This is a genomic window from Streptomyces sp. NPDC054887 (assembly GCF_053610585.1).
Genome location: NZ_JBSGYQ010000037.1, coordinates 1 through 56,536, shown reverse-complemented (window position 1 = coordinate 56,536; position 56,536 = coordinate 1). Strand labels below are relative to the sequence as shown.

Below are 56,536 nucleotides of genomic sequence, written 5' to 3'. Positions count from 1 at the left end.
CGGCAAGGACAACGACCTCGGCTACGGCATCATGCGCGTCGACGAGGACCAGCGCTGGCACCCGTTCCACCTCGGCCAGCCGCTGTGGAACTTCCTCAACGCCTGCTTCTTCGAGTACGGCATCGCAGCGTACGACCTGGAGCTCGGCAAGAACCTGAGCAAGCGCCGCCGCAAGAACCCGGAGTTCCGCGCCCGGGCCAGGGCCGTGGGCCGCAAGATCCGCAAGCAGGTGCTCAAGGACTACGTGATCCATCCGCTGCTGTCGGGCCCGTCGTTCCTCCCCACGCTCGCCGCCACATTCACCGCGAACCTGGTCCGCAACATCTGGACTCACTCGGTGATCATGTGCGGGCACTTCCCCGAGGGCGTGCAGGTCTTCGAGCGCCGGTCGATCAGGGGCGAGACGCGCGGCCAGTGGTACCTGCGCCAGATGATGGGCTCGGCGAACATCAGCGGCAGCAAGGCCATGCACTTCATGACCGGCAACCTCTCCCACCAGATCGAGCACCACCTGTTCCCGGACCTGCCGAGCAACCGGTACGCCGAGGTCGCGGTGAAGGTGCGCGCACTGTTCGAGAAGTACGAGCTGGAGTACGTCACCGGGCCGCTGCCCAAGCAGGTGTTCTCCGCGTGGCACAAGGTCTTCCGGCTCTCGCTGCCGAACAAGAAGCCCAAGGTCAGGACGCCGGACCGCGAGCAGGAACTCGTCGCGGCCTGATCCCCGTTGAATGGTGCAGAACCTTCCCGGTAATGGTGCAGATCTTTCGGCCCTACCGGCGGCACCGCCGCTATAAGCGAGACTGCGGACGATGGGCGGTCGCCACATGAGACCGTCAGACACGGAATTCGGGGCAGCTCAGCGTCCGGCTGCGCTGCCCTGACGTGCGCCAAAAGCTCAGCACAAAGCCCTCGGCGAGGCGTTGTAGTGCTGACCTGCCGTGGTCGAACCGGTACAGGAGCGGCATGCCCGGAAGTTGGCGGAGGCGAAGCTCGTCGCGCACATGGAACACATCGCCGACCTCCAGGGGTGCAGGCGCACCGGCTTTCCCGCCCGCTTGGGTTCGATCTTCCACGACAACTGGGCGTGCGCAGCCACCCGGCGGCACCGCTCCCCTGCTGTTCAAGCTCGCGGATCGTCGCCCCAGTCCGCTCCATCTGGCACACCTGGTACTCCCCCAGGGCAACGGGCAGGGCTGCGGCCACAAATCAGTGGTCGTCAGTAACCTGCTGCCGCTCGCCTGTTCTGCGGGTACGCCGCTACGCCGCCCTGCCGGCGGCCGCCCGGCCGCGACGTCCTCGGCGCTCATCGTTCGGCCTGGACCTGGCCGTTCTGCAGAGTCCGCACCGTTTCACGCGACAGCGGGTCGAAGTCGTAGGCGACAACCCCCGTGCCGTCGGAACGCTGCTTGAGGTTGCCGTCGCCGTCGTAGGTGTAAGTGACCGCGGCAGAGTTCGAGCTGTCGACCGCAGGCCGGGGCCTCAGGCGGTGAACGGGTCGGTGCGGCCGGGCAACTGCTGCCCCGGGCGCAGGAACCGCCGACCGCCCTGTTCGTCGCGCACCTCGAGGAACCCGGCGGCCGTCAGCCGCTGTGCGATCTTCCTGCGGCGGATCGCGCCCACCTTGTACGCCACGGTGCAGAGCAGCGCGACCGTCCCGCCGGAGGCGACCGCTTCGACCGGCGATTTATCGATAAGCAGGAGGACGGTCAGGACAGCGCAGGCGAGGTAGCACAGCACCTTCTCTCTCCGGTTGGCTACGTACAGGGCCATGACGTCGAAGGTGACGAGGTCCTTCAGCACGGCCACGGCAGCGACCGCTTCGGGGAGCGGCTTCAGCGAGCCCTGCTCCAGCCCCGGCACGCTGCCGCCGTTGCCCGCCTGCGGATGGGCGGCGATGGTGGCCGCCTCGCGGACGCGCGCGTCGGGTTGCGGGTCCCTGTACATCCGGACCTGGACGAGCGAGTTCTTGAACCCGGTCCTGTGTGCCATGCCGTACGTGTAGCCGTACTGCTCCGCCACGTGCGCCAAGGCGGCCGCCTTCGGCGTGGTGCCCTGCGGGGCGATCTCGATGATGTCCTGCTGACGGGCGATCTGCTGGAGCATCCCCGCTATGTGACGTTCCACGGACATCCTGTTCCCCGCCCCCTGGGACCCCGAGCCTGGGGCCGAACGGCGCACAGCCTAGTAGCGCTGGTTCATGTTCTGCACGCCAGGCCTTCGACATCGGAGACGTCCGGCCAGGTTCGCACCCGCGGAACTGTCGACGGTCGACGAGCTCCCGGGCCCGGGCGGCGATACGCAGCTGGTATCGGGAGTAACGGCGGTGACCACCCTCTGAGCGCAACGGGGTGATGAGGCGGGCGTCTCCGATGGCTCGGAGGAAGCCCTGGGTGGTGCCGAGCATGTCGGCGGCGCGGCCTGTGGGGTAGGCGGGGGTAGTCATCGTCGTCAAGACGGCCATACGAGTCGTCTGCGGTCATCGCACCTTGCTGCAGAGAACATGCTGGAGGGGCCCTGGCGCCAATGGCACCAGGGCCCCGAAGGAACTGCTACACCATCTGCCGGCCCTGATACTGCGCCGGCCTTCTGTTTCCGCGTGCCCGACCTGGTTGCTGTCGGGGGTGCGGGGATCGCGGTTGCTTGACCGGAGACCACCTCACTATCGGATGTCCTGCGGTACCCGGGCTCAATGACCTCCGCCCGGGCGATCCTGATGGCGCCTCGTTCCTCCGCTCTTCCCTCTGGGATCAACTACTTACCAAACGGGTACTGCACTACTGCGTACTGCTGTTGATGCGAACTGCTCAGCGGCCTGTCTCAGCGCCACTCTTCGGCAGCCAGCCCCGTCGCCCGTCTTGCGTGTGCTCTGGCTTAGAACCCCACTGCCGAACTTCCCGGTGCGCGCGCCCGCAGCCGACGCCTTCACCGAGGTACCGCTCACTGACTTCACTGCTGGGTACTGCGAACTGCACTTGCGGGTACTGCCACCGCGTCAACTGCGGTACTGCCAACGGCGGCCCCTGATCACCGCGGGCCACCCGGTCCAGTCGTCAGTCCCGTCGCCGTCCTGCAATCACTGGCTTCGACACTCCACCACCGCACCGCCCTGCGAACTGCCACTGCGGTACTGCTCCCCGGCAGTTCATCTCTGCCAGGCCCTTCGGTCTCTCTGCGTTACGAGAGAAACCATAACCACACCACCACCCAATGTCTACTCCGACGAGCACAGATTTCTGTTCGCGGGAGGAAGAGGTACTTCGCCTGGCGGCCCTCAGACGATCCTGACCGCTCCAGCCCCGACCCGACCAGCCACCAATCGGGGGACAGGCCCGCGACACTGACACCCGAGCGCATCGAGCAGCTGTCCGCGATGGGATGCGCTGGGCGCATAGGCGCAAGAACGAGCAGTCATCAGCGTGAAGGTACGGAGGTGCCGCCCCGGCGCCAATGGAAGTTCAGGCGCCTGGCAGGAAGAGGCAGAACAGGTGACCGTGGGGGTCACGCAGGACCCGTACGCCCTTTTGAGGCTGGTACTCCTCCATCGTGGCGCCCAGGGCGCAGGCACGCTCGGTCTCCGCATCCAAGTCGTCGACCTGCAGGTCCACATGCGCCTGCATCTGCTGAGCACCTGGGCGTTGTGGCCACACCGGGGGCGTGTGGTCGGCTTCCAGCTGGAAACTCAAGCCGGGGCGCTCCTGTTCCGGGGCCCGCAGCCGGACCCACTCAGGCTCCCGCTCGACCTCCTCCCAGCCCAGCAGAGCGCGGTAGAAGTCGGCCAGCGCGGGCGGATCAGGGGTACCGAGAACAAATGCACCAAGCATCACCGTCATGCCCCCACCCTGCCCCAGCGGCTCACCCCCATGCCTGCGTAGGCACACCCACAGACCAGCTCCGGTCCACGTGCCAGGAGCACGCTGGCCGGCGGAGCGGCTCCGCACGCGCTCCCCAGCCCGGCGCCCGGAACAAGAAGCGCCTACGAGGGCAGACAGCTAACCGATAGCAGCTGAAGGCCCGGGCGGTGGCCGGTGGCGGCCCGGGCGCGCACCTTGATCTCCGAAAGCAGCACGTCGACCGGCTCCGAGCGGCACTTACGAGGCGGCTGGTTCGCCACGGAAGGCGCCGACCGGGAGGCCGCGATCCTGCAGGGCAGCTCAGCCGCTCCATACGACAGCAGCTGTTGGGCCGGGCCTGACAGCTCCGGTCAGGCCGGCTTGCGGAGCAGTTCCACCAGGCTGCTGAAACTGTCCGCGCCTCGGCCTGCCTCCGCGGCCCGGCGGAAAGCGTCCAGGACCGCTTGCGGGAACGCCGTGTCCACACCCGCGTCGGCGTTCGTGTGGACGACGTGCTCCATGCTCGCCATGCCCATGGAGATGCGGTCCACGTCGCCCGCGTGGTTCCCGGCGTCGACCCGGGGCGTGTAGAAGTCGATGAACTCGCGCATGCCCGCGTAGTTGTCGGCCGCGTACGGAGCGATTTGTGAGGCGGTAATGCCGTGCGCGCCCGCGAGGGCGACCGCCTGCCAGTACGCGAGCATCGCGGGCCAGAAGATGACCATGTTCAGCTGGTACATCAGGGCGGCAAGGCCCGGGTCCTCGCCCCGGTAGTCCGTTCTGCCGGTGATGACCTCCAGGTCCGCGCGGTGCTTCTCGTACGCCTCGCGCGGGCCGCTGTAGAAGGTCGACATGTCCGGGCTGCCGATGCCCGGCGGCGCGGACAGGACGCCGCCCGTCAGATGCGTGCCGCCGAGCCCGGCCACCCAGCGGGCCGCCGCGCGCGCCTTCTCCGGCACGTCCGAGCTGAGGTTTACAAGGACTCGGCCCTCGACGGCCTGCTCCGCCCCCTCGAACGCCACGTACATCGCCCCGTAGTCGATCAAACTCAGTAGCACCAACTCGTTGGCGCGCAGGGCCTCTGCGGGACTCGCTGCCAGTGTGGCGCCACGTGCCACGAGCGCGTCGGCGCGGGACGGGGTGCGATTCCAGACCGTGACCTCGTAGCCCCGGTCCAGGTACGCGGCGGCCATCGCCTGCCCCATGGGGCCGAGACCGATGACGGTAACGGATTGCGACATGAGTGCCTCCAGAGATATATGGAGCGACTAAAACGAGCGCTCTATTTAGCACTGCTGGGAAACGTAGCACAGGCCTAGAACGAACGCTCTACTTAGAAGGTGGGTAGAGTGACCGCATGGCTCAGAAGTCCGCCGTCGCCGCGACGGCCAGCACCCGCGAGCGGATCGTCACCGTCGCTGCACAGCTCATCCAGCGCCAGGGATACGTGGGCACCGGCATCAAACAGATCGCCACGGAGGCGGATGCCACCCTGGGCTCCGTCTACCACTTCTTCCCCGGCGGTAAGGAAGCCGTCGCCGTGGCCGCGATCAAGCACGGCGACGAACAGTTCGCGGCGCTGTTGCGCACGGTCCTTGCCGGCCAGGACGACCCCGCCAAGGCCGTCGAGGCCTGCGCCGTTGAACTCGCCGTCGGCCTGCGCGAGTCCGGCTGGACGGACGGTTGCCCCCTCACCGCCGCCGCCCTGGAGACCCTCGGCACCAACTCCGAGATCCAGCAGGTGTGCGCCGAGGCCCTGCGCAGCTGGGAGCACATCGTCGCCGAAAAACTCCGCGCCTGCGGGTTCACCGACCAGGACGCACGCGAGGTGGCCACCACCGTCATCAGCGCACTGGAGGGCGCCGAGGTCACAGCGCAGGTCAACCGCAGTGAGGAGCCGCTGAGGGCCGCGGGCCGGCAACTGGCGCGACTGGTGGGCACCTACGCCGGCTGAACACAGGCGAGACACATACCGACGTCCGACGTTCTCGAACCGCCGAAGGGCTGGAACCGCCGTACGGTTCCCCGCCCTTCGAGGGACGCCGTACGGGAGTCAGGCGCGCCCTCGCTCCTCCAGGCACGGAACGAGCACCGCGCCCTTCAACGCCATCACACCTGTCGGCAGCCGACCCTCATACCCTCCAAGGGGCGGGGGGCCGCGAGCACGCCGAGAGAAACGTCACCAGATCGAAGGGCGCGTTGTCCACTGCCGGCGTGTGGGTGTCACCGTCCCGCCCAGGGATGTGAGCCCGTACGGCGCTGCCAGTCCACTGCCCGGCACAACCTCCAGGTGTACGGGTGCACCGGCCCGGAACCGTGACGCGCGGGGATGTCAGGCGCCGGCCCTGCGCGCGCCGGGGGGCCATACGACGTCGACGGTCAGACCGGCCGAGCGGGCCGCGGCCACGGTGTCCGCCGTACCGCCGCCCCGGCCGGTGGGAGCGCTGCCGTCCCAGACGGCCAGCAGGCGATCAGCGCCCCGGAGCAGGTGGTGGTTGGCCGCTTCATAGGCCGCGCGTCCCGCGTGCGTGTACGGCATGATCACCACCTCGTCGGCGGCGTCGCGCAGTGCGTCGAACGTGACGCGGTCCGCCGGCTCGACCACCGCGTCCCGGTAGTCGCGGGACGGGATGATCACCGACAGCCGGCCCCCGAGGGCCAGGACCTCCTCGGCGAAGAGGCTGTCAGCGCCGCGGGCCAGACACGAACGCCCCACGAGCGCGTCGCCGCGCAGACCCACCAGCAGGTCGCGCAGGGCCGTGCGTACCGGCCCCTCCGCCTCGGCGGTCAGGTCCATGTGACCGGTGACGGCGACCGTGACCACGTGGCGATCCCCTTTCGACCCGGGCGAGGTGGCCGTCACTCTATCCCGGTGTGCGATGGCGGCGCGCTGATCGCGCGGTGCGCAGCGTCCGCGGGTTTCACGCAGCGACGGCGGCCGTGAATCCCAGAACGTAGGCCCCGGCGAAGAGCAGCGGAATCCACCGCTCGACCCGGTTCAGCGGCAGGTAGACCCGCCAGTCCCGGCCCTCGCCGAGCGCGCGCCATTCGGCGGCCACGAAGGTGCGGGCCGGCAGCCGTTCCTCCAGCGCTCCGATCACCGCGAACTTGCCCCGGTTCAACTGGTGGTAGGAGCGGACGGTGAACCACCAGGTGACACACGTGCCCAACAGGACGAGCAGGGCCGCGAGGGCGAGGACGACGGGCACCTCGCGGTGGGGATCCTGGGTCAGCCATGCTCCGAGGAAGGCGAGCAGGGCCGTGTGGAGGGTCAGGAAGAAGGTGTTGGCGAGGTTGCGCCGGGCGCTGACCCGGTCGGCCATCTCCACGCACAACTTGTACTGCTCGAAGATCGCGGCGTGGTACGCGGCCTTCGCGTCGCGGTAGCCCTCCGTGCCGACGCCGTCGTTCCACAGCGATTCACCGATGTCGGCCATGGCGGCATCTCCCCGTAGTCGTCAGGTCGGCCAAGCCTAACGGAGCGCTTCCGTGCTTTGATCGTAGGCCGGGCACAACGGCCGCTGCTGGAAGGTGAGTTGGATGACGGGGAGTGAACCGCCGGCCGACGACATGAAGGCCATGCTGTCGATCCCGCCGGAGAAGTTACGCAGGCATCCCCGGCTGCTGTACGTACAGCGCGCCGGCGAAGCGGCCGCCAAGGCGCTGGGCTACGCGCGGGGCGGGCTGCGGGGCGGGGGCGTGCGGACGTACGACGACATCGCACACCGCTACGGGTGCGCCTGCCCACAGGTTCCGTACGTCGGCGTGGAGACCCTGGCGGGCCTGGCGGTGAGTGAGCGGCGGAGGCAGCGGGCAGGGCTGCCCCCCGACGTGGCCCGGCTCGCCGGGCAGCACGACTTCCTGGCCCACCGGCACCTCGTCATTCCTGACGGCCAGGTCCGCGTCGGAATCGAGCGGGGGCTGCTGTACGCCATGGCGGAACCCGGAGGCGAGGTCATCGGCAGATTTCCCCTGGCGGTTCCTCACCCCATGCTGGAAGAGGCAGCCGGGCCGCAGGACATACGCCCCCAGCCCACCATGTCGGTCAGACGGCAACTGGCGGAGTCGCGCTGGCTGCCGCTGCACGAACTCATCGCGTACGCCCGCTTCCCGCGGATGCGTGAGGTGGAATCCACCCTGGCCCGCGGAGTCTTCCCCGGCCGGCATCATGTGTTCGTCTCGCACCGCTGGCTCGGTGTCGATCAGCCCGACCCGGACGGCACCCAGGCGCGACTGGTCGCGTGGCACCTGTTCGACTCGCTGTGCGAGGCGGTCCGAGTCGCCCACCGGCGCGGACTGCGCATCCCTCGCCGGGTGGCTCCCGCCGCGATGCACATGCCGGTCGGCCCGGCCGGTTCGGATCTCGCCGAGTGCCTGCTGGTCGGAGTACTGAGGGAAACGCTGGACGACACGTCACTCCTGCCGGTGGCCGGGGAGGTGGACCGGGTCGGGGTGGAAGCGGTCGAGTCGGGGGCGGCGCAGGCGTCCGCCGATGTGGGCCTGCGGCGCCTGCGTGCCCTGCTCGACGACATGCCCTCACTGCGGCCGCTGCTGGAGCGGATCCACCTCTGGTACGACTTCAGCTGCATGCCGCAGACTCCACGCTCCCCCGAGGAAGACGCGCTGTTCCAGCGGACCCTCAAGTCGCTGTCCCTGCTGCAGTTCGCCGGGCGCACCCTGGTGCTGCTGGACGATGTCGCCGACTACCTGGGCCGGGCCTGGTGCAGTCTGGAGGCGGCGACCTCGTTGGTAAGCACGGTGGGCGGGCGCCCCGACGTACTGCACACCGGCGGATCGGCACGGCCCTCCGGCCCCTCCACGGACGCCGAATCGCTGCGCAGCCTCGTTCAGGACCGTCAGCTCGTCATCTGGCGCGGGCTGCTGGACACCGAAGTGTTCCGGCTGCAGACACGTGAGGAGTGCGTGCGCCGGCTGGGACTGTCCATGGCCGAGGCGGGCGACCTCCCTTACCTCTACAACAGCCTGCTCTCCTTCGCCGTGCCGAACGGCCGCATGAGCCGGCAGGCCCTCGTCACAGGCGTGGTTCCGCTGCCAGACATGGGAGAGCGGAGAGTTCTGATTCCGGCGCCGGACTACCAGGGGACGCAGCCGGTCGACGGTGAGCGGCCCGTCCGCGTGATCGGCTCCCTCGACGGGTGGGACGGCCTGAACCTCCGTGCGTACGTCCAGAACGGACGCCCCGACGCCGGGCCTCCCGATGTGGCGCCGTATTGGCGCGTCCCCCGATCCGAAGCCGCGAGGCCCGCGCAGACCTGCCACGTCGCGGTCGTGGCCGAGTGCGAGGGGGAGGCCGTACTGATCTCGTCCTGGGCGCGACGACACCGGGCGGAGCTGGAGAAGTCGCTGGGGGTGAGGGTCGTCTCGGGGAGCTGGACCGCGGTGGACCCCGTCCCCGTGGGGCACCTGCCGTACGGGCGCCTGCTGGCGCGGCCGGTTCGCGCCGATGTGTGGGTGCTGGTGGGCAAGTCGGGGCTGCTGGCGCACGACGTGGGCCAGGCCCTGTGCCGCGTGGTGTTCGAGGCCCGCCTGGCGGCCGTCACCGTGTCCCTGGACCGGACCGGCGAGAACGTGGAACAGATCGTCGGTGACGTGGCGCCCGGCGCGCCACACAGCGCCCTCCTGTCCGGGTGGAGCACCGGGCACGAGCACCCGGCAGGACTGCTCTACATGCACTTGTACCGCCATCTACTGCAGTGGGGGGCTCCTGTCCAGTGAAGGTGCCGCACGTGGGAAGTTTCATCGACGGGGAGCTGGGCCGTGTGCTGCGTGCCCTCAGCACGGCCGACCGGACCGGGAACGACGCCGAGTTCCGCGCGCTGTGCCGCGAGCACGCCGCCGAACTCGACGCCCGCAGTGACGAATGGCTACGGGTGCCCGAGGAGCTTCGAGAGCACTTCCGCCGAAACATGAACGCCATGCGGGCGTACCCGCTGACGCTGCAGCGGCTCGCGCGTGAGCTGGACGGGCTGGGCCGTCCCGCCGCACTGCGACGGCTGTCGGGTGCCGACCGGCCGGGCAATTTCCTGGAGAGGCTCCACGAGGCGGACGTCCTCGCCGAAGACGGGGAGTACGAGGCCGCCGACGCGCTGCTCCGCGAAGAACTCAGCCCGGGGGCGGCCGACGACGCCTCGGTTTCAGCCATTCACTCCCGGCTAGCCACGCACGCTGCCCTGCGGGACGAACTCGACGCGGCCGTGGAGCACGCCCGCCGTGCGCACGAGCTGGCACTGCGCGCGGGCGGCCGGAACGTGGCGAGCGCCGCGGCGGTCCTGGACGCCCTGCTCACCGCCCGTGAACTGCGGCGCGCCACGCCCGACGGATGCCGGCTCGGCGCCTGCCGGGACGCCCTGACGCACGCGCAGCAGCTCAGCGACCGCGCCTTGTTCACCGCAAGCAATGACGTGCTGCTGCGGTTGCTCGACGACCTGGACCCACTCCCCGACGAGGCGTCCGCCCGCCGTTTCATGGGCAAACTCTGCGGTCTGATGGGGCTGAACCACTACCACGCGGGCGAACGCGACGAGGCCAGGGCCTGGACGCGCAAAGCCTTGCGGGAGTGCCGGCGAACCGGCGACCGCACCGGCGAAGAGGTCTACACGGCCAACTTGAAGGAGATCGACCGCAGGCGGTAGTCGGCACCTGCGCAGGTGAGCACTCGCAGACGTTCCGCCGCGAGTGGTGAGGTCGGCCGACGTACGCGTCCCAGCCGCCGCACCGGCGGTTGCGCGGGGCGCCGCGGTTGCTCAGGCGAGGTCGGCCGTCAGGGCGAGGGCAGTCGGCGCCGAGGACGATGCCGTGGCGAGCGTTCCGCGGAATGCGCACACAGCAGGGGAAGCCGGCCTCGGGCAGCTGTCCGCTCCCCCGCCTTGTGGTTCGCGGGTGTTCGCGGGTTGCGACCCTCAAAGCCGTGTAGGCAAGCCGATCAGGGACACAGTTACGGGCGGCGCTTCATTGTCGCCACTTGGGCCCCTCTCGGTGAGGGCACCCAAGTGCCGCTCCCGGCCAGGCCCTGGCAAGCAGGCCGGGAGCGGCAACCTCAACGGCCGCAGCCGCATCCCCCTCTCGCTCCAACGCGTCGACGTCCATGTCCCGGCCGCCCCGGTCACGCGCGGCGCCCAACGGGCACCTGTGCCGGCATCCGCCCTCAAAGGTGCGGGGACATCCCTGGCGATGATGCGCCAGGGCACGGCTCCGGCTCCGGTGACAGGGACTTCGCATCGCCCTCCGCACGCCGGCCGACCGGATCCGGGCCGACGCGCAAGGCCGTACGCGGCGAGGGAGCTGGGCGGCAGGCCGAAGCTGAGTGGAGCCTCTGCTATCTCGAGAACGTCGCCAGCAGGCTGACCGACGGGGCGGGCCTGCTATGGGCCGGAGGTGCCGATGCGTACGGCCTGGGGGCCGTGGGTGCTTTTGCGGTTGCCGGTTTGCGGGTCGATGCGGAAGATCCCGCTGGCTCCTTCGATGACGTTGGTGGGTCTGTTCCCAAAGGCCGGTCGGGGCCCTTCGACCCTGGCCTCTTGCCCGGCGACCGGCCCATCGGGCTCCGGCGAACTTCCGTACAAGCGACCAAGTTCGGCACACCGTTCACAGCCTGGCTGGAGTATCCAGCTGGCGGAGTATCACGCCTTGAGGGCGATGAGGCGATACAAGGGGTCCGGGCGTGGCGCGTCCTGGTCCGGCAGTTCAGAGAGCCGTCGGCTGACCTCAGCGACCTGATCCGGGGCAGGAGACGTGCACCAGGGTATGCGCCCTGCCTCGATCACCTTCCGCCAGTAACGCGGGCTGCGGCCCTGCCCAGTTCCTGGAAACACGGCTTCGCCAACGAGCCCCAGGCCGTACTCGGCCGCCCAGTCCAGCACCTGGGAGGCGCGATCAGGGACACCGGGCGCGTGCCGGCGTCGCAGCTGTGCTGTGATCTGGGCTATGTCGCTGTCCTGGACAAAGTAGGCGTTGTCCTTGTCGACGGTAGTGATCAGGACCCCTCCGGGCCGCAGCACCCTGGCCGCCTCGGCCAGCACCGCAGCAGGTGCTGACAAGAGGTGCAGCAGCCAGACGATCACGACAGCGTCCACACTGTCCGATGCAAGAGGAAGCCGCATGGCATCGCCCCGTACCACGCCTCCCGGGACCCGCTGGGCAGCCAGCCCAAGCATCCCGGGCGAGCAGTCGATACCCAGCACCGTGCGCTCACGCCGCAGCAGTCTCCTGGTCACGATGCCCGTGCCGCACGCGATGTCCACAAGCGTGCAGGGACCTTGCGGCAGCAACTGCTCCAAAGCATCCGCCGACGCCTGCGCTCGCGGTTCGCCGCCTCGGGATGTGTCGTAGTCTCGGGCCTCGCCGTCGTAGTCGATCACTTGTGATCCCGTCCGTGCGCCACCCGGCGCACCTACCGCACAGGCTGATCAGGACAGTGCTCGAGGCCACATCATAAAGAACCGGATGACGTGCTGGGGGCGTCCGGCCGCATGGAACAAAGCCGGTGCCTGCCGGGCGGCTCCGGTCCGACCGGGTCATGCGACGACCAACACCACCGCGCGTCTACGATCCGAAAGGCGGGCGCCTGCCCAAGAACAGCGGCGAGTTCGCCTTCACCTTTTACCCGTACAACCTTTCGGCTCCACTCCTGGTCTCCTGTTGGCCGAGCCCACACATCACCGGGGTCAACTGCCAAACTGCCGATGGCACGGCGCTCCCGCGCACCACCGGCCATGCACCCCGCTTCGTCGACCAGATCGCCGTCTTACCCCGCTTGCCTCCGCCCTTTCACTCTCGCCGCCCCTCGACTCACAAGGAACCCCAACACCATGCGCATCCGCACAACGGCCACGCTCGCCGCCTTCCTGGTGGCGGGCCTCGTCCCCCTCACGCTGCCCGCCGCGATAGCGAGCGCCGCGCCCGCGAAGCACGGCGACGACTTCAACGGTGACGGCCACCGCGACTACGCGTACTCGAGCTTCAGCGCCCAAGGGGGCGGTGGCGTCACCGTGGTTTTCGGGACCGCCTCCGGGCCCGGCTCCACACAGCAGCGGATCACGCAGGCGAGCCCCGGCGTGCCCGGCGCCGACGAGGCCGACGACATGTTCGGCGAGGTACGGGCCGCCGCGGACTTCGACGGCGACGGATACGGCGACCTCGCGGTGGCGGCGACCGGCGAGAACAGCTTCCAGGGCGCCGTGACACTCCTGTGGGGCTCCGCCTCGGGCCTGTCCAAGGGCACGGCTCTCCCGAACAAGAACCCGGGCCGCCACAACTACATGGGCAAGGACCTGGCGACCGGCGACTTCAACGGGGACGGCAAGCAGGACCTGGCCGTCATCAACGAATCCATGACCTACGTCTACCGCGGCCCGCTCACGCGCTCCGGCACCACCGGCAGCGTGACCAAGCTCGACAAGACGACGTCCTTCTACGCCTCGGCCCTGATCTCCGGCAAGGTCAACGGCGACCAGAAGGCCGACCTCGCGATCATCGGCGACGTGGTCAGCCCCGAAAGCATCGCGTCCGACGCCTGGTTCATCAAGGGTGGCGCGAGCGCGCTCACCCCGGGCAAGAGCCTGCGCCTGGAGTACCAGTCCGGCAACGGCGGCAGCTCCGAGCGCGGCGGCGACGGCGTCATCGCCGACTTCAACAAGGACGGCTACGGCGACATCGCCATCGGCACATCCCTCTACTCGAAGCAGCAGGGCCGCGTCAGCGTCTGGTACGGCTCGTCCGGCGGCCCGTCCCGAAGCACCCTCCTCACGCAGTCGACGAGTGGCGTCGCCGGCTCCGCCGAAAACTACGACAGGTTCGGCTCATCCGTCTCGGCGGGCGACGTCAACGGCGACGGCTACGCGGATCTCGCGGTCGGCGTGCCGGGCGAGAACATCGACGGCCGGGACTACGCGGGCGGCGTGCACGTCTTCAAGGGGCGGGCGAGCGGCCTGTCCGGCGCCGGTTCCCAGTGGTTTGCCCGCAACACCCCCGGCGTTCCCGGCCCGCTGACGGCCGACGACCAGTTCGGTGGCCTCGTACGGCTGCGCGACGCGAACCGTGACGGAACAGCCGACCTGTACGTGAGCGCCGTCAACTCTCTGCGGCTGCCCGGCTCAGCCGGCGGCATCACCACGACAGGCGCAGCGGAATACAACGCGGCGCCCATCGACAGCTTCCTGGAGTAACCCCCGGGGTCTCTCCGGTCGACCAAGCGGCTGCCCCATGGGGCTGTTCACGGGGGCGTCGAGGCGCTCGTCGCGTGGTTCGGACTCCGCGGACGGCAGCCACGCGGGCGCCGACGCGCCGCCCGTACGACGCGACGACCGTATCCGAGCTCCAACCGTCCGCATCGGCTGACTCGTCACAGAGCAGCCCACACCGGTCTTCCCGTAACCGACTCGCAGACATACCTGCACCTCACTGGGCTCCAGTTCACCCCCGCCGGTCTCTCCCTCCCGGTCGTGATCGACGCCCCCTGGTTGTCGCCGTCGCGCCGCGTCCTCCGGACGGCGCGCAGTGCGTAACAGGGCTTCGGGCTTGTGCTTTCCGTTGCGGCAACTTCTACGGTCATGTGTGTGGCCGGAGAGACCGGCCCGGCGAGGGAGGCACCGGCAATGGCCTGGTCGATCGCGGAGGTGGCGCGGATGTCCATGGTGACATCGCGGACGCTGCGGCACTACGACGAGATCGGCCTGCTGCCGCCCGCATGGATAGGAAGCAACGGGCACCGCTACTACGAAGAGGCTGATCTGCTGCGGTTGCAGCAGATCCTGCTGATGCGGGAGCTGGGCCTGGGGCTGCGCGAGATCCAGGCGGTCCTGGACAGCCGGCTCGACCAGGTGGCCGTGCTCCGTGAGCACCGCCAACGGCTGCTCGCAGAACGGGACCGGCTGGAGACGCTGGCCCGTACGGTCGGCCGCACCATCGCCGAACTGGAAGAAGGTAGGGGCAACGACCGTATGACAAAGATCAACAAACCGGAGAACCTGTTCGAAGGGTTCCAGGCCCCCTCCGAGGCCGAGGCCGAGGTACGGGAGCGGTGGCCGCAGGCGTGGGAGCAGTCCCGGCAGGCCGTCGAGGGGATGACGTCCGAGGACATGGAGCGCTGGCAGCGTGAGGTGACGGCGCAGATGATCCGAATGGCGGAGTTCATGGTGGCCGGCACGCCGGTGTCCGACCCTGCGGTACAGGCCGAGGTGGACGCCAACTATCAGGGCATCTGCCGGTTCTGGACCCCGACCGCGGCCGCGTACAAGGGAGTGGGCCAGACCTATGTCGACGACCCGCATATGCGGGCCAACTTCGACAAGATCGCCGACGGCCTCGCCGTCTACCAGCGCGATGCGATGACCGTATACGCCGACGCCCGACTGAGCTGACCGCTCGCCGCTGAGGTGATCAGGCCGGGTGCGCGGGTGGCCGCCCACCCGGCCGAGGTACGCGGACGCGCGAAAGGACCGGGCCGCTGGGCGGTGGCTTACGGAGGCCGGGTGCGGCGAGCACTGCGTAGGTGAGGTTCCAGGCGGCTGGCGTCTGCGTCAGGTCGTCAGGAGAGTCGGTCGCTCCAAGCTTCTGGACGCATGGCCGCATCGGAGTGCGGCCCGGAAAACCCTTCGCGCACTTAGGTCTTGGAGCCGAGACTGGTGGGTCGATCACATCGGACAGGAAGAGTGGCCTGCGCTGACGTACAACCGTGACACCCTGCCCTTTCCCGAGAACCGTGTGCCCCCCATCACCTACGAGGGCATTCGAAACTGGGATGAACTCGATCCGGCGCGGCACCCGTTCGCCTGGGACGAGGATGAGGAAGCCCGCCTGTGTTCGCTGGTTCATGAGTGGGTGCCACCCGTGCTCTCGGGTATGAACGGCTGGTGGCAGGGCGAACGCTGGTGTGAAAGCCAGATCGGCGCGATCATCAGGGAGCGATACGGCAACTGGGCCTGGGGATGGAACTGGTGCTACCGCGATGGTGGGCCCATCGGCAGCTGGGTCAGCGGCGCAAGCTCTGTGACGACTCCTGACGAAACCGCGGCTCGCGTCGTAGCAGCGCTGTTGGAGTGGCGGGCGTGGCTGGAGCGGACGGCGCAGCGCTTCGCCGAGCTGGCGCCGCCGTCGGACGCCTCACCCGAAGATCGCAGCTGGCACCTGGAGCGGGCCTGCGTCCGGCTCGTGACGCACGCGCTGGACTCGGGAGCGGAGGGTGGCTGGCACGGGCAGGCCTCGATGGTGCTGGGCTGGTTCCTCACCACCACCGGCCTGGACCAGGCCGAAGCCGGGCGCGTAGTGGAGAGCGCGATCGGCGGCCGGTTCGAGAGCTGGGTCACCCCTGGACGAACGCTGATCGAATCCGTCGGCGAGGACCTCGCCGTCGGCCTCACCGGCCGCGCTCCCTACCGGGACCACCGCGAGAGGGCGGCCCTGGAGGACCTCCATGACCGCTACTGACAGCCTTTCGGTCTGGCTACGCGTGCGCGATCAAGCCGACTGGCAACACGCACCAGCCCTGCGGCGGCTTACGCCTGCGCGCGACGGGTTCCGGACTTGGTGCGAAGGGCCGGTGCGCCGGCGCGACCCCGATCGCGCCGAGCGTCTGCTCACCGCCCACACCTTGGCCCGAGCCGATGCCGTACGCCGCACCCCGCTCAACTTCGCCCTGCTGGCCGACTGGCAACGCGAGGTCCTCGGTGAAGCCGAGGCACCATTCCGCGCGAACGACGCCTATGCAAAGGCCGGCCGCGAGCGCTACGGCCTGACCCCACGCACGCAGAGCGACTTCGCTTCCTGTCTGCACGAGGCGACCGACCCAGACATCCCGCTGGCCGCCCGCGCGGCCCGCGCATACCTCGACGTCGCGTTCTTCCACCCCTTCACCGATGGCAATGCCCGCGCTGCCTTGTTGACCCTGGTCCACGTCCTGGCCCGGGAGAACATCGTCCTGCCTGAGGTCGGTCCCCTCCAGACCACCCGCTACGCGGATGACCCGGCGGGCGCCGCCGGCCTTGCCACTCTCATCGGGGTACTCAACCGCCGCCGCTCTTGAAGCGTTCGGGCGAGGGCGTCCTCAGGGCTCGGACCTTGTCCTGGAGTGCTCATGCGACTCTTCGGATGTCCGGCCCGGCACATGCTGGGTGCCGGGCCGCTGAGAGTAAAGCGGCGATGCCGCGGACGCGGGGGGCGCGTTCGGGGCCGTGGGCAACGGCACGGTTCCTGATGTGGCAGCCGGCGGTCGGCGGGGGCCAGTTCGAGGCCGCCGCCAAGATGGCCGTTCGCCCCCGTACTCGCCCCGCCGTATCTCCCCGAGCAGGTAACCACCGGCAGCGTCCGTGCCCGGCTCGCCGCCGACATCGGCAGCCCATCCGGACTCAGGCCAGGCGCGCTGCCTTGCCGGACCTGCGGATCGGTGAGCCAAGGACCTTGTCGAGCTCCGCTGATGCGGCGTTGAGGAGGTCCTCACCGAACAGGCAGAGGGACTCTTCCCAGGGGTGCCCGAAGGTGCCGTGGCGGAAGTCTTCCGTGAGGTAGATGTAGTAATCGCCATCGGGGTACGGGCTGAGAGGCCAAGCCGGCTGCCCAGGACCGCCGACCTCCTGCGGTGCGAAGCGGTACGCCGTGTGCTGCCAGTCGAGCGCGAGCAGCGTTCCCCTGGGGCCGACGCAGGAGGCCAGCCCCTGCTTGACCACCACGGTCATGCGGTCCAGGCGTTCGTAGCCCGGATCGTCGTCGAGCGCGGTGAGGCGCCACGTGACGGACGCCAAGGGCTCGTTGATGGCCGGCCACTTGAACGAACTCATGCTCGGCTGGAAGTCGAAGTCCTCGTAGAAGCGGTCCCAGACGTGCCGGTACTCAGCCTCTGGCAGCGCGGCCACGGGATCCCCATTCATGCCGTGATCCTATCGAGTCGCCTGAACCCCGTGGGGGCCCACGATGCTTGCAGGGACCTGACCCCCTGACCCGCGGCTGTTCTCCAGTTGCAGTGATCGGCCGGCCAGGGAACGGAACTTCAGGATTGCTGCAGCTGCCTCTTCCGATGCGAGCAGGTTGCGGGGCTGATCGAAGGCGATGTGGCGCATCCTGCCGGCGTTCGGGGTGGTGAGAAAGCGCGAACGGAGCTCTGGAGGACCTTCGGGATGATGTCGCACTGAAGCACTTGAGTCTCCAGCCGCCGGAGGGTCCAGGATCGTGCTCATGGACGACGAACGCTCCGACATGCTCACCATTGGTCGGCTCGCGCATCGCACCGGACTTCCGGTGCGCACCTTGCGCTTCTGGTCGGACCGCGGGGCGGTGCCGCCTGTGGCCCGCTCCGCAGGCGGCTACCGGTTGTACGACGCCGAGTCCGTGGCCCGCGTCGAGCTGGTCCGCACCCTGCGGGAGCTCGGCCTCGGGCTCGACGACGTGTGCCGCGTTCTGAGCGGCCGCACCACAGTCGCCGAGGTCGCCGACGTGCATGTGGCCGCGCTCGACGCGCAGATCCGCTCACTCAAGGTGAGCCGGGCCGTCCTGGCCACCGTGGCCGAACGGGGTTCGACCGTTGAGGAGACAGCACTGATGAACCGGTTGGCGCGGCTTTCTGCCGCCGAACGCAAGCAAATCATCGACGAGTTCAAGCAGGAGGTGTTCGGCGGCCTCGACGACCCGCGCCTGCGCGAGCGTATAAGCGCCTACACCATCGAACTGCCCGACGATCCCACACCTTCGCAGGTCGACGCCTGGATCGAACTGGCCGAACTGGTGCGAGACCCTGATTTCCGCGGCCAGTTGCGCACATGGATGGAGCTCAACACACCCCTACCGGGGCAGGGCCGTCCCCCCGGGGCGTCCATCTGGTGGGCCAGGCACATCGTGCAGGCCGTCACACAGCTCAGAGATGACGGGGTCGCTCCCGAGGGGCCGGCAGCGGCCGAGGTGCTGTGTCAGCTGTTCGGCAAGACCGACCGGGGCGCCGTACTGCGCAGCCTGGAAGCCGGGATCGAGGCAGGAGCCGAGCACTACCGCACACTCGTCGCCCGTGTACGCGGGCAGGACGCGTCACCCGACGCGAGCGACGAACTGCAATGGCTGGCACGGGCCCTACGCGCCGCGGAACACACCTGACCTGACGCCCGCCCCGGCACGGCACGGGGCACGCCACGGCAGAGCGCACATGCGCATTGAGCTGCTCGCTCAAGGTGACGGTCTTCTCCGAGCGGGGGTGAACACCCCGTCGCCCAGCGGATGCAGGAACAAGGGTGTGTCTCTTCGACGTCTTCGCCCGCCTCTGTCCTTCGGCCGAGTGCCTCAGCGCGCCGGACCGAGCCAGGGCCTGCGCCCAGGTCCTGCCGGGTGTGTCCCCGTGACGCCCATGACCAGTGAGTAGAGGCTGGTCTCCGCCGCGATGAACAGACGGTTGCGCTTTGCGGCACCCCAGGAGATGTTGGCCACCGCCTCCGGCACGTTCAACCGCCCGATCAGTGTGCCGTCAGGGTCGTAACAGTGCACGCCGTCCGCCATCGCGGCGGCCCAGAGCCGGCCGTCTTCGTCGAAGCGGAGGTTGTCGAAGCGGGCCGCCGCACGGGCTCCGGCCGCCGCGAAGACGCTGCCGTCCGACAGTGTGCCGTCGTCCCGCACGTCGAAGACCCGGATGAATCCCGCCCGGGTGTCGGAGACGTACAACTGCCGTTCGTCGGGCGAGAAGACAAGACCGTTCGGCGCACCGAAGCCATCGGCTACCAGGCTGACCCGGCCGGTGGCGGGGTCGATGCGGTACACGTTGTTGGAGCCGATCTCGCCCTCCGCCCGGTAGCCCTCGTAGTCGCTGGTGATTCCGAAGTCGGGGTCGGAGAACCAGATCGAACCGTCGGACTTCACCGTCGCGTCGTTCGGGCTGTTCAGGCGCTTTCCCTGCCAGCGGTCGGCCAGCACGGTTATGGTGCCGTCGTGCTCGGTACGCGTCACCCGGCGGTTTCCCTGCTCGCAGGTGATGAGTCGGCCCTCGAGGTCCAGAGTGTTGCCATTCGTGTGCCCGGCGGAGCGGCGGAAGACGCTGACGGCGCCCGTCTCCTCGTCCCAGCGCAGCATCCGGTCGTTGGGAATGTCGCTCCAGATCAGCTGCCGCCAGGCGGGCAGGTAGACCGGCCCTTCGGCCCAGCGGCAGCCGGTGTACAGGACCTCGAGGCCCTCGTCACCGTTCATGCATCGTCCGGTACGGAACCGGTCGTCAAAGCTCTCGTACAGCTCGGGGCGTTCATCGGGCATCGGATGTCCTTCCGTCCAACGAATGACGAGCATGGCGAATGTCGTTCAGTTCCTAGATGACATTGCAGGATGACGTACTGTCTTTACAAGGCCATGCAGAACGGAGAGTCGTGGATCACATCGACCGAATCCTGCTGACAGAGCTTCAGCAGGACGCCACTCAGTCCTACGCCGCGCTCGGACGGGCCGTCGGCCTGTCCGCCGGCGCCGCCCACGAGCGGATCAGGAAACTGCGGGAACGGGGCGTCATCCGCCGCACGATGGCCGAGGTGGACCCAGCGGCGGTGGGGTGCGGCGTACTCGCGTACGTGATGGTCGAGTCGTCGGCGTGGATGGGAGATTCGGCGGAAAGCTTCGCCGCACTCACCGAGGTCGTGGAGGCGCACGTCATCGCGGGCAGCGCGTCGGTGCTGTTGAAGGTCAGGACCGCGACCACCGAGCAGCTCCAGGACGTACTGCGCAGGATCTACGCGATCGACGGCGTCAGCGGAACGCAGGCGACGGTCGTCCTGGAGACCTTCTTCGAACGCCCGGTCTCCGCAAGCCAGCCCGATCCGACGGACGTCGCCCCGCAGGGTGCCGACTAGGCAGTTTCCCCCTGCGGATCAGAGCTCCTTGCGTCACTGATGAGTCGCAGAACCGACGCAGCAGACTCCGCGTTCTTGGTTCAGCGCGATTGGCTGCATTACGTCCGCAGGAGCAGCCGCACTCCTCGGACTGGCTGGGCACATGCAGCAACCCCCGGGCCGTACGCACCGCATGGCGCGCGGATTTCACCCTTGGCGCGCTCGCCGTCGCGGCCACCTTCCGGGTCACGACAACCGGGCAAGCCATCGGCCCGGACACACTGATCGGCTGTGTGGCACGTTTCGTCTCCGGTCCCGCCCCGACTACGTCGACCTGGTGCGCGGAGTCTTCCGGGCCGCGACGATGGCCACAGGCGCAGCCGCGAAGGCGAGGCCGGCGCACAGGACGGCGAGGATCGGGTAGCTGGTGACGGCGACGACGATGCCGGAGGCCAGGCCGCCGATGGCGCCCGCGACGGCGATGGCGACGTCGACCAGTCCCTGAACCTTGGCGCGGGTGGCCAGGGGCGTGCTGTTGGTGACGATCGCGGTGCCGGTGACAAGGCCGAAGCTCCAGCCGACGCCGAGCAGGACCAGGGCAAGGGTGATCGCAGCGAAGGAGTGGCCGGGCGCGAGGGCGGCGACCGCTCCTGCGGTGAGCAGTGTGCCGGCCGTCGCCACGCTCATCGCAGTGGCGCCGAATCGGTCGACGAGGCGACCGGCCAGCGGTGACGGCAGGTACATAGAGCCCGTGTGCAGGGCGATGACCAGGCCGGAAGCGGCGGTTCCGAAGCCGTGGGCGTGCATGTGGATGGGGGTCATGGTCATCACGGCGACCATGACGAGCTGGCTGACGGCGAGCACCACGACGCCGATGAGCAGCCCGGGGCCGGTCCGGGAGGGGGAGTCCGCGGGTGTGCCTTGGTCCGAGGCCACGGGCAGGGTGCGGGCGAGCACCAGTGGATCCGGGCGCAGCCATACGAGGAGGGTGAGCGCGGCCAGCGTGAACGCGGCCGTGGAGAGGAGGAACAGGCCGGTCAGCTCGGGCAGATTGAGTGCGGTCGCGAGGTGCCCGGCGGGAGTGGCGAGCAGAGGTCCGGCGATGCCGCCGGCGGTGGTGGCGACGATGACGGTGGAGGTGGCGCGAGCGCGTTGACGGGGTGCGGCGAGATCGACTCCTGCGTACCGGGCTTGGAGGTTGGACGTGGTTCCGGCGCCGTAGAGGAACAGGGAGACGAGCAGCAGTGCGGGGTTGCCGAGTGAGGCCGCGACGACGACACCGGCACCGCCGACGGCGCCGGTGAGATATCCGGCGGCCAGCCCCGGGCGGCGGCCGTGGTGCTGGGAGACGCGTCCGATGATGATGGCGGCGACGGCGGAGCCCGCGGTGAGCAGGGCGATGGGCAGTCCGGACAGTGAGGTGCTGTGGAGCATCTGCCCGGCCAGCAGCCCGGCGACGGTGACACCGGCAGCGAGGCCGACACCGCTGAGGACCTGGGAGGCGAGCAGCACGGTCAGAGTGCGCTTCTGCACTGCGGACAGGGCGGGTGCGGGAGCGGCGGTGGTCGGGGTGCGGGGGGAAGTGAGGGGCGGGTTGGCCATGTGGTGCGACTTTCGGGAGGCCGTGGTCGGTGGTACCGGGCGCAGGGCGTGGTCAAGAGCAAGGACGGGGCAGGGCTGCCCCCGGCGGCCAGGGGAGAGCACCGGCTTCCCGGTGAACGCGCGTGGGGTCAGCAGGTCGAGGAAGGTTCTGAGCGGGCGGCCGGAGTGGGCGGCCCTGCACATGGTGGTGGCCACGACGAGGGCGTCGTCCTGGGCAACCAGGTTCACTGCGCGGGGCGAGGGAGCTTCGGGGGCGTCGTCGGTGCGTAGCGGGGCCGCTGGCAGGTCGGGCCGGGCGAGCACGTGGGTCTGGTGGGCCGCGTGCGCAGTGGTGTGCTCGGCCAGGAGGGCGGTACGGGACGTACGGAGGGCTGCCAGGCAGGCGAGGACCGGCCACGCGCACTCGACGGGAACTCCCGGCGGTCAGGGGACTCGGCGGTGGAAGGTGACGGGCGTGGGTGGGCGGAAGTCCGCCCGTCCGCCTCAGCGTGGGCTGTCGGGCATGCCGTAGGCGTCGGCGATCAGCTCGGTGGAACGCAGCCGGGCCTGGATGGAGTGGCCGACGCTGCCGATCATGATCTCGTCGGCACCGGAGTCCCGCTGCACCTGGTTCAGGTGGGCGGTGACCTGCTGGGGGGTGCCATGCGGGACGTGGTGCAGCCAGCTGTCGACGGCCTGGCGTTCCTGGGCGTCGTAGGTGTAGGCGTCCACTTCCTCGGTGGTCGGCAGCAGGTACGACTTGCGCTGGAACATGCGGAGCATGGCGTGCGCGAGGGTGCCGGCCTGGCGGCGGGCCTCACGTTCGTCGTCGGATGCCGCGACGGTGAAGCTGACCAGCGCGTACGGCTCACCCAGGGCCTCGGACGGAATGAACCGTTCGCGGTACAGACGCAGGGCGGCCACGACATCGCGCGGGTTGAAGTGTGCGGCGAAGGCGAACGGCAGTCCGAGCCTGGCGGCGAGCTGCGCCGAGTACCCGGACGAGCCGAGCAGCCACACCGGCAGTCGGCCGGTGCGCGGGGTGACGCCGTTGAGCCGGTCCTGAGCGGGCCCCGGCACGGCGTACACGCGGTCGGCGTAGGGGTGCTCGGCCGGGAAGTCGTCGCCGAGGAAGTGCAGCAGTTCGGCCACCTGCTGGGGGAAATCCTCGTCATCGCTCGCGCCGCGGCGGAGGGCGGCGGCCGTGGCGCGATCGGTGCCCGGGGCGCGGCCCAGACCCAGGTCGATACGGCCGGGGGCGAGGGCCTGCAGCATGCCGAACTGTTCGGCGACGACCAGCGGTGAATGGTTGGGCAGCATGATCCCGCCCGCTCCGAGCCGCAGTTTGCTGGTCTCCGCGGTGAGCCGGGACAGCAGGACGGGCGGGCTGGAGGTGGAGACGCCGGGCATGGCGTGGTGCTCGTTCATCCAGTAGCGCGTGAAGCCGCGCCGGTCGGCGAGCCGGGCGAGTTCGATACTGCCGGCCAGCGCCTCTGCGGCGTTCTGGCCGGTGCCGGTCATGGCGGAGTCCAGTACGGACAAGGCGGTGGGGGCGGAGCCATGGCGGGTGCCGCGGATCGGGTCGGTCATGGTCGTGCTGTCCTTCAGTTTCGAGGTGTGCGCCGTGCAGGAAGGTGGAGGGCGCCGGGCGCCGGCCGACAGTCGCAGCGGGTCTTTATCGGTCGGCGCCCGGCCGTTTCTGGCGTACGTGCCCGACGTGCGTGGGGTCAGCCGCGGACGCCGAAGTCGACGCGGTCGGCGAGACCGACGGCGGCAAAGGCGGCGACGAGCTCGTCGCGGCCCTCGGTGAAGTGGGCCCAGCTGTCGTAGTGGACGGGGACCACACGTCCGGCGTCGAGGATCTCCGCGGCCTGGGCGGCCTGGGCGCTGTCCAGGACGATCAGCCCGCCGTCGAAGACATCGGAGAAGCGGGGCGCTCCGGCGAAGAGGAGAGCCGTGTCCACCGGGGCGAAGCGCTCGGCGATGTCCTTGACCGCCTCGAGCGAGGCGTTGTCGCCGCTGACGTAGACGGTGGGCAGGCCCTCGCCGGTCAGGACGAACCCGACGACCTCACCGCAGACCGGCTCGACCTCCTCGCGCGGGCCGGGGCCGTGGACGGCAGGGACGCCCGTAACGGTGACCGTGCCGGGTCCGCCGTCCCGGCGATCGAGTTCGACCGACTGCCAGTCGGCGAGGCCGGTTGCCGCCTCCCCGAGACGCTCCCCACCGCCGGGGGTGGTGAGTGTTAGCGGGACGTCGGCGAGCAGGGCCCGGCCGGAAGTGTCGAGGTTGTCGGCGTGCTCGTCGTGCGAGAGCAGGACCACGTCGACGCGTCCGAGATCGGCCGGGCTGCCGTGAGCCGCCGCCGTCTTCGTCAGCACGACGGCCGGCGCCTGGTGGTCGCCAGGGCCGTCGAAGGTCGGGTCGGTGACAAAGCGCAGGCCGCCGTATTCGAAGAGGGCCGTCGGGCCGCCGAAAACCCGGACGGGGAACGGGGCGGTCTGAAGAGTCGGGGAAGACACGAAAGAGTTCCTCACGGATGGGTTGGAGATTAACCGTGAGACAGACTGTATGCAGGTCTCACGGATGGATGCAACCCGTACCGTGAGAACCATGGAAGAGGTCGTGTGTGAAGGAGCCTCCCGGCCGTCGGCGCCGGGCAAGATGGAGCACCCCTGCCTGAGCCTGGCCAACAAAGCCGTCGCGCTGCCCCACGGGCGCACGGCCGACTCCTCGGGAACCCCGGCGCAGGCCGAGCAGTGGCTGGCACGGCGCGACCTCGCCCTCGACGGCACCGGCCTTGGCGGGCCTCGCGGAGGTATGCGCGACGCAGCTGCGCTCATGCATGTACAGGTCAGGTCGCCGGTTGGCCTCCCGTGTACAAAGTGACCGAGCGCAGTCTTCGGCCAACCACTCACACGACGACTGCACAAGGACGGTGGACTACGTCTCCGTCCAGCACCTTCGCTGGCAGCATCCTCGCGCCGGAACGAAACGCGTGACCGCAACGTCCTAGGTGCATGACACCATCGCGCCACGCCGCCGTGCTGATCCTGAGCACAGGGCTGCTGCTCTCTGGCTGCTCCCCCTCGTCAGACGAGGGGTCCGACGCCCCCACCTTGCCGGCCCGCGCCATCACGAAGGGCAAGTGGCAGGAAGGTCCGCCCAAGCCCGCGCAGCACAAGCCGTATCCGTATGACATCAATACGCATTGCGGGGTGAAGTGGGTCAATTTCGGTGGCCGTTGGTGGGCGCTCGACTCCGTGTTCCCCAGTGTCGAGCAGGTCAAGGGGGAGCCGGCCTCGCCGCAGAGCCAGAGGCTCGCCGGATACATGACCCTGATCGGTCCGGACACTGCCAACTTCGACGCTGCCGGGATGCCCACCATGCAGTTCGTACCGACCGAGGACGACCCGCCCGGCTGTGCCTAGGCTGACGGCATCCTGGGGGCGCAGGCACATGTTCGTATGCGTCGAGAAGTGTCCGACGGCATCACTGGTGCACGCTCTTCGAGGCACCGGGCGGCCTCGTCGGGCAAAGCCTTCGGACCGTGCCTCACTACCTCGCCGAACGGTGCAGGGGCATCCAAATCGGTAACGTTGTACTCGGCCTGGCCCAAACCCCTCGCGAGCGAGCGTGAGGCGAGGGTGTCCGGAACAAGCTGCGCACATGCCGGCGACTCCTCCCGGTACATCCGGCGGAAGTCGAACACTTCCAGCCGCCGAACTGCTGCCCGGCCTCGTCGAAGCCGGGCATCAGCAGTGGGCGGCACCGCCCACCACCGGGTTCCGGCTCAGCAGCTACGACGGCCAGATCACGGCACCCTCCCACACCACCAACGGCTCGAACTGGGGATCTTCGTAGAAGCGGATGCGCCCCAAGGTGACCTTGCCGTCCGGATCACAGTGTCGACCCTCGGCCTTGGTCGCGAGCCAGTTGAGGAGTTGCCCGACACTGTCGAAGGCGTCGGGGTGGATCTCCTGCCGACTGGTCAGGCGCCAGGCGTCGGACTCCGTGTCCTGCCTTCGTACAAGCGTAGAGGCCAGAGGTCCGTCCACCTTGGACGCATAGTCGTGCTGGCCCAGAAGTGGCTCGGGATGGGTTTCGACCACGTGCCTTCCGTGGTCATCCTCCACTACGCCTGGGAAGTCGGTCACGATGCGGAGGACGTCCGGCTCGCTGCCCAGTCCGAGGTGCCAACGGAGTTCCGCGAGTTCCTCCTCAGACATCTGGTCGACCAGGTCGACGGTGAGCATGAGTTCAAAGACGTCAGCCATGGCCCGACACGCTAGTGCACGCGTCGGGAAGCGGGCAGAACTGCAGGGGTGTGGGCCCTCGACAGGCATACCGCCGAACCGAGGCCCGAATGCCGACCGGGCCGCAAGGCGGCCCGCGGCCAGTCTGGCTGCTTCGCCGGCCGCAGCCTCCTCAGCAGCGCCACGTGCAGCTTGTCCCACACGCCGGCCTGCTTCCAGGCGGTAAGGCGACGTCAGCAGATCACGCCGGAGCCCAAGCCCGGTTCCTGCGGCAGGCATTCGAGGTGTCCTCGCCGGGGTGGAACGGCGGTCCGGGAAAGCTGTCCAGCCTGCGAAACGCTAGGCATGCTCGTCCGGTAGGGCGGACTGGCCGCCAGGTCAAAACAAGCACCGCAAACCTAAATGACGCTGCGGAGCTGGACGAAACAATGGGAGCGATCGCGGCACAGTTGCGCACGCCTGCGGTCGGCGCACACTGGAAAATGAGCCGCAACACACGGGCGCAGATCGCGATGGCCCCTAATCCAAGAAGCGCGGAGGCTGCCATGCCCGAAGAAGCTCAACTTCACGGCACCATCGAGAAAGTCGGGGACCAAACGGTCACTGTCGAGGTCTACAAGTTCGTTGTTGACCTCGACGATTCATCCCGAGAGAAGTTGAAAGAGGACCCTTACGGAATTGTGCAACGCTTTCTGGAATCACAGGGCCATACGGTCAACGGCCTAATTTTGGATCCTCAGGCCTTCGATGACGGGTGGCCTCCGGATTGGTCACACATTCCGAGCGGGGAGTACAAATCGCACTGGTTCCAAAAGTTGCTGTAGGCGGAGCACAGAGCTGGTGATCTCACTGGCTCGAGAGTGTGCACTTCGGCGCCGGCCGCGACACGGCCGTCCCTGTCGTGGCCACGCGCTTTGATGTGCAGGACGTCGGGCAGGAGCCGCCAGCGGTGGTGGCTGCGACGCCGATGGCGAGCGTGGCCGCTGGGGCCGCGTAGCGTCCCCAGCCCCCGCAGTTCTCCGTCGGGTATGGGCCCTGGAAAGGTCCGGGCCCCCGCAGACCACAGCTCCGCACGACGGACCAGGGTTCGGGTTTCCTGATCGCCATGCACGAGAAGGCGGGGCTGTCACTCAGGGGGCAAGAAGGCGTCTGCGAGCCGGATCAGCTCGGTTTCGCTCAGTTGCGGTGGGGACCAACCTAGGTCGCGTGCATGCTCGACGAATCGTTGATCCACCGGCACGTGGTATCGCTCGACGTGGTGGGCGAGGTCCGTGTGCCAGAACCACTCACCATCCGTGAGCAGGTGAAGATCGTCTATCAGCTGGTTCGTCGGGCTCAGAACGTTGTTGACGCCCGATCCGGTGGCGGCGAACACCGAGCCTGCACGCAAGTAGCGCACAAGGTTCTCTTCGTGCGGATCCCCCTTGCTGCGCACGCAGGCGTGCAAGGAGGGCCCGTCCGGGCTGCCGTGCTTCAGCTCCCGGTACGCGCCCAGGAAGCGATCGCGGGACGGGGAGGGTTCCTGGCGGTCGATCGAGGTCACAAGCAACTCCTGTGGTTGAGCCAGGGGCGTGGCGCGGGTCGTCTGGGGAAGGTCGGCGTACCCCTCAGGCCAGCGTGCCGTTCCGGCTGCAACCATGAGCGTAGGAGTTGCTGAGAAGGGCGAGACTCCCGGGACGTACGCGATTCGGGTCGGGGCGTGCTGTCCTGGCGGGTGGGCTGACGTGCTCATCTTCCGGCGGTGCGGTCGGAGATCAGGCCGGCGACGGCTCGGTGGCTCTTGTCGAACTACTCGCGGCGTCCGAGGGAGAGTTGGAGGGTTCGCCAGTGCTTGTGCTCGGCTTCGCATCCTATTTGGCCTGATGTCGCTGACGTCCGCGCAGTCGCCTCACATGTCGCACGTACTGTCCAGCGCAGGACCGCTGGGCCCGGTCGATTGCGATCACCTGAGGGTCCGATGACCGCTCGTACAGCTCGACCTCGAATGGGTCGGCATCCCAATCGACCATCCTGACCCACGCGTCCCGGTCCTGCTCAGCCGTTCCGCGTCTGCGCACCGCGTCTCGCCACAGCTGACCGCTCAGTGCGGCTACGTCCACCGGGCTCAACGTACGCGCGGGCTCGACCAAACACGATGGAGCAGATGTGTCGATGCCTGCATACGTCATGCCATGGCGAGGGGTCCGGCCGCCTGCGAGCGGCCGGACCCTGGAGGCAGGCACCCCAGCCATTCCACTCACACAGCCGTGTGCCCGCGAAACTCGCTCCCTAACACTGAGCGGTCCAGCGGCGCAGCGCCGACGCGGTTCGGCCCGCTGAGCAGAGGCCCGCCCCGCTTCGTCGCCGTCGATCTGCTGTATCTGACGGGCAGGGGAACGCACGACCTGGTGGCCCTACCGGCGGCGCAGGGCCGCGCTGGAGCGCTGTTCGCCGAGCAGCGTCTCGCCGCGCGCCGTGGGTGCTGTGACCGTCGACTACCCAAGAGGCCGCCGTCCGCGCGAGTGGCCGGCCCACTGGACCGCATCCGGTGTCGCGGGTGTCGTCCACACGAGGCTAGAGGTTGTACGGACCGCTGATGATGCGGGGCTCGGGTCGCAGGCACATTTGCGGCGGTGCGGGGTCAGACGGCTACGACGACTTTCCCGTGGACATGCCCGGACTGGCTCAACTCGAAGGCGTCCGCCAGCTCTTCCAGCGGGAAGGTCCGCGCCACCGGCACCGTCAGCTTGCCGGCGTCCGCGAGAGCTCCCAGTTCGGCCAGGTCGGCGCCGTTCGGCCGTACCCACATCCACTGCCCGCCGGAGTCGACGACGGAGCCGTCCGCGATCGACGCGTGCCGGCCGCCTTCGCGCAGGACGGCCAGTGTCGTGTCCAGTACCCCGCCGACGAAGTCGGCGGCGACACCCACTCCGTCCGGCGCGAGGGCCCGGACACGTTCGACGACTCCCTCCCCGTACGCCACAGGTTCCCCGCCGAGCTCACGGATCCGGTCGTGGTTGGCGGGCGAGGCGGTACCGATGACCCGGGCGCCGAGAGCACATGCGATCTGCACCCCCAGCGATCCCACTCCCCCGGCGGCGCCATGGATGAGCACGGTGTCACCCGGACCGGTTCCCAGGCGCGTCAGCACCTGGTACGCCGTGAGGCCGGCCAGCGGCAGGCCCGCGGCCTGGTCCCAGGTCAGGGACGCGGGCCGGCGGGCGAGGGCACGCACGGGGACGGTGACGAACTCGGCGAAGGTCCCACCGTGCACGTAGTCCTTACGCGCATAGGCGATGACCTCGTCCCCCACCGAGAACTCGGGCGCGTCGATACCCACTTGCTCGACGACTCCGGCGACGTCCCAGCCGGGCACCACGGGGAAGAACGCTTCCATCAGGCCCTCCAGGCCCCCGGCCATGATCTTCCAGTCGACCGGATTGACCGCCGCGCGCCGCACGCGCACGAGGATCTCGCCGGGTCCGACCTTGGGGCGCGGCTGTCGGGTCTCCTTGAGGACTTCCGGTCCGCCGAAGGCCGAGTACGTCATCGCCCTCATGTCGCTGCCACTGCCACTGTCCGTGCCACTGTCCGGGGTCTCTGCAGCGTCGTGTCCCATGGTGCTCCTTCGTCAGTGGTTCTCCGAGCCCTGCCCGGTGATCGTTTGCTTATGGGTTGCCGGAGAGGGCGACGGCGAAACGGGCGCTGCGGAGGAAGGGCCACGGCCGGGGGCGGGGTGCGTCAGGAGGACCGGCAGTACGGGCGTGGTTTGCCTGCGCTGTTGCTGGAGCGATACGGCAGTCCGCCCGGAACCCGCGAGCGCGGACCGCGCCGTCGGCCGCGCAGAACGGTGCTTCGAGTCCCGGCCTCCCACGCCCTCACGGGGTGCACGCCTCGGCGATCGACAGGCTGTTCTCATAGAGGTGGTGCCGGGTGATACGGCCGTCCTCGACGGTGAGGTGCAGAGCGAACGGGCCTTCGAAGGTCTTTCCCGTCGCGCGTACGGTCCCTGACAGGTGCCCCATCAGGACGGCGTCGGTACCGTCCACGAGGAAGGTGCCGACGGAGGCGCGCGCGTCGTCGGGCACGGTGTACTCCATCAGCTCCGTGAACTGTGCGGCGCATTCGGCAGCGGTGGACCGGGGACGGATCCATGGGACGGCGGGGTTCTCGGCGAGTTGCCAGTCGACCTTGTCGGCGAAGATCTCGACGAGCCGCCCGGTGTCCCCGGCCACCCGGGCGGCAAGGAACTCCTGCACGACGGCCCGGGTGGCATCGGCGTCCGAACCAGGGGTGGCGGCTGAACTCGGCGCGGTGGCAGTGGGTTTGACGGACATGGCGCTCTCCTCGCTGCTGCGGCCGGCTCCCGGCGGGGGTTCCCGTCGATGTGCTTGATACTGCCGGGGAGGAGCAGAGCGGTCGATTACCTCGGAAGTAATGCGGGCGAGCGCTCGCGCGCCGCCGACAGCGGCTACGGGCAGATATCGGGAGAAGCGACCCAGCGGCGTCCGGACTCCTGGGACCGCAGAACCCCGTGGCGGCAGTTGTCCAGCGGACCAGCCATGGCTACGGAGACACAGCGCGTGAGCATCGTGGTCACCCCGGCCACTCAGCCGACGGGATCAGTGGCTGCGTGACTCCGGGGTGCGTGACGGTTCGCGGCGGAGACTCGGCGGAGCGGTCTGTGCGTGTGCGGGCAGGGCACGGGGAGCACCAGGTGCGGCTTCCGAGTGACGGAGAGAAGGACGAGGCAGCGCAGAGGCGCCTTGGGCCGCGCGGCGTCGTCCGGCGACCAGGACGAAGGTGACGCTGATCAACAGCGCCCAGGCTCCGATCTTCATGGGAGACACCGGCTGCCATCCATGGAGTTGATCGGGGTAGCTCCATGCTCCGACGTAGGTGGCGGCGTTCTCCGCGATCCAGAGGAAGAAACCGATCAGGACGAAGCTCAGTGCGAGCGGCATACGGTATCGCCGCTCCCCCACCGAGTAACCGACCGAGGTCCCGATCGTGGCGAGCAGGATGAGACCGGCGAGAACCCAACGGGCGTCGGGCAGCCAGTGGTGGCTGAAGAAGTTGACGTACACGGCAGCGGCCAGTGGCACCATCACGCGCGGCCGGTACGCGGTGAGCTCGACCGACATCAGCCGCCAGGCACGGCAGACGTAGCTGCCGACGGCGGAGTAGAGGAAGCCCCCGTACAGCGGCACACCCGCGAACTTGGTGACGGCGTCCTCGGGGTAGCTCCAGGAACCGAGGTGCACCTTGACCAGCTCGAACAGCAATCCGATGAGGTGGCAGGCGGCGATCACGGCGGTGTCCCGGGCGGTGTCCCATCCCAGCCGGCGGGCCAGCACCGTCAGCAGCAAGCCGTAACCGAGCAGCAGGTCGTAGCGGGCTACGGGAAGTTCCGGCAACAGATCCGACACGGCCACACCGCCGACGAGCGCCACCGCGAAGGCGCAGCAGCGCGCCTGCTGCCACCCGAAAAGGGAAATCTGCCGAACCGCGTGCTGCATGGACGTCACACCGACGAGACGTCCGGCCAGGGGACCGCGGTTGCACGGCGAGAGATGAAGCACACACCGGTTCCGACTGCCACGGCGCGCCCCATACCGCCGTCGGACACGCGTGTCCGACGCCGGCATCCCGCACACGGACCCGGCGCAGGAACCACAACCGCCCGCGCGGGCGGGGCCTGTTCGTATTGCCGACGGCGCCCGCAGCGGAGCACACCGCGAGCACGGGCACCCGGTTTCAGCCGGTCCGTGCCCCGTCATCCGCTTGCGGCGTGGTGATCCGGCGTACGGACTCCACCACTGCCGCCCGGTGGCGGACGAGCTGCTCGGGTGGCCATTCGTTGCTGCCGGTCTCGCCCGCCGCGGGCCCGCCCACCGCGCTGAACCACGCCTGTGACAGGCCCATGACCAGCGTCAGCACATCGGTGGCGTCCAGCCCGGCGTCGATCCGGCCCGCCTCCTGCGCCTGTTTCACGGCTGCGATCTTGCCCTGGTAGGAGGTTGCCTCCGTGTCTGTGGGCGCCGGACGCTCCAGCTGCTTCCACAACACCAGACGCATCAGCGCAGGCCGCTCTACGAGGTGGTCGAAGACGGCTCCCGCGTAGGCCGGCAGATCGTCCGCGTCGAACGGTACGGACTCCGAGCCTGTCTCCAGTGCGCGCTGGAGCACGGCGTCGAAGAGCTGCTCTTTGTTGCCGTAGTAGACGTAGATGAGTCTCTTGTTCGCCTGCGCCGCATCGGCGATGCGGTCCACGCGCGCACCTGCGATGCCGTACGTCGCGAACTCGGAGAGGGCCGCGTCGAGCAGGCGGGCCTTCGTTGCGCTGGAATCCCGTGCCATGCGCCGCAGCCTAGCAAGTAACTATCTGGTTATTGACATCGTGCGGAGCCGTGGTCCATGCTCTAACTATCCAGTTAGTTACTTCTTGAGGAGAACACGATGGAGATCCGCGCACTGGGCACCCAGGGGCTGAAGGTCGGCGCCGAGGGCCTCGGCCTGATGGGCATGAGCGCCCACTACGGAGCCACCGACGAGACCGAGTCTCTCGCCACCATTGACCGCGCCCTGGAGCTGGGCGTCACCCTCCTGGACACCGCCGAGGGCTACGGCCCCTTCCGTAACGAGCAGCTTCTCGGCAAGGCGCTGGCCGGCCGCCGCGCCTCCGCCGTGATCGCCACGAAGACCGGTGTCGAATTCACCGACGAAGGCGACTTCCGCGGCCACAACGCGACCCCCGAGTACATCCGTCGCTCCGCCGACCGCTCCCTGCGCCATCTGGGCACCGACCACATCGACCTCTACTACCTGCACCGCATCGATCCGAACGTGCCCGTCGAGGAGAGCGTGGGCGCCATGGCCGAGCTCGTCGCCGCCGGCAAGGTCGCCCACATCGGCCTGTGCGAGGCCGCGCCCTCGACGATCGCCCGGGCGCATGCCGTACATCCGCTGGCCGCCGTACAGACCGAGTACAGCCTCTTCGAGCGCGGGATCGAGCACGACGGTGTTCTCGACACCCTGCGTGAGCTCGGCATCGGGCTCGTCGCCTACTCGCCGCTCGGCCGGGGCTTCCTCTCCGGTGCCATCACCACCCCCGACGACTTCGACGAGGACGACTTCCGCCGCACCGACCCCCGCTTCCAGGGGGAGAACTTCCACCGCAACATGGCCGTCGTCGACCAGGTGCGCCGCCTCGCCGCCGACAAGGGCGTCACGCCCTCGCAGCTCGCCCTGGCCTGGACCCTGCACCAGGGAGCGGTGCCCATCCCGGGCACCAAGCGCCGCCGATACCTGGAGGAGAACGTCGCCGCCACGGCCGTGACGATCACCGACGCGGACATGGCGGCCATCGACGCCGTGGCGCCGCACGGCGTGGCCTCGGGCGACCGATACGCCCCGGAGCTGATGAAGGCACTGAACGGCTGATCCGCCTGCGGTGGCCACCGAGGGCCCCGGCAGATCCGGCGACGGGCTCCGGAACACCCCCGCCGTGCGCGTACCGGCAACCGGCGCCTCGTCCCGGAGCGTGTGACCGCCGCGCCGCCCCGAGCGCAGGGGCCGGGGCGCTGCCCGTACACGCGTCAGAGGATGCGCCAGGCGACGGCGTAGGGCTGGGCGAACCGGGTGATCCGGTGAGCGCTGACGACGACTTCGGCCTCCCCTGCGGGGATGTCCCGCCAGTGGACCTGCTCGACGTTGTTGACGCGGTCGAAGCCGGAACCTGTGCCCATGTTGCCGTGGCGTTCCTGACCGTCCGCGCGGACGATCAGGTCGAGGTCGTTCTGCAGGGCTGCTCCGGGGGGATCCGTCCAGACGAGGGTCACCTTCAGAGTGCGGGCCGCTCCGTCCGGAACGGTGATCAGGAAGGCACGCTCCTCCCCCTGGTTCAGTTCTCCTGCGTCGGTGAAGCCCGCCCGGCCGGCGTCGGTCGGCAGGACGACGGCACGCTGGAGGTTCACGAGGCCGAAGCCGGAGTTGTTGTTCGGCGAGGAGCCCGCCTCGCTGGGGTTGTACTGGCCGGGCAGTTCGTCGGCGCCGTTGATCAGCATGGCCTTGATGAGCGCGGCGCTGGGCTTCGGGGTGCCGTTCTTCACGAGCGTCTCGCGCAGCACCGCCACACAGCCGGCGACCAGAGGGGTGGCCATGCTGGTACCGCTGACGAACATGAACGCGGGGTCCGTGGAGACACCGAAGTCCGTGTGCGCCGGTGCCAGCCGCGAGCGGGCGGACAGGATCGACGTGCCGGGGGCGACGACATCGGGCTTGAAGCGCCCTTCCTGGGACGGGCCCCGGCTGCTGAAGGCCGCCATCCCGGCGGGGTTGTCCGCCATCTTGTCGTCGCGGATCGGCGCGACGGGCCATCGGACCGTTCCGCCCCTCATCTGACCGTACGTCTTGGAGATACCGGGCCTGTTGCCCTCGCTGGCTCCGACGGTGATGACGTTCTTGGCCGCGGTCTCACCGCTGACGGACCTCATGTTGATGCGTCCGTCCCCGTCCCGGTCCGTGCCGTCGTTGCCCGCGGCGAAGAGGATGACGAAGTCCTTGTTGTCCCAGACCATCCGATCGGCCTCGTTCGCGGCCTGGTTGTAGGGCAGACCTGGGGTGACCGGACCCCACGAATTGGTGTGGATCCGCGCCCCGTCCTCCACGAAGGGCGGTTGGAACAGGTTGCGGAGGTTGTCCGGGATGCCGCTGAGAAAGCCGTTCTCGTCCATCACGGACTGCAGGACCAGTCTCGCCTCCGGAGCCGTTCCGGTGACGGGTTCGCCCATCGACGCCGACGTACCGTCGCCGAGGACGGAGCCCGCCACATGGGTGCCGTGCCCGTCGGGGTCGTCCGACCGCTCGGGGCTCGTACGGCCCAGGGCGACCAGCCGCTTGACCCGGCCGGTGAAAGCGGGGTGCACATTGGTGATCGAGCCCTTGTCGAAGCCGGTGTCGGCGACGCAGACGATCTGGCCCTCGCCCCGGAACTTCGTGCCGTTGAGCGACACGTGGGCCTTCAGCAGAGTGCCCGAGACGGTGTTGTACAAGACCCGCTCGGGGACCTCCTCGATCTCCTTCACCTCGTCGAGCGAGGCCAGGGCGGGCAGGTCCTCGTCGCGGACCGTGACGCGGACCTTGTCACCGTCGGGCTGTACGTCGCCATGGCTCACTCCGGCCGCCGCCGCGATCCGGTCCCGCAGTCCGTCGTCCCTCATGTCGACGTTCTCGTGCAGGACGATGTCGACGAGGCGGGGCCGCGGACCCGCACCGTTGAGAGGCTCGGCCAGTTCGGCGACGCCCGTGCGCAGCCGGGCCGAGCGGAGCGACTGGCCGATCTTGAAGCCGTTGAGGTACACGTCCGCCCAGCTGACGAAGGGCAGTGCGCGTACGGCGTCCAGATCACTCGGCCGGTAGCCGCACAGATAGGTGTCGTCCGGAACGTACTCCTGGATCACCACACCGAGTTCCGAGAGTTGTTCCTTCTCCTCGTCCGTGGGCGGGTGTGTGGTCTGCACGAGCAGATAGTTGGACGAGGAAGCGTCCTCGGACACCAGTGATGCGGCGACCAACTCCTCGGACTCGAGCAGTGGGTCCACCGTCACGCCGTTGATGGTGATACGGGCCATGCCGAACTCCCGGAGGGTGTGGGGGATGCCGAAAGGCGCGCACCGGGCAGCCGAGTCGCGCCCGGCACTCCCGCGCCGACGCCCACATGGCCGAAGCCCGTCCACACCGGTGGCATGCCGGGCTGCGTGGTTGCTTCCGTTCGACCAACACGCTAGGCGCGCGAGTAGCTGCCTGCACTCCGAGCCCGGCCGAAGGCCCCCATCCGGGTCGGTACCGCTCAGGGAGGAGGCTCGGCAGCGGCACCGGCCCGGGCCGCACACCTGCTCGCGGCGCGTGGAGGCGTGGTCCGGGCTGTTCGACAAGAGGCGTTGCGCCGGACGAGGCCCGCGTCCTCGCCCCTCGCGGCCCGATCGACCCCAGGTGCGGCCCGTGTTCGGTCGGCGCACACTGGAACTGTGTAGCCCTGATGGGAGCGGTTGCACCATCACTGGGCTCGTGGGGCTCGTCAGCCGCGCGAAATGCGCCGAGCGAGCACGCCGCATGGCCCTCCAGCTCCGCACGGACAGTGTCGTTGACGAGGGATCGACCATGTCAATACCAGGCCGGCAAGCCGTACGCCTCCTGGTCGTGGCGCTCCTCGCCATGGTGGTCTCGCTGGCTGCGGCTGGGGCGCAGGGCAGTGGCAACTGCGGGAGGGTACCCGTACAAGGCGTGGACATCGCGGGCGCACGGGTTGTCGGGCCATTGGCTCCTGATCCCGACTACTGCGACAGTTGTCCCTCGTGTGCCGGGTGTTCGGGCGAAGGCGAGGGACCCGTCGATCCTCCGCCGCCTCCTCCTCCGGAACCACCCCCTCCCGAACCATATCCTCCGGAACCACCCCCTTCACCCGAAGAACCTCCGGTAGTTCCTCCAGAAGTCACTCCCGAAGTCCCGCCGGGAGAACGTCCGGAAGTTCCTTCACCGGTGCCACCCGAAGAACCTCCGCCAACACCGGACTCACCGGCCGTGCCGCCCGGGGTCGAGCCTCCCGGCACCGATGGATCCGACACCGATGGCCCGGACACCGACGTCCCCGGCACCGAGGACCGGGCGCCGGACGGTGACGAGGACTCCGGAGCCCTGCCGATCGTGCTCGTTCTGCTGGGCACCGCGATGGTCACCACGGCCGCCGTCGTCGGCGTCCGTCACCGGGGTCCGCGCTGGGCACGCCGCCACGTGCACGCCGTACTGCGCAGTGGTCCCGGCCTCGAGAGCGTGCACCATTTCCGCGACTCGGACACGCCGGACCGCACAGTGCGGCTGGAGCCTCGCCGCGACCCCGGTGACCAGACCATCCAGGAGGAGGACGATCAATGGCGACCGTGACGAGTCCCCCGGAACAAATGACCGTACGGGCCCTCCTGTTCGGGGAAGAGGGCGGGAGTACGGTCGACGCCCTCGCCGGTCATCTGCACGAGCGCAATGTCGGCGAGACGCTGTCGAGCGGTCCGCGACGTATGCCGGGTGCGGCAGGCCGCGCTGTCGAGCGTGAGATCGCCACCGTCGTCAACGGGTTCCTCGCCATGGATCTGCTCGACCTGCTGGGCGCGGGCTGGCGCAAGCACGCGGCTCTCACGGCGGCCGCTCGCCGTACCCACCAGACCCCGTACAGCGAGGAGCTCGTCGCTCTGACAAGCCATCACATCACGTCGACCCACCGTCCCTGCGTCGATCTGATCGTCGATGGCGTCAAGGCGGGGACGATCGACTTGGCGGTCACAGTCGACTTCGACCTCAGCGGAGTCCTCGCCGTCGTCCGTGCCGCCCGTCTGGCCGCCCTGCGGTCCGGGGAGTGCACGGTGACCGGGACCCTGGAGCTCCAGGAGAACACGGTGGCCAACCGGTACCGCAGCCTCGACGTACCGGGCGCGATACGGCTCCGGTCGGGACTGCCTCTCCTCACCCCGGAACAACTCGCGTCCGCGAACGGCCCCACCGCCGAGTCCATGGCGGCCGTGACCGGCTTCCGTACGTGGCTCGAATCCCACGCCGCGGAGACCGCGGCGCTCGGCGATCTGGCCCGGGCCAAGCCCGCAACGCTGGAGAACCTGCTCAGGGCAGCGGAGCATTACTGGGGCCGCACGCTATAGGCGCGGGACCTGAGGGGGCGGGCAGCGGTCAGCGTTGCCGCTCGACGCCCTCTCCCGCGCGGGTCGGCATCGTTGATTCTTCGCCGTTTTCCAATCAATGGTTGAGTGATCCGGTAATTGTTATCCAGATGCCTCCGTGTCTCGCCTGGGCGATAATCGATATAGATGCACAAATCCTCAATGCGAAACGAGGAAGACAGTGGCCACAAATACTGATCTGACCGATGCACAGAAGCAAGCGTTCAAAGAGAATGCGGACGATCTGGAGAAGATGCAATACCAGTTGGACGAGGTGCGCGTCAGGGCCCGATCGCGCCTGGACAGCGCGGGCGTGGCGGACGGAACCGACGTACTCAACTGCCTGGCTTGCATGGCCTGTGAGGGATGGTCCGAGGGCCGTGACCATAGGTGCGCAAATTGCCCACACGGTTTCTTTTCCCACAACGTGATATAGCGGAGCGACTGTCCGCTCTTCAGCGAGTGCCGCTGCTGAAATGCGGCGGCACAACGTCGGCACAACGGGGGGCATGGAGGTGCCACACAACGCGCCCTCATGCAGTCGGCCCCGACCACTCATGGCGCTGGCATGGCGCCGCTTCGCAGCCTCCATCCCGGCTCGCGAAGGCAATACGGGCCATGACGACGTGGTCGGCAGGCACTTGCCGGCTCCCCACACAGTCGCGGTCTGACATTCTGCTGAGGGACATGTCTGCCGAGTCGAGAGGGTGCTCGTGGCGCAGTTGGTCCGGCGGCAGCACCTGGATGCGTACGTGGGGTATTTCGCGTTCGGGTTGCAGGACTCCGACGATGCGGCCTTGCCGGTTCCGTTCCCCGACGATCTTTCCCGTGGTGCTTTCCTCGGTACGCATCCAGGGCGTCTGGACATCACCAGTGGCGGTCACACTCATACCGCTACGGTGGACGTCGAGGTGTGGGACGGGGCTCCGCCGCCGCAGGATCCGGCCGGCTGGGACGAGCAGGCGGAGGCCGCTTTGGAGTCGACGAGCGGGCAGTTGGCGGTGTGGTCCATGCACACGGGCCGCACGGACAGCCTGATTACTCTGGCCGAGTCCGGCGGTTCCTGGCGGGTTCGGGTCAGCTGCAGCGGCCGGGCCGAGGCAGCCGCCCTGTCGGAGGGTGAAGGCACCGCGGTCGGGGTCGAGCGCTACCTCATGCAGTTCTGGCCGGCCGACGCATAGGACGAACAGCGCTGCGGTGGGAGTTGTCCTCTCCGCTCCCACCGCAGCAGCAGCATCGGATGGAGACGATCTTGACCGGATGCGGCCCGACCGGGCCCGGCTCCCGCGCCACCGGGCGCGGACGGCCCCGGATCGCGCAGGTCACTGGAGTGCTGTAACCCGTTGCCTCGCTGTCGTTGCCGCTCTCGGTGTACCAGTGATCCTCATCGCCCCCTCGACCGGTCACAGCCTCGCGTCGCGGTGGGTCGGTTCACCGTCGAGAACGGTGAGCAGCACCGGGACGTCCGGCAGTTCGGTGGCCGCGGTGGTGAGCGGGTTCGCGGCGAGAACCGTCAGGTCGGCGCGGCGGCCCACCGTGATGCGACCGGCTTCGTGCTCTTCGCCCGCCGCGTAGGCGGCGTTCACGGTCATGCCCTGCAGTGCCTCCAGGGCCGTGAGCGCCTGCTCCGGTCCGTGCGGCGCCCGGCTGAGGTCACGCGACGGCCGGCGGTGGCGGGCTCCCGCCATGACGCCCAGCGGCGGGTGGGGGGCGATGGGCCAATCGGAGCCGAGGACGACGACGGCGCCGGAGTCGTGCAGGTCACGGCAGCGCCAGGCCCGCGAGGCGCGCTCCTCACCGAGGCGTCGCGACCAGTTGTCGGTGTGGTCGGCCCGGGTGAAGTCGCAGCAGTGGGTCGGCTGCATGGAGGCGATGACGCCCAGATCGGCGAAGCGGCGCAGGGTGTCGTCGGGGACGGTCTCGATGTGCTCGACCCGATGCCGCACCTCCGGCCCGCCGCCGGCCCGGGCCCTTTCGACGGCGTCCAGGACGTGGCGTACGGCCGCGTCGCCGATGGCGTGCGTGGCGGTGGGCACGCCCGCCTGGTGCAGGTCGGCGACGATACGGGTGTACTCCTCGGGGTCCGGCCAGAAGGCGTGCCGGGACTCGCCGTGGCAGTCCGGGCGTTCCAGCCAGGCGGTGCCGTTGTCGATGGTGCCGTCCATGAATATCTTCACGCCGTCGGTCCGCCACAGACGGCCGCCTGTGCCCTGCTGCCCGATGAGGGCGCGCACGCCTTCGGCGTCGGTGCCGGGTTGGCACCACGGCGCGACCCGTAGCCGCAACGGCAGTTCGCCGGCCGCGTCGAGCTCGGCGTAGAAAGCCAGGCTGTCGCCGTTCGCGTCCATGACATGGCCGCCGGTGAGTCCCGCGGCGGCCATGGCGCGCAAGGCGGTGGCGAGCCGTTCGCGGCGCTCGTCGCGGGTGGGCCGGGGGGCGACCCGCTCCACGAGCTCGCAGGCGGCGTCCTCCAGGAGGAGGCCGGTGGGCCGGCCGGCCGCGTCGCACACGACCTCGGCGGTGGCCTGGCCGAAGGTCTGCGGCCCGTCGACGCCGGCGAGCTCCAGTGCGCGTCGGCTGGCGAGCATGGAGTGCGCGTCGAAGAGCAGCAGCAGGGCCGGCACGCCGTCGAGGACGGAGTCGAAGGGGGCCGTCTCGACCGGGCGGCCGGCGAAGACGTTCGGGTCGAGGCCCCAGCCGTGCAGCCATGCGCCGGGGACGAGACCGCGCACCGCGCCGGCGAGGGCCTCGCGCACCTGGTCCACGTCGGTACAGCCCGACAGGTCCAGGCCGTGTGTCAGTTCGGCGCCGGAGACGGGGTGCAGGTGCCCGTCGACCAGGCCGGGGGTGACCACCGCGCCGTTGACGTCGATCACCGTGGTCGAGGCGTCCGCGAGCGCGCGGATCTCCGGGCCGTCGCCCAAGGCGGTGATGCGTCCGTCGGCCGCGGCGAGCGCCGTCTGCGGCAGGAACTCGCCCGTGACCGGATCGAGCAGGCGGGCGGAGAGCAGGATGAGAGAGGTGCGCACGAGACTCGGGGCTCCTTGGGGGCGGGTCATTTGCGGGCGGGTCAGTCGCGGGCGGTGCAGGTCAGTGCGCCGTCGGCCAGGCCGAGTTCGCGTTCGGCGGTGGTGACGGGCATGCGTCGGATCGCCGGCGGGCCGTCGCTCGTGGCGCAGCTGTTGACGAGCATGCCGAGGCCGTCCAGTACGACCAGGATCTGCATGGCCGTCACCGTCGGGTCGTCGGTGTGGAACTCGCCCTGCTCGACACCCTCGCGGATGAGCGCTTCCAGTCGGTCGCGCCAGGCGGCCTCCTGGACGACGACCCGGTCGCGCAGCGCGGGCCGGTAGCGGCTGAGGTGGCGGGCGTTGAGCCAGAGCCGGCTGATGTCGTCGTACGCCTCTCCGGTCGCCCGGGCGAAGAACCGTGCCAGGTGCCGGGTGGGGGTGGCACCGGCCCGGTCCACCGGGAGGAGTCGGTCGAGTTCAGCAGCGGCGGCGTCTCCGTACGCCTCGGCCACCAGGCCCTCCACCGCCGGGAAGTAGTGGCTGATCAGCCCCGGCCGGACGTCGAGCTCCTCGGCGATGCGCCGGAGGGTGATGCACTCCAGCCCCTCGGTCAGTGCCACCGTGGCAGCTGCGGCAACGATTTCCGCACGTCGGGCGGCTGGAGTTTTGCGGATTCGTTTGTTCGGGACGCTTGACGGCATGTTTTCGATGCTATTGAGTGTGCGACCAACAAGCAAGCAGGTGGGTAACCAGCATCCGGAGGGGCCTCATGGCGTCCACGATTCCCGACCCGCACGACGGCACCGGCGCCGGCCTGCACGGGGCCACGCAACCCCCCTTCGAGGGAGCCCGCAGGGTCGAGGCCCACGGCATCGACCACATCCCCGACGGCGAGCGCCACGGCCACCCGCGGCAGTTGTTCTCCGTCTGGGCGGCGGCGAACGTCAACTACCTGAGCCTCGTGATCGGCAGCGCACTGATCCTCATGGGCCTGACCCTGTGGCAGGCACTCGCGGTGATCGTGGTGGGCAACTCACTCTGGTTGCTCACCGGGCTGCTCTCCATATCCGGCCCGGCCGCGGGCGCGCCGAGCGAAGTGATCACACGCGCCATGTACGGCGTCCGGGGAAACCGTGTGAACAACGCGGTCGTCGGCTGGACGATCTCCGTGTGTTACTTCGCACTGAACCTGGCCGCCGCCGCGACCGCCGCCTTCGCCCTGGTCGAGATGGCCGGCATCACCGCGAGCACCGGCGTCAAGATCGTCGTCGTTCTGGTCGTCGCCACGCTGACCCTGGCCATCGGCGTTTACGGCCACGGCACGATCATGAAGCTGTACCTCCCGATCACTCTGGCCCTCACCGCCGTCTTCGCCGTCGTCGCGGTCAGCGTGTTCCGGCACACCGACTTCTCGTACGCGCCGGCCCGGCCGCTCACCGGCACCGCGCTGTGGACGGTCCTGGTCGCCGGGGTCACCCTGATCGGCTCCGGCCCGCTGTCGTACACCACCAGCGCGGACTTCTCCCGCTATCTGCCCCGTACGACGTCGGCGAAGGCGATCGTGGGATGGACCGCGCTCGGCGGCTTCCTGCCCAGCGTCGCCGTCTGCTCGCTGGGGGCCCTCGCCGCGACAGCGGTGGACATGACGGACCCGCAGACAGGGCTCCAGCAGATCCTGCCCGGCTGGTTCGAACCGGTCTTCCTGCTCGCCCTGGTCCTCGGCACCATCGCCATCAACGCCCTGACCGCCTACAGCGCGGGACTCGCCCTCCAGGCCGTCGGTATCCGCATCCGCCGCTCCCTCAGTGTGATCGCCGACGGAGTCGCCGCCGTCTCCCTCACCCTGTACGGGCTCCTCGTCTCCGACTTCCTCGACACCGTCAGCAACGTCCTCCAGCTCACGGTCGTCCTTCTCGGCCCCGCCATGGCCCTCTACGCCACCGACATCCTGCTGCGCCGCAACCGTTACGACGGCCCCGCTCTGATGGACGAGACCTCCGCCGGCCCGTTCTGGTACCGCGCAGGCGTCAACACGGCGGGGGCGCTGGCCCTCGGTAGCGGCGTCACCGTGGGGGCCCTGTGCGCCAACACCGCGTACACCGGGCCGATCGCACAGGCCCTGGGCGGCCTGGACCTCGCCCTCCCCGCCGGCATCGTCGTCTCGTCGGCGGTGTACGCGCTCCTGATGCGGGACACGCACGGCGCTCGTTCCGCGAGCACCCCGACCTGACCAGCAAGTACCCGGGCCTGCCCTCCCTCTGTTCCGATTACTGCGGCCCGGTGGGCACGGCCGCCGGTGGAGCCGGGCCGTCGATCCCTCGACTACGCGTCCACCCTGTACGCGACCCGGCGCTGCCCCTACCCTTCCGCGGCGAGGTCGCCGACGAGCGCGAACCAGTGGGCGTAGGGCAGGAAGTATCGCCGAGAGTTACTGGCCAACAACTGTTGACACTTTCCCCGACGCCTCGCTATCTTATCAACAAGCGTTGGCCAACACTCGTTGGCACGAGCCGAGGGCAAGCAAGCGTTGGCAACAGGAGGCCTCCATGAACGGCACCGCCACCCACCGCACCGTGATCGTCGTCGGCTCCGGCCCCACCGGCCTGCTCCTCGCCGGTGACCTCGCCACAGCCGGCGTCCCCGTGACCCTCGTCGAGAGGCGGCCGCGCAAGACCAGCAACCTTTCCCGGGCCTTCGGGGTGCACGCCCGCACTCTGGAGCAGCTCGACGCCCGCGGCCTGGCCGACGAACTCCTGACCACCGGCGACACCATCACCGGCCTGCGGCTCTTCCGCCGCCTCTCCCTCGATCTCAGCACGCTGCCCTCGCGCTTTCCGTTCCTGCTCATCACCCCGCAGTACGAGGTCGAGCGGCTCCTGGAGCGGCGGGCCACGGAGGCCGGGGTCGAGTTCGCCTACGAGAGCGAGGTCGTGGGGCTGCGGCAGGACGACGAGGGGGTCGATCTCGACGTGCGCGGCGCGGACGGGGCGGTCGTCACCCGCCGGGCGGCCTACGTCGTGGGCGCCGACGGGCACCGGAGCGCCGTGCGGGAGGCGATAGGCCTGGACTTCCCCGGTGTCTCCGTCATCAAGTCGCTGATCCTGGCCGATGTCCGGCTGGCCGAGAAGCCCGAGGGCGTCCTCACCGTCAACGGCCGCGGCGACGCCTTCGCGATGATCGCCTCCTTCGGCGACGGCTGGTACCGGGTCATGGGCTGGAACCGCCGCAACGAGGTCTCCGACGACGCCCCGCTCGACCTCGACGAGGTCAAGGAGATCACCCGCCGCGCTCTGGGTACCGACTACGGCATGCACGACGCCCGCTGGCTCTCCCGTTTCCACAGTGACGAGCGCCAGGCACCGCACTACCGGGTCGGACGGGTCTTCCTCGCCGGAGACGCCGCGCACATCCACTCCCCCGCCGGCGGGCAGGGCATGAACACCGGCCTCCAGGACGCCGCCAACCTGAGCTGGAAGCTCGCCGCGGCCGTACAGGGCCGGGGGCCCGAAGGGCTCCTCGACAGCTACGAGGCGGAGCGCCACCCGGTCGGCCGGGCGGTGCTGCGCAGCAGTGGCGGACTGGTCCGGTTGGCCCGCGCGCAGAATCCGCTGCTGCGTGCCGCCCGCGCCCTGGTCTCCGCGTTCGTCGACATCGCCCCGCCGGTCCAGCGCAAGGCCCTGGGCCAGATCACCGGGATCGGCTACGCCTACCCCGCCCCCCGCGGCGCCCACCGCCTCACCGGCACCCGCATCCCCGACGTCGCCCTGAAGGACGGCCGGCTCTACGAGGCGCTGCGCGGCGGCCGGTTCGTACTGATCACGCCCGGGACGTACGAAGGCCCCGGCGCCCATGAGGGGCGGCTGACCGTGGAGCGCTGGGCCGGAGACCGCCGGACGACCGTCCTGGTACGGCCCGACGGATACGTGGCCTGGGCGGCGGAGGGTGCGGACGCGGCGGGGATCGAGGAGGCTGTGGCCCGGTATCTGGGCTAGGCCCTCTCCGTTGGAACATCCCCGCGTCACGTCACGGGGTCAGGTCGGCCGAGAGGCACCGCGCCTCCCGGCCGACCTGATCATGACCGGATCGGATCGCAGCGATCGGGTACAGCCGGGCCCCCTGCTGCCAGGGTGGAGTCAGAAGGGAGGCCTCATGATCTCGGCACTCAACCAACTTGTCGATCTTGTCGAGAAGCACCTCGCGGAGGAGCTCGACATCGACGGGCTCGCCGGGGCGCTCGGCACGACCGAGTACCACCTGCGTCGGATGTTCTCCTCGTTGGCCGGCATGCCGCTGTCGGAGTACGTGCGGCGGCGCCGCATGACCGTCGCCGCCGCCGATGTCGTCCGGGGCGAGGGGGATCTCCTGAGCATCGCCGTCCGGCACGGATACGGCTCGAGTGAGGCGTTCGGACGCGCGTTCCGGGCCGTCCACGGTGCCGGCCCCAGTGACGTACGTCGTGACGGAGGCCCCCTGCGCACACAACCGCAGCTCAGGTTCCGCCTGACCGTCGAAGGGATCATTCCCATGGACACCCGCCTCGTCGACCGCCCTGCGTTCAGGCTGGTCGGACACGCCACCCGCGTCCCGCTGATTCATCAGGGCGTCAACCCGCACATCCAGAAGCACATCGCCGCGCTGCCGCGAGAGGAGCATCTGCGGCTGAAAGCCCTCAGTGACGCCGAACCCGAGGGCTTGCTGCAGGTCAGTGACGACGTCGATCCCGACGGCAGGGAGGGCAGCGAACTGACCTACCTGCACGGAGTCGCCCTCAGCCGGGACACGCCGCTCCCGGACGGGCTGGACACCATGGAGGTGCCGGCTGGAAGGTGGGCGGTCTTCCGTACCAGCGGACCGCATCCCCAAGCGCTGCAGACGACCTGGGCGGCGACCGCGACCGAGTGGTTCCCCTCCAACCCGTGGCGGCTGCGACCTGGTCCCTCGGTCGTCGCGGTCCTCGACCGCGCGGACGATTTCACCACCGCGACCTGCGAGCTCTGGCTTCCCGTCGAACCAGCCTGACGCACCATCGCCCATCATCGCCCATCGAAGCGGGCTGAGCGCTTGAGCTGACGTAAACCGGCAACTCAAAGGCGCAGTACGCCACGCCTGGCCGCCCGGCGTCGGGACGGGACGGGACAATGCTGACGCGGGCACGAGCAAATGCCGGCGGCCATCGACCCCTGCCAGTCGGGGCGGCGCCAGGCACTGAGCTGCCTGTTCCATGTGCCGTTCGCGGCAAGGCACTCGGTCGGCCCCCCCTTCTCCGGGCAGTGCCGCGTGCGGGGCAGATCGCAGGCCCGCCGGGCGATGCCGCTGTGCGAGCGGGTGGGCCCGCCGCGGCATGGCGGGGGGCCCAGGGGCGCAGTGCGTGTTCGGCTAGAGGCCCAGTGCCTTCGCTTCGGTGATGCTCGCCCAGTCGTTCTCGGGATTCGCCCAGAACGAGATCTTGAGGTACCGAGCGTCCAGTGAGCCCGATGTGAAGAGGACCGTTTCGGGCGCCGTGGTCGTCCCGGAGCTGCGGCCTTCCCACACCTTGGTGTACGAGACGCCGTCCTGCGAGGCGTGGATGGTGTAGTCGTTCCATCGTAGGTCACCACGGTGCCAGGCCACAGTGGCGCCGCAGAGCTGGCGGGTTGCGCCCGTGTCGAGGATCAGTGCGGCGCCGAATCCCTGACCGGACCAGCGGGTCGCCAGGTTGCCGTCGATGGCGTTCGCGGGTGGGTTCGCCGGCTCGTACGTGGTGGCGGACGCCGCTGCAATAGCTGGGGCTCGCGTACAGGTTCTCTGGGGCGCGACGTCCCCGTGTACGGCGCGTTCGTCACCCAGACGGAGCGCGTCGTAGTACATCACCCGCTGCGTCGTGCTGGACGGAGCTCCGGTGTTCCAGTCCCATTTGTAGATGCCGAACTTGAAGTAGGGCGACCGGGGTCCCCCCTCGTGCGTCGGACCGGTCTGGTGCACGACGCGTTGACCGTTCTTCCATACCTGCAGGAGACCGGAACTGTCCGTCCGCCAGGTCACGTGGAAGACCCAGTCGACCCACGTCCCCGTGGTGTAGGCCCCCAGATCGATGGGCTGACCGCGGAAGTCGATCTTCCAGCGCCCTTCGTCGGTGATGAGTGCCAAGGGCGGCGAGGAGCCCGGGCAGCCGACGTCGCATTGGTGCCACTGGCTCACGATCTCGGCCGAGGTGTCGTGGGTCCATGTGCTGGCCAGGTTGATGCTGAAGCCGTACCACCGGTCGGCGTCCGCGGGTTGCTCATCGCGCTGCGATATCTCCGCCCGTTTGCTGCTGGAGACGATCGGGTCGGATTTGCGCAGTTCGAAGCGTGCTGCGTGGGAGCCGTCGCGGGTGGGGCTGGTGACGTTGGTGGCGCCGTACGTCGTGGCCCACTGCTTGTTGAGGTTGGGGGGTGCTGAGGCGGGGAGGGTGCGGTCGGAGGACTGCTCCCAGTCGAGGGTGCGTTGTACACCGGCGGGATCGGCCACGGCTGTCTGCACGGGTGCCAATCCGACTCCAGCGGCCAGCATGGTCGAGCCCACTGCGACGATCCATGCTCTGAGACGTGATCTCTTCATGCTCGAGCTCCTTCGTTGGACGCCTGGCGAACGGTTTCTGAGCCCCGGTACGGGCGCCGACTCTTCCCCCGCAGAACAGTGCCGACAAGAGCGGACACCACGGCGCTCGGAGTACACCGAGTGCTTCCATTCACCACCGCCAAAAGGCCGATACGCCCGCCCCCGACCGCCGTAGCCGATCTCCTCGGGGGCCGCCGCCGGCTCACCAGCCGCGTGGCACTCGGCCTCGTGTCGGCCCGTCCACGGTCCCGGAGAACAGCGTGCACAACCAGGTCCTGCGGATCTTGATCAGGAAGCGTCAGGAGCACGATCACGTGCTGGCGATCCTCACGCCGACCAGCACGAAAAGCCCGTCGAGACGGCACGCCGGCACCTGCGGCCAGGATGACCCGGCATCGTTGCTCGGCGTGACGGCGAACGGCTAAGGTCCCAGCACGCGTGATCGAGTCGTCGAAGCGTGTTGCCCCACAACGGGGCCGCGTCGGCACAGGGGGAAGTCGTGAGTACAGAGCCCGATTCCGTGGGACGCATATCCGCGCCCAACACCGGCCTGGATCCCCGGTCCAGCTACCGCTTGGACGTGCCCGCACCCGACGCCGGCCCGGACGCCGGCACCGGCTCCGCCCCCCGCACCTCCCAACCGGCTGACCAGACGAACCAGTTGCCCGCCCCGGACGGTCCCACCGACGTCCGAGACCGGGATTCCGCGCCCGGGACGAACCCTGACCCCGGCTTCGACTACGACGGCGTCCAGACCATGTCGGCGGGCACCGGCCCGGGAGGCGCCACCGGCCGGAGCGGCACCCCCGTTACCCAGGCCGACGGCGCCGACGACAACGGTTACGGCGTGAGCAACGCCGAACTCGGAAAGATGGCGGATGAGTTGGACCTGGCCGCCCAGATTCTGGAGAAGGCGGACAAGGGCCTGGCGGAATCCGACACGACAGCGCGCATCCACACCATGCTCACCAGCGGACGCATGCTCAAAGCGACAACGAGCGACTGGGACGACGAGATCACCCGCCTCGCCAAGCAATGCCGCTCACTGGCCGGCAAGATGCGCCAGACGCACACGAACTACACGGCGCAAGAACACCGTACCGCGCAGGATTTCCAGGCGATCCTCGCTTCGTTCGAGGAGGATGCGTAGTGGCGACGCTCACTGACCGGCCCAAGGGCGAGGACCACGAGCATGCCGATGCGGTGGAGCGCCAGAACATCACGGTCGGAGAACTGGAAGACGTACGTCCGGAGGCCTGGTCGCGGGCGGCCGGCGAGTGGGTAGACCTGGCCGCGGCGGCCGCCGAGGCCCGGGGTCACGTCCAGAACGTCCTGCTCAAGCTGCCCTTCGTCTGGACGGGCCCGGCCGCCATGATGGCCCGCGTGCAACTTGCGGCACTGCACGAGGAATTGACCATCGCACACCGCGAGTCGAAGGCCGCCGCCGACACCCTCGAAGCGGCAAATGCCGGGTTCAAGCTCGCCCGCACCTGGCTCGGCGAAGCCCGGGAGATGGCCCGGGCGAAGGACCTGACGCTGCACGATAGCGGAGGCGTCACCACCCCCGAGCGGCACTACCCGCCCAACGACCCGGACAGCGCCGGAGCGGCCCGGCAGGACCAGGAGAACGCGGACAGCCTCCTCACGCGCGCGACGGCCGCCCTCAGTTACGCCGCCGACGTCAACGAGCACACCGATTACCAGCTCGAACGCATCAAGAAGGCGGTGGCGTACACCGTCCTGGACGACCAAACCGAGGCCGCAGTCAAGGCCGACACCGAGGGCGCCAGGAATCTGAACCGCGTCTTCTCCGGCGCCGGCGGAACGCTGCTCCCGCCGCCCACGCCCGACAAGGGCGCCGGCGATTACAACACCCGCGAGGCCACCGACGAGGACCGTGCCATCAAGAACAAGATGGGCTTCTTCGCCATGGGTTCCCCCGCCGTGCTCGGCGGCCCTCAGTCGGCCAAGCACATGCTGCACTACCTCTCCAACACCGGGGAACCGCTGGACATCGACGTGGACGCACTGATGGGCGACCTCCCCGACATGAACCGCAACGTGGAAGCCCAGCTCGCGGAGAACGCCCCCAACTGGGAGGCGCAGGCCCTCGCCGAATACGAGCGCACCGGGAAGCCCGTGAAGTACGTCCAGCAGACCGGCTGGCAGGGCTGGACCGCCGAGAAGGACCCCGACTGGTACCACGCGGTCGGCTCCTTCCACTACAACACGGTCGCCCAGGTCGAGGTCGTCCCGGGCCCCGACGGTGAACCCAGGACGACGATTCGCTACCAGACACACGTGTACGACCGCTACAACTGGGACGCGAACAAGGCGACTCCAGTACCCGCGATGGGCAATGTGTCGGACGCCCAGATGGCCAGGCTCCACCAGTCGGGCCAGGCCAGGGAGTACGACATGGGCGGGCAGAGCGAAGTACGCACATGGAACGGGTGAGTACGGGCCGGGGCCCCAGGAATCCGCGCCGCCGCAGGTGGCTGATGTGGTTCCTGGCCCTGTGCATGGTGTGGACGCTCGGCGTGATCGCTTGGGCGGCCGTCGCGCTGCTCACACCGGCCGGTGACGGTCCACAGGAGGCAGTGGAGCGCACGGCGGGGATGCACCACGAGCAGCACCGACCGGCGGGGCGCTACTACGTACCTACGTACGCCGAGGTGGAGAAGGACGGCACCGCGGTGCTCCGGTACGAGGTGGGCAACGGCCAGGACTCCAGCGTCAAGGACTTCCTTCGTACGTACGACATCACCGCCAAGGCGCAGCGCGTCAGTACGTCCGAGGTGAGGTACTCCGACCGCTTCGGCGACGTCCGGCGGACGTTCACGATCACCTACAACCCGTCGCCCGAGCCCGGTGGGTACGACCACGCGAGGATCACCGTCAGAGCCAGGGCAACCGACGCGAGCTGAAGGGCCGGAGACAGGCCTGCGGCGCGGACACGTCGTCGGCGGTGGTCGCGTCGGTCACGAAATCAGCCCTGCTTCTTGGCGTCGATCTCCGTGATCAGGCCCTCGATGAGGCCCTTGATCTCGTCGCGGATGGGGCGGACGGCCTCGACGCCCTGGCCGGCCGGGTCTTCCAGCTGCCAGTCGAGGTAGGTCTTGCCGGGGAAGTACGGGCAGGCGTCGCCGCAGCCCATGGTGATGATGTAGTCCGATGCCTGGGCGGCCTCGGTGGTGAGGACCTTCGGCTTCTGGTCGGAGATGTCGATGCCCAGCTCGGCCATGGCGGCGACGGCGGAGGGGTTGATCCGGTCGCCGGGCACGGATCCGGCGGAGCGGACCTCGACGCGGTCGCCGGCGAGGTGGCGCAGGAATCCTGCGGCCATCTGGGAGCGGCCCGCGTTGTGGATGCAGACGAACAGTACGGACGCGAGCGGAGTGGAGGACATCGTCTCTTCCTTCGTCAACCAGGGTCTGCCGGCCGCCGGCACGATCCATGACTCAGCCCGGACTGGTATCAGGCCGGAATGATGTGACAGTATCAGCACATGATGACGTCAGTCGACACTGAACTGATGCGGGTACTGGCCGACCCGCTCAGGTTCCACATCGTGACCCTCCTCGCCAAGGAGACCCTGTGCACCACCCACCTCGTGCAGGAGACGGGTGCCAAGCAGACCAACCTCTCCAACCATCTGAAGGTGCTGCGCGAGGCCGGGGTCGTGGATACGGAGCCATGCGGGCGGTTCATCTACTACCGCCTGCGCCCGGAGGTCATCGCCCAGCTCGCCGGTCAGTTCGCCGACCTCGCCCGGACCGCCCACGCCACCGCCGAAGCGAACGTCAAGCGGTCCTGCCCATAGCCTTCCGCGCCCCGCCTCACCTGCCTCGCCTGCCTCGCCTGCCTCGCCTGCCCCAGGAGAACCCGCCGTGACCGCCACCGAGCCCGCCGCCGCCCCCGCAGCGGAGTCCGCCACAGCCATCGGCATTCCCCAGCCGGCGCCTGGTGCCACCCCGCCCCGCACCCCGCTGATCGCCCGCGCCGCCGCCGAGCTCGTCGGCACCGCCGCCCTGGTCGCGATCGTGGTCGGCTCCGGCATCCAGGCCACGGAGCTCACCGACGACGTGGCACTGCAACTGCTGGCGAACTCCACCGCCACGGTCTTCGGGCTCGGCGTCCTCATCGCTCTCCTCGGCCCGGTCTCCGGAGCGCACTTCAACCCCGCCGTCACCCTGGCGGAGTGGTGGACCGCCCGCCGCGGCGGTGCGGGCGTGAACGGCCGCGAGCTGGCGGTGTACGTGCCCTCCCAGACGGTCGGGGCGATCGCGGGCGCGATCCTGGCGGACGCGATGTTCGGCGAGCCACTGGTGAAGTGGTCCACCCACGACCGCTCCGCCGGGCACCTGCTGCTGGGCGAGGTCGTGGCGACCGCGGGGCTGATCCTGCTGATCTTCGGCCTGGCCCGCACCGACCGCCTGCGCTTCGCCCCCGTCGCGGTCGCCTCGTACATCGGCGCCGCGTACTGGTTCACCTCCTCGACCTCGTTCGCGAACCCGGCCGTGACCATCGGCCGCGCGTTCACCGACACCTTCGCCGGGATCGCCCCCGCCTCCGTGCCGGCCTTCATCGCGGTGCAGCTCGTGGGCGCTGCGGTGGGCCTGGCCCTCGTCGCGGTCATCTTCATGCGCGGCAAGACCGAGCAGGCCCGGCCCGCCGCATGACGCAGAGAGCTGATGTGGTGGTGATCGGTGGCGGCCAGTCCGGGCTCGCCGCCGGCTACCACCTGCGCCGCCTGGGCATCGAGCACGTCATCCTCGACGCCCAGACGGCGCCCGGCGGGGCCTGGCAGCACACCTGGGACTCCCTGCACCTGTTCTCCCCGGCCGCCTACTCCTCCCTTCCCGGCCGCTTCATGCCCGTGCAGGAAGGCGAGATCTACCCCGACGCGGCCCATGTCGTCTCCTACCTCGCCGACTACGAGAAGCGGTACGAGCTGCCGGTCCAGCGCGGCGTGCGAGTCGACGCCGTCCACCGCGACGGCCCCTTCCTGCGGGTCGAAACCGACTGTGGCCCCTGGCGGAGCCGCGCGGTCATCAGTGCCACCGGCACCTGGACCCGCCCCTTCCTGCCCGCCGTCCCCGGCCGGCGCACGTACACCGGCCGCCAGCTCCACACCGTGCAATACCGCAGCCCGACCGAGTTCACCGGACAGCGGGTGATCGTCGTCGGCGGTGGGAACTCCGGCGCCCAGATCGCCGCAGACCTCGCCCTCGACGGCGTCACGCCGACCTGGGCGACCCAGCGGCCACCCCGCTACCTGGCGGACGCCATCGACGGCCGGGCGCTCTTCGACGCCGCGACCGCCCGCCGCCAGGCGCTGGACGCCGGCCGCACCGACACCGGCGGCGTCGCCTCACTCGGCGACATCGTCGCCGTTCCCCCGGTCCGCGCGGCCCGCGACGCCGGACTCCTGCACGCGAGACCGATGTTCAGCCGCCTCACCGAAACCGGCGTCGAGTGGGCCGACGGCACCGCCGCGGAAGTGGACGCGGTCATCTGGTGCACGGGTTTCCGCCCCGCACTCGCCCCCTTCGCCTCCCTGCGCCTGCGCGGCACCCGCGGACACATCGCGACCGCCGGCACCCAGGCCGTGGACGAGCCGCGCCTGCACCTGCTCGGGTACGGCGACTGGACCGGCCCGGCCTCCGCAACGCTCATCGGCGCCGGCCGCCCCGCCCGCGACGCAGCCCGCGAGATCCGTCAACTCCTGGACATCGCCCCACGCTAGGGCACGGCCCGCCACACGCCGGGGGCATGCTGCTGCAGTCAACGGCTGGACCGCGGCGCTCCAGCAGCAACCAGGTCACGCCGTACGCCGAGGTGGGGGCCGATACGTTCGCGCGCGAACGATTCGTGCCTACGACGAGCGGAGTGGCACCTGTAGCTGCGGCCTGTTCGGCAGTCACCAAGGCCGGCACAACGCCGATCCCGGCGATGACGGCTTCCGATCGGAAGTACGGAGTCCTCGCGGAGGGCAGTCTGCACGGGTGGCACGACGCGGGCGGCGCTGCCGAGATCACCCAGGATGCATTCTGTGAGTCGACGTGGGCCGCTGCGCGAGAGGCCCTCGACGCGAATCGCACCGAGGAGACGAGTTGATCACGGAGTACCAGCAGAAGCTGCGCGAGCGCTACCTCGCGGCCCCCGTCATGGCGGCCCCTGAGCCATGGCAGCCGGTACTTGACCGCAGAACTCCCATAGGAGGCTTGCTCGGCATCGGCTTCGCCGTCCACCCCGACAGCGGGCACGACCTCGTCATGGTCGTCTCCAGCGACGGCCACGGACTCTTCGACGCCGTCACCGGCGAGAAGATCGCCCGCGACCGGGATCCCGACCCCGACACCAGCACCCCCGACGCTCACCCTGACCTCACCTGCCCCGGTCTCGGGCCGATCGAAGGCACCCAAATCCGCATCGCCGGCATCTTCGGCGGCGGCCTCCACAGCACCACCCCCGACGGCTGGACCCTGGACGTCGTCAGCCCGGAATGGCCCCGGGACCGCGTCCTTCTCTCCGCAGGCGGCGGGGCCCACAAAGGACCAGCGGGAGAGGCGTGGTGGCACGTCTTCCACTCGGACTACTCAGAGCTTCGCACCGCCGGATTCTCACCCTCCGGTCTCACCCTGGCCGTCGCGACCAGCAGCGACCTCACTCTCTGGACCCGCCGACGGCTCCACTTCAACGACTGAGTGCAGCTCCGACACCAAGGACAGGAAGGGGGCAGATGAACCGGGCAGACCTGGCCCGACAATGCCGGCGCCGCCCTGGCCTGCACGGGAGTTCGCCGAAGCAAACGATGACAGTCGCCCAGCTCAGCCGACACCGACCGACTGCATGCCCCCGATCTGCGAAGATCAACACATAAGATCGGATCAATGGGGAGATGCGTGTCAGTGACCAACCGTTCAGGCGTGCAACAGCACTCGCCTGGTGTGCAGATACTGGGGTACTTGGTGGGAACGCTGTGGTTCGCATTCCTTGCCTTCTCCGGTGACGAACGGCCCACTTGGCTGCGGTCGATGTACGGCCTCACGGCAATCGTGTTCGCAGCAGGTGGTGCAGCAGCTGCCATTCGCATGAGAGCCAGTGCCTCCGGCGGAGCCGGCAAGAGCACTTGAGACCGGGCCGCCCGGGGCAGAAATGCCCCGGGCGGCCTCGGCACAGCGCACCTGTACACCGGAAGCGACGGCGACTGTCACAAGGCGCACGGGCGCAGTGATCGCCGTGGAAAACCACTCGGCGGCTTATCAAGTCACCAGGCACAGTGGTCCCGTGAGCGGAAGAGGACTGAACCAGGATGGGACGATCGCGCGTGAAGGGGCACTGAGCCGCGTGTCAGAGGCTTTCGTCCCTGTCGTCGATGCCTGCCGCGCTCAGATCACCGAAGTGTTCGGCAGCACGGGACGACTGCACAGCGCCTACCTCTACGGCAGCATTCCCCGCGGCACCGCCGTCCCGGGGGTCTCCGACGCAGACCTCCTCCTCGCCCTTCGCGACGAACCCACTGAGACCGACCGGGCGGACGCCAGGGCGATCGAGGCCGTCCTCGACCGCTCCTGCGCCCCGATCAACGGCGTCGGCATCCTCCTGTCCGGTGTGCGCAGCCTGTTGAGTGAACTCGAACGCCATGACGGCGGCTTCTTCGTCGCGTGCCTCTGTACGCCGCTGCTGGGCGACGACCTCGCCGAACAGCTCCCCCGCTACCGCCCCACTTCGGTGCTCGCCCGCGAGACGAACGGCGACCTCGCCCTGATTCTCCCCCGGTGGCGGGCCCGAGCGGCCAAGGCCACCACCGACGCCGACCGCAAGACCCTCAGCCGTCTCGTGGCCCGCCGCATCGTCCGCACAGGATTCACGCTGGTCATGCCGCGCTGGGGCGGCTGGACGAGCGACCTCAGCGCGTCCGCCGAACTGTTCGGCGGCTACTACCCGCGGCACGCCGAGCAGATGCGCGTGGCTGCGGCCACCGGCCGCACGCCCTCCGCAGACCCGACAGTACTCAGCATGCTCATCGAGCACTTGGGACCCTGGCTCGCAGCCGAATACACAGCCGTGCACGGCGAGAAGGCACCCCGACCTCTCGTCTGACGGCACCGAAGGGCTGCGGTGATCGACTGGAGCACACCGCGCCCGGGGAGGGGTGGGCTGAGCAACCCGGCCCAGCACGCGGCGTGCGGCCCAGGTCGTGTATCGAGAGTGCTGCCATGCGCCAGAGCTGTGTGCGCGAATGCTGAGCACAGACTCAGTGGCGTCCGGAGTTGAAGTGAGGAAAACTCGCGCGCATGGTTTCGGTATTGCAGAACGTGGCGATTGACTGTGCGGATGCCTACGAGCTGGCCCGGTTCTGGAGCGCAGTGACTGGGCGTCCGCTGGATCCGATGAACAAACCGGGAGACCGGGAGACTCAGGTCCTGCTGACGGAGGGCCCCGTGCTGTACTTCAACCAGGTGCCCGAGTCCAAGAAGAGCAAGAACCGGATCCATCTATGTTTGCGCCCTGAGACATCGCGCGAGCATGAGGTGGAACGACTGCTCGGCCTCGGTGCCGCGTTTGTCGCCGATCACCGGAATACCGATGGCTCCGGCTGGGCAGTCCTTGCCGACCCCGAAGGCAACGAATTCTGCGTTCTTCGCAGCGAATCCGACCGAGCTGCGACGAGTTCCTACTGAGGTTTTCGGGTTGTCGTCGGGTAGTGACGGTTCATGATCCCTGCGGTATGCCGGTGGGATGCGCTATCCGGAGGGTGGGGGCCTGACC

Annotated in this window: 53 protein-coding genes and 1 pseudogene (1 of these 54 cut by a window edge); 31 read left to right on the top strand and 23 right to left on the bottom strand. The window is 69.2% G+C overall.

The features are described from left to right. On the top strand, positions 1-718 hold the 3' portion of the coding sequence (locus tag ACWGH0_RS21430) for a fatty acid desaturase family protein (protein ID WP_453405783.1). Its footprint begins 401 nt before the window's first position; 718 of the gene's 1,119 nt are visible here — the last part of the coding sequence; its start codon lies beyond the left edge, outside the window; the stop codon is at positions 716-718. A gap of 761 nt (positions 719-1,479) precedes the next feature. On the opposite strand, the gene ACWGH0_RS21425 is transcribed toward ACWGH0_RS21430, so the two are convergent. The 4 genes and pseudogenes from ACWGH0_RS21425 to ACWGH0_RS21410 all read right to left on the bottom strand — a co-directional run bounded on the left by ACWGH0_RS21425 (position 1,480) and on the right by ACWGH0_RS21410 (position 5,071). Then, positions 1,480-2,124 (bottom strand): hypothetical protein, encoded by a 645-nt coding sequence (locus ACWGH0_RS21425; RefSeq protein ID WP_453405782.1) that lies wholly within the window; start codon positions 2,122-2,124, stop codon positions 1,480-1,482. 139 nt (positions 2,125-2,263) lie between these two features. Next, a pseudogene (locus ACWGH0_RS21420) lies at positions 2,264-2,480 on the bottom strand (MerR family transcriptional regulator); the annotation flags it as partial. 975 nt (positions 2,481-3,455) lie between these two features. Continuing rightward, positions 3,456-3,830: a VOC family protein gene (locus tag ACWGH0_RS21415; protein ID WP_453405781.1), complete on the bottom strand. Its 375-nt coding sequence runs from the start codon at positions 3,828-3,830 to the stop codon at positions 3,456-3,458. Between the two features lie 371 nt (positions 3,831-4,201). Further along, a complete protein-coding gene (locus ACWGH0_RS21410; RefSeq protein WP_453405780.1) occupies positions 4,202-5,071 on the bottom strand; it encodes an NAD(P)-dependent oxidoreductase in 870 nt (289 codons plus the stop codon). Positions 5,072-5,187: 116 nt separating this feature from the next. On the opposite strand from ACWGH0_RS21410, the gene ACWGH0_RS21405 reads away from it, so the two are divergent. Then, a complete protein-coding gene (locus tag ACWGH0_RS21405; RefSeq protein WP_453405779.1) occupies positions 5,188-5,784 on the top strand; it encodes a TetR/AcrR family transcriptional regulator in 597 nt (198 codons plus the stop codon). A gap of 378 nt (positions 5,785-6,162) precedes the next feature. Here the strand turns inward: ACWGH0_RS21405 and ACWGH0_RS21400 are convergent, their stop codons facing one another. Together ACWGH0_RS21400 and ACWGH0_RS21395 are read right to left on the bottom strand one after the other, a co-directional pair. Continuing rightward, positions 6,163-6,654 carry a hypothetical protein gene (locus tag ACWGH0_RS21400; RefSeq protein WP_453405778.1) on the bottom strand — a complete coding sequence of 164 codons (492 nt, stop codon included), beginning with the start codon at positions 6,652-6,654 and terminating at the stop codon, positions 6,163-6,165. A gap of 97 nt (positions 6,655-6,751) precedes the next feature. Next, positions 6,752-7,267, bottom strand: a complete 516-nt coding sequence (locus ACWGH0_RS21395; protein ID WP_453405777.1) for a RipA family octameric membrane protein — start codon at positions 7,265-7,267, stop codon at positions 6,752-6,754. Positions 7,268-7,370: 103 nt separating this feature from the next. Here ACWGH0_RS21395 and ACWGH0_RS21390 point away from each other — a divergent pair, with 103 nt between their 5' ends. Together ACWGH0_RS21390 and ACWGH0_RS21385 are read left to right on the top strand one after the other, a co-directional pair. Continuing rightward, complete coding sequence (locus ACWGH0_RS21390; RefSeq protein ID WP_453405776.1) at positions 7,371-9,566, top strand: hypothetical protein; 2,196 nt, start codon at positions 7,371-7,373, stop codon at positions 9,564-9,566. Positions 9,567-9,577: 11 nt separating this feature from the next. Beyond that, entirely contained in the window at positions 9,578-10,483 is a 906-nt protein-coding gene (locus tag ACWGH0_RS21385; RefSeq protein ID WP_453405775.1) for a hypothetical protein, read from the top strand. A 987-nt stretch (positions 10,484-11,470) separates the two neighbouring features. Here ACWGH0_RS21385 and ACWGH0_RS21380 read toward each other — a convergent pair. Then, a complete protein-coding gene (locus ACWGH0_RS21380; protein WP_453405774.1) occupies positions 11,471-12,208 on the bottom strand; it encodes a class I SAM-dependent methyltransferase in 738 nt (245 codons plus the stop codon). Positions 12,209-12,658: 450 nt separating this feature from the next. Here ACWGH0_RS21380 and ACWGH0_RS21375 point away from each other — a divergent pair, with 450 nt between their 5' ends. The 4 genes from ACWGH0_RS21375 (at position 12,659) to ACWGH0_RS21360 (ending at position 16,869) form a co-directional block, all read left to right on the top strand. Beyond that, positions 12,659-14,014, top strand: coding sequence for an FG-GAP and VCBS repeat-containing protein (locus tag ACWGH0_RS21375; protein WP_453405773.1), 1,356 nt, complete (start codon positions 12,659-12,661; stop codon positions 14,012-14,014). 429 nt (positions 14,015-14,443) lie between these two features. Then, the gene (locus ACWGH0_RS21370; RefSeq protein WP_453405772.1) at positions 14,444-15,208 is read left to right on the top strand and encodes a MerR family transcriptional regulator; all 765 of its coding nucleotides are present in this window, start codon (positions 14,444-14,446) and stop codon (positions 15,206-15,208) included. Positions 15,209-15,551: 343 nt separating this feature from the next. Beyond that, the gene (locus ACWGH0_RS21365; RefSeq protein ID WP_453405771.1) at positions 15,552-16,274 is read left to right on the top strand and encodes a hypothetical protein; all 723 of its coding nucleotides are present in this window, start codon (positions 15,552-15,554) and stop codon (positions 16,272-16,274) included. Further along, positions 16,261-16,869 carry a Fic family protein gene (locus tag ACWGH0_RS21360; protein WP_453405770.1) on the top strand — a complete coding sequence of 203 codons (609 nt, stop codon included), beginning with the start codon at positions 16,261-16,263 and terminating at the stop codon, positions 16,867-16,869. Before ACWGH0_RS21365 ends, ACWGH0_RS21360 begins: the two co-directional genes overlap by 14 nt. A gap of 322 nt (positions 16,870-17,191) precedes the next feature. Here the strand turns inward: ACWGH0_RS21360 and ACWGH0_RS21355 are convergent, their stop codons facing one another. After that, positions 17,192-17,710, bottom strand: a complete 519-nt coding sequence (locus ACWGH0_RS21355; RefSeq protein WP_453405769.1) for a DUF2716 domain-containing protein — start codon at positions 17,708-17,710, stop codon at positions 17,192-17,194. 304 nt (positions 17,711-18,014) lie between these two features. Here ACWGH0_RS21355 and ACWGH0_RS21350 point away from each other — a divergent pair, with 304 nt between their 5' ends. After that, a complete protein-coding gene (locus ACWGH0_RS21350; protein ID WP_453405768.1) occupies positions 18,015-18,923 on the top strand; it encodes a helix-turn-helix domain-containing protein in 909 nt (302 codons plus the stop codon). Positions 18,924-19,106: 183 nt separating this feature from the next. Here ACWGH0_RS21350 and ACWGH0_RS21345 read toward each other — a convergent pair whose 3' ends face one another. Next, the gene (locus ACWGH0_RS21345) at positions 19,107-20,063 is read right to left on the bottom strand and encodes an SMP-30/gluconolactonase/LRE family protein (protein ID WP_453405767.1); all 957 of its coding nucleotides are present in this window, start codon (positions 20,061-20,063) and stop codon (positions 19,107-19,109) included. A gap of 110 nt (positions 20,064-20,173) precedes the next feature. Between ACWGH0_RS21345 and ACWGH0_RS21340 the strand changes: the two genes are divergently transcribed. Beyond that, positions 20,174-20,650, top strand: coding sequence for an Lrp/AsnC family transcriptional regulator (locus ACWGH0_RS21340; protein WP_453405766.1), 477 nt, complete (start codon positions 20,174-20,176; stop codon positions 20,648-20,650). A gap of 303 nt (positions 20,651-20,953) precedes the next feature. Here the strand turns inward: ACWGH0_RS21340 and ACWGH0_RS21335 are convergent, their stop codons facing one another. The 3 genes from ACWGH0_RS21335 to ACWGH0_RS21325 all read right to left on the bottom strand — a co-directional run bounded on the left by ACWGH0_RS21335 (position 20,954) and on the right by ACWGH0_RS21325 (position 24,732). Further along, positions 20,954-22,231, bottom strand: a complete 1,278-nt coding sequence (locus tag ACWGH0_RS21335; RefSeq protein WP_453405805.1) for an MFS transporter — start codon at positions 22,229-22,231, stop codon at positions 20,954-20,956. Positions 22,232-22,714: 483 nt separating this feature from the next. Beyond that, positions 22,715-23,800 (bottom strand): LLM class flavin-dependent oxidoreductase, encoded by a 1,086-nt coding sequence (locus ACWGH0_RS21330; RefSeq protein ID WP_453405765.1) that lies wholly within the window; start codon positions 23,798-23,800, stop codon positions 22,715-22,717. Between the two features lie 137 nt (positions 23,801-23,937). Then, positions 23,938-24,732 (bottom strand): MBL fold metallo-hydrolase, encoded by a 795-nt coding sequence (locus tag ACWGH0_RS21325; RefSeq protein WP_453405764.1) that lies wholly within the window; start codon positions 24,730-24,732, stop codon positions 23,938-23,940. Between the two features lie 91 nt (positions 24,733-24,823). Here ACWGH0_RS21325 and ACWGH0_RS21320 point away from each other — a divergent pair, with 91 nt between their 5' ends. Together ACWGH0_RS21320 and ACWGH0_RS21315 are read left to right on the top strand one after the other, a co-directional pair. Then, positions 24,824-25,099, top strand: coding sequence for an ABATE domain-containing protein (locus ACWGH0_RS21320; protein WP_453405763.1), 276 nt, complete (start codon positions 24,824-24,826; stop codon positions 25,097-25,099). Between the two features lie 155 nt (positions 25,100-25,254). Further along, positions 25,255-25,641 carry a hypothetical protein gene (locus ACWGH0_RS21315; RefSeq protein ID WP_453405762.1) on the top strand — a complete coding sequence of 129 codons (387 nt, stop codon included), beginning with the start codon at positions 25,255-25,257 and terminating at the stop codon, positions 25,639-25,641. A 369-nt stretch (positions 25,642-26,010) separates the two neighbouring features. Here the strand turns inward: ACWGH0_RS21315 and ACWGH0_RS21310 are convergent, their stop codons facing one another. Then, the gene (locus tag ACWGH0_RS21310) at positions 26,011-26,487 is read right to left on the bottom strand and encodes a hypothetical protein (RefSeq protein ID WP_453405761.1); all 477 of its coding nucleotides are present in this window, start codon (positions 26,485-26,487) and stop codon (positions 26,011-26,013) included. 407 nt (positions 26,488-26,894) lie between these two features. Here ACWGH0_RS21310 and ACWGH0_RS21305 point away from each other — a divergent pair, with 407 nt between their 5' ends. Next, entirely contained in the window at positions 26,895-27,290 is a 396-nt protein-coding gene (locus ACWGH0_RS21305) for a hypothetical protein (RefSeq protein WP_453405760.1), read from the top strand. Between the two features lie 302 nt (positions 27,291-27,592). Here ACWGH0_RS21305 and ACWGH0_RS21300 read toward each other — a convergent pair whose 3' ends face one another. From ACWGH0_RS21300 to ACWGH0_RS21280, 5 genes are all read right to left on the bottom strand, one after another. Beyond that, positions 27,593-28,009 (bottom strand): hypothetical protein, encoded by a 417-nt coding sequence (locus ACWGH0_RS21300; RefSeq protein ID WP_453405759.1) that lies wholly within the window; start codon positions 28,007-28,009, stop codon positions 27,593-27,595. 1,077 nt (positions 28,010-29,086) lie between these two features. Beyond that, positions 29,087-30,064, bottom strand: a complete 978-nt coding sequence (locus tag ACWGH0_RS21295; RefSeq protein WP_453405758.1) for an NADP-dependent oxidoreductase — start codon at positions 30,062-30,064, stop codon at positions 29,087-29,089. Positions 30,065-30,323: 259 nt separating this feature from the next. Next, entirely contained in the window at positions 30,324-30,782 is a 459-nt protein-coding gene (locus ACWGH0_RS21290) for a nuclear transport factor 2 family protein (RefSeq protein WP_453405757.1), read from the bottom strand. 285 nt (positions 30,783-31,067) lie between these two features. Next, entirely contained in the window at positions 31,068-31,964 is an 897-nt protein-coding gene (locus tag ACWGH0_RS21285) for a DUF817 domain-containing protein (RefSeq protein ID WP_453405756.1), read from the bottom strand. 238 nt (positions 31,965-32,202) lie between these two features. After that, a complete protein-coding gene (locus ACWGH0_RS21280; protein WP_453405755.1) occupies positions 32,203-32,805 on the bottom strand; it encodes a TetR family transcriptional regulator in 603 nt (200 codons plus the stop codon). A 99-nt stretch (positions 32,806-32,904) separates the two neighbouring features. Here ACWGH0_RS21280 and ACWGH0_RS21275 point away from each other — a divergent pair, with 99 nt between their 5' ends. Then, positions 32,905-33,888 (top strand): aldo/keto reductase, encoded by a 984-nt coding sequence (locus ACWGH0_RS21275; protein ID WP_453405754.1) that lies wholly within the window; start codon positions 32,905-32,907, stop codon positions 33,886-33,888. Positions 33,889-34,043: 155 nt separating this feature from the next. Here ACWGH0_RS21275 and ACWGH0_RS21270 read toward each other — a convergent pair whose 3' ends face one another. Then, complete coding sequence (locus ACWGH0_RS21270) at positions 34,044-36,077, bottom strand: S8 family serine peptidase (protein ID WP_453405753.1); 2,034 nt, start codon at positions 36,075-36,077, stop codon at positions 34,044-34,046. Positions 36,078-37,026: 949 nt separating this feature from the next. Here ACWGH0_RS21270 and ACWGH0_RS21265 point away from each other — a divergent pair. The 3 genes from ACWGH0_RS21265 to ACWGH0_RS21255 all read left to right on the top strand — a co-directional run bounded on the left by ACWGH0_RS21265 (position 37,027) and on the right by ACWGH0_RS21255 (position 39,349). Next, positions 37,027-37,386, top strand: a complete 360-nt coding sequence (locus tag ACWGH0_RS21265) for a hypothetical protein (RefSeq protein WP_453405752.1) — start codon at positions 37,027-37,029, stop codon at positions 37,384-37,386. Beyond that, positions 37,374-38,150, top strand: coding sequence for a hypothetical protein (locus ACWGH0_RS21260; protein WP_453405751.1), 777 nt, complete (start codon positions 37,374-37,376; stop codon positions 38,148-38,150). The genes ACWGH0_RS21265 and ACWGH0_RS21260 overlap by 13 nt, the downstream gene beginning before the upstream one ends. A gap of 731 nt (positions 38,151-38,881) precedes the next feature. Then, the gene (locus tag ACWGH0_RS21255; protein ID WP_453405750.1) at positions 38,882-39,349 is read left to right on the top strand and encodes a hypothetical protein; all 468 of its coding nucleotides are present in this window, start codon (positions 38,882-38,884) and stop codon (positions 39,347-39,349) included. Between the two features lie 222 nt (positions 39,350-39,571). Here ACWGH0_RS21255 and ACWGH0_RS21250 read toward each other — a convergent pair whose 3' ends face one another. After that, a complete protein-coding gene (locus ACWGH0_RS21250) occupies positions 39,572-41,197 on the bottom strand; it encodes an amidohydrolase (protein WP_453405749.1) in 1,626 nt (541 codons plus the stop codon). Positions 41,198-41,238: 41 nt separating this feature from the next. Continuing rightward, positions 41,239-41,880 carry a TetR family transcriptional regulator C-terminal domain-containing protein gene (locus tag ACWGH0_RS21245; RefSeq protein ID WP_453405748.1) on the bottom strand — a complete coding sequence of 214 codons (642 nt, stop codon included), beginning with the start codon at positions 41,878-41,880 and terminating at the stop codon, positions 41,239-41,241. Positions 41,881-41,948: 68 nt separating this feature from the next. On the opposite strand from ACWGH0_RS21245, the gene ACWGH0_RS21240 reads away from it, so the two are divergent. The 3 genes from ACWGH0_RS21240 (at position 41,949) to ACWGH0_RS21230 (ending at position 46,198) form a co-directional block, all read left to right on the top strand. Next, entirely contained in the window at positions 41,949-43,409 is a 1,461-nt protein-coding gene (locus ACWGH0_RS21240) for a purine-cytosine permease family protein (protein WP_453405747.1), read from the top strand. A gap of 316 nt (positions 43,410-43,725) precedes the next feature. Beyond that, a complete protein-coding gene (locus ACWGH0_RS21235; protein ID WP_453405746.1) occupies positions 43,726-45,171 on the top strand; it encodes an FAD-dependent monooxygenase in 1,446 nt (481 codons plus the stop codon). Positions 45,172-45,328: 157 nt separating this feature from the next. Continuing rightward, positions 45,329-46,198: an AraC family transcriptional regulator gene (locus ACWGH0_RS21230; RefSeq protein ID WP_453405745.1), complete on the top strand. Its 870-nt coding sequence runs from the start codon at positions 45,329-45,331 to the stop codon at positions 46,196-46,198. 357 nt (positions 46,199-46,555) lie between these two features. Here ACWGH0_RS21230 and ACWGH0_RS21225 read toward each other — a convergent pair whose 3' ends face one another. Further along, positions 46,556-47,758 carry a heparin lyase I family protein gene (locus ACWGH0_RS21225; RefSeq protein ID WP_453405744.1) on the bottom strand — a complete coding sequence of 401 codons (1,203 nt, stop codon included), beginning with the start codon at positions 47,756-47,758 and terminating at the stop codon, positions 46,556-46,558. 260 nt (positions 47,759-48,018) lie between these two features. Here ACWGH0_RS21225 and ACWGH0_RS21220 point away from each other — a divergent pair, with 260 nt between their 5' ends. From ACWGH0_RS21220 to ACWGH0_RS21205, 4 genes are all read left to right on the top strand, one after another. Then, positions 48,019-48,183 (top strand): hypothetical protein, encoded by a 165-nt coding sequence (locus tag ACWGH0_RS21220; protein WP_453405743.1) that lies wholly within the window; start codon positions 48,019-48,021, stop codon positions 48,181-48,183. Positions 48,184-48,338: 155 nt separating this feature from the next. Continuing rightward, positions 48,339-48,908 carry a hypothetical protein gene (locus ACWGH0_RS21215; RefSeq protein WP_453405742.1) on the top strand — a complete coding sequence of 190 codons (570 nt, stop codon included), beginning with the start codon at positions 48,339-48,341 and terminating at the stop codon, positions 48,906-48,908. Beyond that, positions 48,908-50,215: a hypothetical protein gene (locus tag ACWGH0_RS21210; RefSeq protein WP_453405741.1), complete on the top strand. Its 1,308-nt coding sequence runs from the start codon at positions 48,908-48,910 to the stop codon at positions 50,213-50,215. Before ACWGH0_RS21215 ends, ACWGH0_RS21210 begins: the two co-directional genes overlap by 1 nt. Beyond that, positions 50,203-50,685, top strand: a complete 483-nt coding sequence (locus tag ACWGH0_RS21205; RefSeq protein ID WP_453405740.1) for a hypothetical protein — start codon at positions 50,203-50,205, stop codon at positions 50,683-50,685. The genes ACWGH0_RS21210 and ACWGH0_RS21205 overlap by 13 nt, the downstream gene beginning before the upstream one ends. Positions 50,686-50,747: 62 nt before the next feature. Here ACWGH0_RS21205 and ACWGH0_RS21200 read toward each other — a convergent pair whose 3' ends face one another. Continuing rightward, the gene (locus ACWGH0_RS21200) at positions 50,748-51,167 is read right to left on the bottom strand and encodes an arsenate reductase ArsC (protein ID WP_453405739.1); all 420 of its coding nucleotides are present in this window, start codon (positions 51,165-51,167) and stop codon (positions 50,748-50,750) included. Between the two features lie 99 nt (positions 51,168-51,266). Between ACWGH0_RS21200 and ACWGH0_RS21195 the strand changes: the two genes are divergently transcribed. The 7 genes from ACWGH0_RS21195 to ACWGH0_RS21165 all read left to right on the top strand — a co-directional run bounded on the left by ACWGH0_RS21195 (position 51,267) and on the right by ACWGH0_RS21165 (position 56,448). Next, a complete protein-coding gene (locus ACWGH0_RS21195; protein WP_453405738.1) occupies positions 51,267-51,581 on the top strand; it encodes an ArsR/SmtB family transcription factor in 315 nt (104 codons plus the stop codon). 67 nt (positions 51,582-51,648) lie between these two features. After that, positions 51,649-52,440 (top strand): aquaporin, encoded by a 792-nt coding sequence (locus ACWGH0_RS21190; RefSeq protein ID WP_453405737.1) that lies wholly within the window; start codon positions 51,649-51,651, stop codon positions 52,438-52,440. Then, a complete protein-coding gene (locus ACWGH0_RS21185; protein WP_453405736.1) occupies positions 52,437-53,507 on the top strand; it encodes an ArsO family NAD(P)H-dependent flavin-containing monooxygenase in 1,071 nt (356 codons plus the stop codon). Before ACWGH0_RS21190 ends, ACWGH0_RS21185 begins: the two co-directional genes overlap by 4 nt. A 26-nt stretch (positions 53,508-53,533) precedes the next feature. Continuing rightward, positions 53,534-53,878: a hypothetical protein gene (locus ACWGH0_RS21180; RefSeq protein ID WP_453405735.1), complete on the top strand. Its 345-nt coding sequence runs from the start codon at positions 53,534-53,536 to the stop codon at positions 53,876-53,878. Continuing rightward, on the top strand, positions 53,875-54,468 hold the full coding sequence (locus tag ACWGH0_RS21175; protein WP_453405734.1) for a hypothetical protein: 594 nt from the start codon (positions 53,875-53,877) through the stop codon (positions 54,466-54,468). Before ACWGH0_RS21180 ends, ACWGH0_RS21175 begins: the two co-directional genes overlap by 4 nt. A gap of 583 nt (positions 54,469-55,051) precedes the next feature. Beyond that, on the top strand, positions 55,052-55,867 hold the full coding sequence (locus ACWGH0_RS21170; RefSeq protein WP_453405733.1) for a nucleotidyltransferase domain-containing protein: 816 nt from the start codon (positions 55,052-55,054) through the stop codon (positions 55,865-55,867). Between the two features lie 194 nt (positions 55,868-56,061). Further along, on the top strand, positions 56,062-56,448 hold the full coding sequence (locus tag ACWGH0_RS21165; RefSeq protein WP_453405732.1) for a VOC family protein: 387 nt from the start codon (positions 56,062-56,064) through the stop codon (positions 56,446-56,448). Positions 56,449-56,536 lie beyond the last annotated feature (88 nt).

Bases quoted from the DNA above. Each gene is read 5' to 3' on its own strand.
- ACWGH0_RS21415 (WP_453405781.1), bottom strand. From the start codon at position 3,830: ATGACGGTGATGCTTGGTGCATTTGTTCTCGGTACCCCTGATCCGCCC.
- ACWGH0_RS21410 (WP_453405780.1), bottom strand. From the start codon at position 5,071: ATGTCGCAATCCGTTACCGTCATCGGTCTCGGCCCCATGGGGCAGGCG.
- ACWGH0_RS21405 (WP_453405779.1), top strand. From the start codon at position 5,188: ATGGCTCAGAAGTCCGCCGTCGCCGCGACGGCCAGCACCCGCGAGCGG.
- ACWGH0_RS21395 (WP_453405777.1), bottom strand. From the start codon at position 7,267: ATGGCCGACATCGGTGAATCGCTGTGGAACGACGGCGTCGGCACGGAG.
- ACWGH0_RS21390 (WP_453405776.1), top strand. From the start codon at position 7,371: ATGACGGGGAGTGAACCGCCGGCCGACGACATGAAGGCCATGCTGTCG.
- ACWGH0_RS21375 (WP_453405773.1), top strand. From the start codon at position 12,659: ATGCGCATCCGCACAACGGCCACGCTCGCCGCCTTCCTGGTGGCGGGC.
- ACWGH0_RS21370 (WP_453405772.1), top strand. From the start codon at position 14,444: ATGGCCTGGTCGATCGCGGAGGTGGCGCGGATGTCCATGGTGACATCG.
- ACWGH0_RS21360 (WP_453405770.1), top strand. From the start codon at position 16,261: ATGACCGCTACTGACAGCCTTTCGGTCTGGCTACGCGTGCGCGATCAA.
- ACWGH0_RS21355 (WP_453405769.1), bottom strand. From the start codon at position 17,710: ATGAATGGGGATCCCGTGGCCGCGCTGCCAGAGGCTGAGTACCGGCAC.
- ACWGH0_RS21350 (WP_453405768.1), top strand. From the start codon at position 18,015: ATGGACGACGAACGCTCCGACATGCTCACCATTGGTCGGCTCGCGCAT.
- ACWGH0_RS21345 (WP_453405767.1), bottom strand. From the start codon at position 20,063: ATGCCCGATGAACGCCCCGAGCTGTACGAGAGCTTTGACGACCGGTTC.
- ACWGH0_RS21335 (WP_453405805.1), bottom strand. From the start codon at position 22,231: ATGGCCAACCCGCCCCTCACTTCCCCCCGCACCCCGACCACCGCCGCT.
- ACWGH0_RS21330 (WP_453405765.1), bottom strand. From the start codon at position 23,800: ATGACCGACCCGATCCGCGGCACCCGCCATGGCTCCGCCCCCACCGCC.
- ACWGH0_RS21320 (WP_453405763.1), top strand. From the start codon at position 24,824: ATGGAAGAGGTCGTGTGTGAAGGAGCCTCCCGGCCGTCGGCGCCGGGC.
- ACWGH0_RS21310 (WP_453405761.1), bottom strand. From the start codon at position 26,487: ATGGCTGACGTCTTTGAACTCATGCTCACCGTCGACCTGGTCGACCAG.
- ACWGH0_RS21305 (WP_453405760.1), top strand. From the start codon at position 26,895: ATGGGAGCGATCGCGGCACAGTTGCGCACGCCTGCGGTCGGCGCACAC.
- ACWGH0_RS21295 (WP_453405758.1), bottom strand. From the start codon at position 30,064: ATGGGACACGACGCTGCAGAGACCCCGGACAGTGGCACGGACAGTGGC.
- ACWGH0_RS21290 (WP_453405757.1), bottom strand. From the start codon at position 30,782: ATGTCCGTCAAACCCACTGCCACCGCGCCGAGTTCAGCCGCCACCCCT.
- ACWGH0_RS21285 (WP_453405756.1), bottom strand. From the start codon at position 31,964: ATGCAGCACGCGGTTCGGCAGATTTCCCTTTTCGGGTGGCAGCAGGCG.
- ACWGH0_RS21280 (WP_453405755.1), bottom strand. From the start codon at position 32,805: ATGGCACGGGATTCCAGCGCAACGAAGGCCCGCCTGCTCGACGCGGCC.
- ACWGH0_RS21275 (WP_453405754.1), top strand. From the start codon at position 32,905: ATGGAGATCCGCGCACTGGGCACCCAGGGGCTGAAGGTCGGCGCCGAG.
- ACWGH0_RS21270 (WP_453405753.1), bottom strand. From the start codon at position 36,077: ATGGCCCGTATCACCATCAACGGCGTGACGGTGGACCCACTGCTCGAG.
- ACWGH0_RS21260 (WP_453405751.1), top strand. From the start codon at position 37,374: ATGGCGACCGTGACGAGTCCCCCGGAACAAATGACCGTACGGGCCCTC.
- ACWGH0_RS21245 (WP_453405748.1), bottom strand. From the start codon at position 41,880: ATGCCGTCAAGCGTCCCGAACAAACGAATCCGCAAAACTCCAGCCGCC.
- ACWGH0_RS21240 (WP_453405747.1), top strand. From the start codon at position 41,949: ATGGCGTCCACGATTCCCGACCCGCACGACGGCACCGGCGCCGGCCTG.
- ACWGH0_RS21235 (WP_453405746.1), top strand. From the start codon at position 43,726: ATGAACGGCACCGCCACCCACCGCACCGTGATCGTCGTCGGCTCCGGC.
- ACWGH0_RS21230 (WP_453405745.1), top strand. From the start codon at position 45,329: ATGATCTCGGCACTCAACCAACTTGTCGATCTTGTCGAGAAGCACCTC.
- ACWGH0_RS21225 (WP_453405744.1), bottom strand. From the start codon at position 47,758: ATGAAGAGATCACGTCTCAGAGCATGGATCGTCGCAGTGGGCTCGACC.
- ACWGH0_RS21205 (WP_453405740.1), top strand. From the start codon at position 50,203: ATGGAACGGGTGAGTACGGGCCGGGGCCCCAGGAATCCGCGCCGCCGC.
- ACWGH0_RS21200 (WP_453405739.1), bottom strand. From the start codon at position 51,167: ATGTCCTCCACTCCGCTCGCGTCCGTACTGTTCGTCTGCATCCACAAC.
- ACWGH0_RS21195 (WP_453405738.1), top strand. From the start codon at position 51,267: ATGATGACGTCAGTCGACACTGAACTGATGCGGGTACTGGCCGACCCG.
- ACWGH0_RS21185 (WP_453405736.1), top strand. From the start codon at position 52,437: ATGACGCAGAGAGCTGATGTGGTGGTGATCGGTGGCGGCCAGTCCGGG.
- ACWGH0_RS21180 (WP_453405735.1), top strand. From the start codon at position 53,534: ATGCTGCTGCAGTCAACGGCTGGACCGCGGCGCTCCAGCAGCAACCAG.
- ACWGH0_RS21165 (WP_453405732.1), top strand. From the start codon at position 56,062: ATGGTTTCGGTATTGCAGAACGTGGCGATTGACTGTGCGGATGCCTAC.